Origin of the sequence: Acinetobacter rudis, from assembly GCF_031157835.1 — a bacterium.
Lineage (GTDB): Bacteria > Pseudomonadota > Gammaproteobacteria > Pseudomonadales > Moraxellaceae > Acinetobacter > Acinetobacter rudis_A.
Genome location: NZ_JAVIDR010000011.1, coordinates 1 through 57671 on the forward strand (window position 1 = coordinate 1; position 57671 = coordinate 57671).

At 35.8% G+C, this 57671-nt stretch carries 53 protein-coding genes (1 of these 53 running past the window's edge); 26 read left to right on the forward strand and 27 right to left on the reverse strand.

Going from position 1 to position 57671, the window contains the following annotated elements:
* The 6 genes from RFH42_RS10595 to RFH42_RS10620 form a co-directional block, all read right to left on the reverse strand.
* On the reverse strand, positions 1 to 3056 hold a 3056-nt coding region (locus tag RFH42_RS10595), incomplete at its 3' end, for an ESPR-type extended signal peptide-containing protein (RefSeq protein ID WP_308975565.1).
* A gap of 1509 nt (positions 3057 to 4565) precedes the next feature.
* The gene (locus RFH42_RS10600; RefSeq protein ID WP_308975566.1) at positions 4566 to 5744 is read right to left on the reverse strand and encodes a thiolase family protein; all 1179 of its coding nucleotides are present in this window, start codon (positions 5742 to 5744) and stop codon (positions 4566 to 4568) included.
* 80 nt (positions 5745 to 5824) lie between these two features.
* Positions 5825 to 6457: a 3-oxoacid CoA-transferase subunit B gene (locus tag RFH42_RS10605; RefSeq protein ID WP_308975567.1), complete on the reverse strand. Its 633-nt coding sequence runs from the start codon at positions 6455 to 6457 to the stop codon at positions 5825 to 5827.
* A gap of 12 nt (positions 6458 to 6469) precedes the next feature.
* A complete protein-coding gene (locus RFH42_RS10610; protein WP_308975568.1) occupies positions 6470 to 7171 on the reverse strand; it encodes a CoA transferase subunit A in 702 nt (233 codons plus the stop codon).
* A 109-nt stretch (positions 7172 to 7280) separates the two neighbouring features.
* A complete protein-coding gene (locus tag RFH42_RS10615; protein WP_308975667.1) occupies positions 7281 to 8183 on the reverse strand; it encodes a LysR family transcriptional regulator in 903 nt (300 codons plus the stop codon).
* Between the two features lie 139 nt (positions 8184 to 8322).
* Positions 8323 to 9378 carry a 3-deoxy-7-phosphoheptulonate synthase gene (locus RFH42_RS10620; RefSeq protein ID WP_308975569.1) on the reverse strand — a complete coding sequence of 352 codons (1056 nt, stop codon included), beginning with the start codon at positions 9376 to 9378 and terminating at the stop codon, positions 8323 to 8325.
* A 714-nt stretch (positions 9379 to 10092) separates the two neighbouring features.
* Between RFH42_RS10620 and RFH42_RS10625 the strand changes: the two genes are divergently transcribed.
* Positions 10093 to 11700: an ATP-binding cassette domain-containing protein gene (locus tag RFH42_RS10625; RefSeq protein WP_308975570.1), complete on the forward strand. Its 1608-nt coding sequence runs from the start codon at positions 10093 to 10095 to the stop codon at positions 11698 to 11700.
* A gap of 207 nt (positions 11701 to 11907) precedes the next feature.
* On the opposite strand, the gene tkt is transcribed toward RFH42_RS10625, so the two are convergent.
* Together tkt and RFH42_RS10635 are read right to left on the reverse strand one after the other, a co-directional pair.
* Positions 11908 to 13896 carry a transketolase gene (gene tkt, locus RFH42_RS10630; RefSeq protein ID WP_308975571.1) on the reverse strand — a complete coding sequence of 663 codons (1989 nt, stop codon included), beginning with the start codon at positions 13894 to 13896 and terminating at the stop codon, positions 11908 to 11910.
* 202 nt (positions 13897 to 14098) lie between these two features.
* On the reverse strand, positions 14099 to 14980 hold the full coding sequence (locus tag RFH42_RS10635; protein WP_308975572.1) for a LysR family transcriptional regulator: 882 nt from the start codon (positions 14978 to 14980) through the stop codon (positions 14099 to 14101).
* Positions 14981 to 15144: 164 nt separating this feature from the next.
* On the opposite strand from RFH42_RS10635, the gene RFH42_RS10640 reads away from it, so the two are divergent.
* Both RFH42_RS10640 and RFH42_RS10645 read left to right on the forward strand, forming a co-directional pair.
* The gene (locus RFH42_RS10640; RefSeq protein ID WP_308975573.1) at positions 15145 to 15549 is read left to right on the forward strand and encodes a VOC family protein; all 405 of its coding nucleotides are present in this window, start codon (positions 15145 to 15147) and stop codon (positions 15547 to 15549) included.
* Positions 15550 to 15552: 3 nt separating this feature from the next.
* Positions 15553 to 16146, forward strand: a complete 594-nt coding sequence (locus tag RFH42_RS10645; RefSeq protein ID WP_308975574.1) for a glutathione S-transferase family protein — start codon at positions 15553 to 15555, stop codon at positions 16144 to 16146.
* A gap of 94 nt (positions 16147 to 16240) precedes the next feature.
* Here RFH42_RS10645 and RFH42_RS10650 read toward each other — a convergent pair whose 3' ends face one another.
* The 3 genes from RFH42_RS10650 to RFH42_RS10660 all read right to left on the reverse strand — a co-directional run bounded on the left by RFH42_RS10650 (position 16241) and on the right by RFH42_RS10660 (position 19619).
* Positions 16241 to 16684 (reverse strand): GNAT family N-acetyltransferase, encoded by a 444-nt coding sequence (locus tag RFH42_RS10650; RefSeq protein WP_308975575.1) that lies wholly within the window; start codon positions 16682 to 16684, stop codon positions 16241 to 16243.
* Positions 16685 to 16695: 11 nt separating this feature from the next.
* A complete protein-coding gene (locus tag RFH42_RS10655; protein ID WP_308975576.1) occupies positions 16696 to 18432 on the reverse strand; it encodes an ABC-F family ATP-binding cassette domain-containing protein in 1737 nt (578 codons plus the stop codon).
* Positions 18433 to 18680: 248 nt separating this feature from the next.
* On the reverse strand, positions 18681 to 19619 hold the full coding sequence (locus RFH42_RS10660) for a LysR substrate-binding domain-containing protein (RefSeq protein ID WP_308975577.1): 939 nt from the start codon (positions 19617 to 19619) through the stop codon (positions 18681 to 18683).
* Positions 19620 to 19734: 115 nt separating this feature from the next.
* Here RFH42_RS10660 and RFH42_RS10665 point away from each other — a divergent pair, with 115 nt between their 5' ends.
* Positions 19735 to 20943, forward strand: a complete 1209-nt coding sequence (locus tag RFH42_RS10665) for a YbfB/YjiJ family MFS transporter (protein WP_308975578.1) — start codon at positions 19735 to 19737, stop codon at positions 20941 to 20943.
* Positions 20944 to 21397: 454 nt separating this feature from the next.
* On the opposite strand, the gene RFH42_RS10670 is transcribed toward RFH42_RS10665, so the two are convergent.
* Positions 21398 to 21880 (reverse strand): GNAT family N-acetyltransferase, encoded by a 483-nt coding sequence (locus tag RFH42_RS10670; protein WP_308975579.1) that lies wholly within the window; start codon positions 21878 to 21880, stop codon positions 21398 to 21400.
* Between the two features lie 629 nt (positions 21881 to 22509).
* Between RFH42_RS10670 and RFH42_RS10675 the strand changes: the two genes are divergently transcribed.
* From RFH42_RS10675 to RFH42_RS10715, 9 genes are all read left to right on the forward strand, one after another.
* Complete coding sequence (locus RFH42_RS10675) at positions 22510 to 22728, forward strand: ParD-like family protein (protein ID WP_308975580.1); 219 nt, start codon at positions 22510 to 22512, stop codon at positions 22726 to 22728.
* Positions 22721 to 23479: a type I methionyl aminopeptidase gene (gene map / locus RFH42_RS10680; protein ID WP_308975581.1), complete on the forward strand. Its 759-nt coding sequence runs from the start codon at positions 22721 to 22723 to the stop codon at positions 23477 to 23479. The genes RFH42_RS10675 and map overlap by 8 nt, the downstream gene beginning before the upstream one ends.
* A 1074-nt stretch (positions 23480 to 24553) precedes the next feature.
* A complete protein-coding gene (locus RFH42_RS10685) occupies positions 24554 to 25084 on the forward strand; it encodes a Csu type fimbrial protein (protein WP_308975582.1) in 531 nt (176 codons plus the stop codon).
* 20 nt (positions 25085 to 25104) lie between these two features.
* On the forward strand, positions 25105 to 25662 hold the full coding sequence (locus RFH42_RS10690) for a spore coat protein U domain-containing protein (protein WP_308975583.1): 558 nt from the start codon (positions 25105 to 25107) through the stop codon (positions 25660 to 25662).
* A gap of 41 nt (positions 25663 to 25703) precedes the next feature.
* Positions 25704 to 26210 (forward strand): Csu type fimbrial protein, encoded by a 507-nt coding sequence (locus RFH42_RS10695; RefSeq protein WP_308975584.1) that lies wholly within the window; start codon positions 25704 to 25706, stop codon positions 26208 to 26210.
* A 5-nt stretch (positions 26211 to 26215) separates the two neighbouring features.
* Positions 26216 to 27019 carry a fimbrial biogenesis chaperone gene (locus RFH42_RS10700; protein WP_308975585.1) on the forward strand — a complete coding sequence of 268 codons (804 nt, stop codon included), beginning with the start codon at positions 26216 to 26218 and terminating at the stop codon, positions 27017 to 27019.
* Positions 27020 to 27030: 11 nt separating this feature from the next.
* The gene (locus RFH42_RS10705; protein ID WP_308975586.1) at positions 27031 to 29511 is read left to right on the forward strand and encodes a fimbria/pilus outer membrane usher protein; all 2481 of its coding nucleotides are present in this window, start codon (positions 27031 to 27033) and stop codon (positions 29509 to 29511) included.
* The gene (locus RFH42_RS10710; protein ID WP_308975587.1) at positions 29501 to 30499 is read left to right on the forward strand and encodes a Csu type fimbrial protein; all 999 of its coding nucleotides are present in this window, start codon (positions 29501 to 29503) and stop codon (positions 30497 to 30499) included. Before RFH42_RS10705 ends, RFH42_RS10710 begins: the two co-directional genes overlap by 11 nt.
* A 456-nt stretch (positions 30500 to 30955) precedes the next feature.
* Positions 30956 to 31324 carry a helix-turn-helix domain-containing protein gene (locus tag RFH42_RS10715; RefSeq protein ID WP_308975588.1) on the forward strand — a complete coding sequence of 123 codons (369 nt, stop codon included), beginning with the start codon at positions 30956 to 30958 and terminating at the stop codon, positions 31322 to 31324.
* Between the two features lie 468 nt (positions 31325 to 31792).
* Here RFH42_RS10715 and RFH42_RS10720 read toward each other — a convergent pair whose 3' ends face one another.
* The 4 genes from RFH42_RS10720 to RFH42_RS10735 all read right to left on the reverse strand — a co-directional run bounded on the left by RFH42_RS10720 (position 31793) and on the right by RFH42_RS10735 (position 35300).
* Positions 31793 to 31978 carry a hypothetical protein gene (locus RFH42_RS10720; protein ID WP_308975589.1) on the reverse strand — a complete coding sequence of 62 codons (186 nt, stop codon included), beginning with the start codon at positions 31976 to 31978 and terminating at the stop codon, positions 31793 to 31795.
* 551 nt (positions 31979 to 32529) lie between these two features.
* A complete protein-coding gene (locus RFH42_RS10725) occupies positions 32530 to 33108 on the reverse strand; it encodes a YceI family protein (RefSeq protein WP_308975590.1) in 579 nt (192 codons plus the stop codon).
* A gap of 125 nt (positions 33109 to 33233) precedes the next feature.
* Entirely contained in the window at positions 33234 to 34586 is a 1353-nt protein-coding gene (locus RFH42_RS10730; RefSeq protein WP_308975591.1) for a sensor histidine kinase, read from the reverse strand.
* A gap of 39 nt (positions 34587 to 34625) precedes the next feature.
* Entirely contained in the window at positions 34626 to 35300 is a 675-nt protein-coding gene (locus RFH42_RS10735; RefSeq protein ID WP_308975592.1) for a response regulator, read from the reverse strand.
* Positions 35301 to 35402: 102 nt separating this feature from the next.
* On the opposite strand from RFH42_RS10735, the gene dsbD reads away from it, so the two are divergent.
* Genes dsbD through dsbG form a run of 3 tightly spaced genes read left to right on the forward strand, consistent with a single transcriptional unit; the run spans position 35403 to position 39009 of the window.
* Complete coding sequence (dsbD, locus tag RFH42_RS10740) at positions 35403 to 37424, forward strand: protein-disulfide reductase DsbD (RefSeq protein ID WP_374990832.1); 2022 nt, start codon at positions 35403 to 35405, stop codon at positions 37422 to 37424.
* On the forward strand, positions 37421 to 38254 hold the full coding sequence (locus RFH42_RS10745) for a TlpA disulfide reductase family protein (protein ID WP_308975594.1): 834 nt from the start codon (positions 37421 to 37423) through the stop codon (positions 38252 to 38254). Before dsbD ends, RFH42_RS10745 begins: the two co-directional genes overlap by 4 nt.
* Positions 38254 to 39009: a thiol:disulfide interchange protein DsbG gene (gene dsbG / locus RFH42_RS10750; RefSeq protein WP_308975595.1), complete on the forward strand. Its 756-nt coding sequence runs from the start codon at positions 38254 to 38256 to the stop codon at positions 39007 to 39009. Before RFH42_RS10745 ends, dsbG begins: the two co-directional genes overlap by 1 nt.
* 22 nt (positions 39010 to 39031) lie before the next feature.
* Here dsbG and RFH42_RS10755 read toward each other — a convergent pair whose 3' ends face one another.
* Genes RFH42_RS10755 through RFH42_RS10765 form a run of 3 tightly spaced genes read right to left on the reverse strand, consistent with a single transcriptional unit; the run spans position 39032 to position 40795 of the window.
* On the reverse strand, positions 39032 to 39922 hold the full coding sequence (locus RFH42_RS10755; RefSeq protein ID WP_308975596.1) for an MBL fold metallo-hydrolase: 891 nt from the start codon (positions 39920 to 39922) through the stop codon (positions 39032 to 39034).
* Between the two features lies 1 nt (position 39923).
* Positions 39924 to 40337 (reverse strand): DUF6691 family protein, encoded by a 414-nt coding sequence (locus tag RFH42_RS10760; protein ID WP_374990833.1) that lies wholly within the window; start codon positions 40335 to 40337, stop codon positions 39924 to 39926.
* 38 nt (positions 40338 to 40375) lie between these two features.
* Positions 40376 to 40795 (reverse strand): YeeE/YedE family protein, encoded by a 420-nt coding sequence (locus RFH42_RS10765; protein WP_308975597.1) that lies wholly within the window; start codon positions 40793 to 40795, stop codon positions 40376 to 40378.
* A 95-nt stretch (positions 40796 to 40890) separates the two neighbouring features.
* Here RFH42_RS10765 and RFH42_RS10770 point away from each other — a divergent pair, with 95 nt between their 5' ends.
* The 4 genes from RFH42_RS10770 (at position 40891) to RFH42_RS10785 (ending at position 44115) form a co-directional block, all read left to right on the forward strand.
* Positions 40891 to 41193: an ArsR/SmtB family transcription factor gene (locus tag RFH42_RS10770; RefSeq protein WP_308975598.1), complete on the forward strand. Its 303-nt coding sequence runs from the start codon at positions 40891 to 40893 to the stop codon at positions 41191 to 41193.
* Between the two features lie 75 nt (positions 41194 to 41268).
* On the forward strand, positions 41269 to 42447 hold the full coding sequence (locus tag RFH42_RS10775; protein WP_308975599.1) for a hypothetical protein: 1179 nt from the start codon (positions 41269 to 41271) through the stop codon (positions 42445 to 42447).
* 121 nt (positions 42448 to 42568) lie between these two features.
* Positions 42569 to 43444, forward strand: coding sequence for a hydroxyethylthiazole kinase (gene thiM / locus RFH42_RS10780; protein WP_308975600.1), 876 nt, complete (start codon positions 42569 to 42571; stop codon positions 43442 to 43444).
* Between the two features lie 65 nt (positions 43445 to 43509).
* Positions 43510 to 44115: an OB-fold-containig protein gene (locus tag RFH42_RS10785; protein WP_308975670.1), complete on the forward strand. Its 606-nt coding sequence runs from the start codon at positions 43510 to 43512 to the stop codon at positions 44113 to 44115.
* Between the two features lie 45 nt (positions 44116 to 44160).
* On the opposite strand, the gene RFH42_RS10790 is transcribed toward RFH42_RS10785, so the two are convergent.
* Positions 44161 to 44628: a DUF6231 family protein gene (locus tag RFH42_RS10790; RefSeq protein WP_308975601.1), complete on the reverse strand. Its 468-nt coding sequence runs from the start codon at positions 44626 to 44628 to the stop codon at positions 44161 to 44163.
* A 34-nt stretch (positions 44629 to 44662) separates the two neighbouring features.
* On the opposite strand from RFH42_RS10790, the gene RFH42_RS10795 reads away from it, so the two are divergent.
* Complete coding sequence (locus tag RFH42_RS10795; protein ID WP_308975671.1) at positions 44663 to 45535, forward strand: DUF2797 domain-containing protein; 873 nt, start codon at positions 44663 to 44665, stop codon at positions 45533 to 45535.
* 78 nt (positions 45536 to 45613) lie between these two features.
* On the opposite strand, the gene lpxB is transcribed toward RFH42_RS10795, so the two are convergent.
* Entirely contained in the window at positions 45614 to 46798 is a 1185-nt protein-coding gene (gene lpxB, locus RFH42_RS10800; protein WP_308975673.1) for a lipid-A-disaccharide synthase, read from the reverse strand.
* A gap of 234 nt (positions 46799 to 47032) precedes the next feature.
* Here lpxB and RFH42_RS10805 point away from each other — a divergent pair, with 234 nt between their 5' ends.
* On the forward strand, positions 47033 to 48124 hold the full coding sequence (locus RFH42_RS10805; RefSeq protein WP_308975602.1) for a 3-deoxy-7-phosphoheptulonate synthase: 1092 nt from the start codon (positions 47033 to 47035) through the stop codon (positions 48122 to 48124).
* A 130-nt stretch (positions 48125 to 48254) separates the two neighbouring features.
* Positions 48255 to 48782: a protein tyrosine phosphatase family protein gene (locus tag RFH42_RS10810; RefSeq protein WP_308975603.1), complete on the forward strand. Its 528-nt coding sequence runs from the start codon at positions 48255 to 48257 to the stop codon at positions 48780 to 48782.
* A gap of 6 nt (positions 48783 to 48788) precedes the next feature.
* On the opposite strand, the gene ispF is transcribed toward RFH42_RS10810, so the two are convergent.
* On the reverse strand, positions 48789 to 49280 hold the full coding sequence (gene ispF / locus RFH42_RS10815) for a 2-C-methyl-D-erythritol 2,4-cyclodiphosphate synthase (protein ID WP_308975604.1): 492 nt from the start codon (positions 49278 to 49280) through the stop codon (positions 48789 to 48791).
* Positions 49281 to 49378: 98 nt separating this feature from the next.
* Here ispF and RFH42_RS10820 point away from each other — a divergent pair, with 98 nt between their 5' ends.
* A complete protein-coding gene (locus RFH42_RS10820; protein WP_308975605.1) occupies positions 49379 to 50038 on the forward strand; it encodes an A1S_1983 family putative colistin resistance protein in 660 nt (219 codons plus the stop codon).
* Between the two features lie 79 nt (positions 50039 to 50117).
* On the opposite strand, the gene RFH42_RS10825 is transcribed toward RFH42_RS10820, so the two are convergent.
* Entirely contained in the window at positions 50118 to 52142 is a 2025-nt protein-coding gene (locus tag RFH42_RS10825; RefSeq protein ID WP_308975606.1) for an NADPH-dependent 2,4-dienoyl-CoA reductase, read from the reverse strand.
* A 128-nt stretch (positions 52143 to 52270) separates the two neighbouring features.
* Between RFH42_RS10825 and RFH42_RS10830 the strand changes: the two genes are divergently transcribed.
* On the forward strand, positions 52271 to 52828 hold the full coding sequence (locus RFH42_RS10830) for a PadR family transcriptional regulator (protein ID WP_308975607.1): 558 nt from the start codon (positions 52271 to 52273) through the stop codon (positions 52826 to 52828).
* A gap of 38 nt (positions 52829 to 52866) precedes the next feature.
* A complete protein-coding gene (locus RFH42_RS10835; RefSeq protein ID WP_308975608.1) occupies positions 52867 to 53775 on the forward strand; it encodes an alpha/beta fold hydrolase in 909 nt (302 codons plus the stop codon).
* 81 nt (positions 53776 to 53856) lie between these two features.
* On the opposite strand, the gene RFH42_RS10840 is transcribed toward RFH42_RS10835, so the two are convergent.
* The 4 genes from RFH42_RS10840 to RFH42_RS10855 all read right to left on the reverse strand — a co-directional run.
* Positions 53857 to 54408 carry a tetratricopeptide repeat protein gene (locus RFH42_RS10840; protein ID WP_308975609.1) on the reverse strand — a complete coding sequence of 184 codons (552 nt, stop codon included), beginning with the start codon at positions 54406 to 54408 and terminating at the stop codon, positions 53857 to 53859.
* A 601-nt stretch (positions 54409 to 55009) separates the two neighbouring features.
* Positions 55010 to 55270 (reverse strand): hypothetical protein, encoded by a 261-nt coding sequence (locus RFH42_RS10845; RefSeq protein ID WP_308975610.1) that lies wholly within the window; start codon positions 55268 to 55270, stop codon positions 55010 to 55012.
* A gap of 656 nt (positions 55271 to 55926) precedes the next feature.
* A complete protein-coding gene (locus tag RFH42_RS10850; protein ID WP_308975611.1) occupies positions 55927 to 57393 on the reverse strand; it encodes an NAD(P)H-hydrate dehydratase in 1467 nt (488 codons plus the stop codon).
* 93 nt (positions 57394 to 57486) lie between these two features.
* Positions 57487 to 57671: the 3' end of an aminoglycoside 3'-phosphotransferase gene (locus RFH42_RS10855; RefSeq protein ID WP_308975612.1), read on the reverse strand. It continues 592 nt past the right edge of the window; the window shows 185 of its 777 coding nt (coding positions 593-777); the start codon falls outside the window, past its right edge; the stop codon is at positions 57487 to 57489.

The following is a 57671-nucleotide window of genomic DNA, read 5'->3' on the forward strand; positions in this document are numbered from 1 at the left end:
GTTGCAAAATCGCCAGCTTTAAGATCAACATTACTTAAACCAGTAATATCATTGCTGTTTTTGTCGATTGTTACACCGCCAACAGTAACTTTGTCAAAATCAACTTCTGTAGCTGTTTTTACTGTATAGATATCATGGCCATCAAGTCCTTGCGACTTGGTCACGTTGATATTTTTACCTTCAACAACTTCAGTTTTTGACGCAGCAGAAGCTTTGTTCAATTGATTCAAGTTAACAGCATCTGTACCTTTTTCACCATCAGCAACATTACTAATAACTTTACTGCCAGCATTAATACCGCCAGCTGTAATGCTTGGACCATTCTTAATGGTTAAACCAGCATTATTAATTACTGTATCACCAACAGTTACAGACTCAAGACCTGTAAGATTCTTAGACAAATCTACTTTTACATTATTACCAGATTTGCTAACTTTAATATTACTATCAGTGTTTGCAAAATCTACAACATCACCAGGTTTGACTTGAGTTTGATCTGCACCATTTGCAGTTAAATTCCAACCTTTATTGGCAGTATCATTAACAGATTTAATTGCGTCATGAATATTATTTTTTTGAGTATCACCAATGTTTGTCATCGTCAGTGAACCATCATTGTTCACTGTAGCGTTGCCACCCAAAATAGTCTTGGTTGAATTGACAGCATTACCTAATACTTTATTGGTCGCATGTAGTTGGCTACCATTAATTGCATCGGTACTGTCTGCAGAAATTTTACCTGACGCAACATTTTTAAGTTGACGTTCTGCACCTTTAGAACCGAATGAAACTTGGTCACCCGCATTTTTTGCTGCACCAGCAAACCCACCAAATTTAAGACCTGCGAGTTCTGCTTCAATTTCAGATGTCGCGTCACTCTCAGTTGTAGCATGAGAGCCGATTGCCACAGCATTCTGTTTAGTAACTTTTGAACCATTACCAATTGCAGTACCATTACTTTGAGTAATTGTCGCACCATAACCTAATGCGGTAGATTCTTTGGCATTAGCTTCAATCGTAGTATTTGAACCTAGGGCTAAACTCTTTTCAGCACCATCCAGTACAGTAGCCTTACGTCCAATTGCTACAGTATCAGATGTCGTGTTACCAATTTTTGCTGCAACACCAATCGCAACACCACCATCTGAATTTCCAGAATTTGATAATGCACCAATTGCAACTGAACCGTTGTTAATATCAGTGCCTGCTTGATCTGCAACAGCACCTGTACCTAGGGCCACACTATGTGCATATGCAACAGAATCATTACCAATTGCAACGCCACCTAAGTCTTCACCACTATTGGCCATAGCATTACGTCCAATTGCAATGCCATCATTTACAGATTTAGCAACCTCACCAATTGCAACACCACCAGTGATTACAGCATCAGGATCAGATAAGCCACGAGTAACTTCAGCACCTTTACCTACTGCAACTGCATTTTCTAACTGTGCCTTAGCATCAATACCTGCAGCAAGTGCACCTGATTTGGTTGCACCATCATTATTATAGTTGCCTTGTGCAGTGCCATTATCGTTTACACTATAATATTTAGTTTTAGCAGCAGTTAAAGCATCACCAACATTGTTATACGTTTTATTATCAATAGTATAAGTAGGCGCAGTAACTTTACCTGTCGCTTGATCAAATTTAGCACCACCACCCAAATGATTAGCAACATCACCACCAGTTTGATCAGTGATAAGTTTGTGCTTTTTCAACTGGGAAACGTTCACACCATCAGTATCTAGAGAACCTGCAGCTACATTTTGTAAACGACGTTCATTATCTTTTGTACCAAAAGAAACTGAGCCTGCTGCTTTTGCTCCAGCAACATTTTCTTCATAAAGAAAAGCTGTTGAAGTGTATTCATTTGTTTTTGAGTTTTCACCAATAGCAATACTGTTTGTATGGTTAACTTCAGCACCAGTACCTAAAGCTACACTATTCGCAAAATTAGCTTTTGCATTCACACCTACAGCAATAGAATTCTTTTCTTTTGCCAAAGATAGACCACCAACGGCTAAAGCATTTTCACCCAATGCTTTTGATTCACCACCCATGGCAAATGCATTTTTACCAGCTGCTTGTGAGCTAGAACCCATTGCATAAGCGTTTTCACCCTTAGCTTCAGATTTTGCACCCATAGCAAAAGAGTTATTTGCAGAAGCCTGTGCCTCACGCCCCAATGCAAAAGAGTCACTACCAGTTGCAGCAGATTGATAACCCATCGCAGTAGAGTCTGTGCCTGTAGCTTTTGCATGTGCACCTACCGCCAATGCATTGTCTTTTTCAGCTTTAGCTGCAGCACCAATTGCAATGGAATCTTTACCAGTAGAAAGCGTTTGATCTTTAGTTTGATAATCAGTGCCTTGCTGATTAGGGTCTGTGCTGGTCGCACTATCAATATCAGCAGAACCAATAGAAATCGATCGATTTCCCGTAGCTGTTGCAGAGTGACCAACCGCCAAAGAGCCCTTGCCTGTCGCAGCAGAAACGTTACCAATCGCTTGTGCATAGTCAGCTGTCGCAGCTGATTGACGGCCTATCGCCAAAGCAGTATTACCTGTTGACAGTGCAGCAACACCGATAGCAACAGATGCTGTATTAGCTGCATTTGCATATGCGCCTAGAGCTGTTGCTAAACCTTGGCTCCCAGTCGCATTAGCTTTTGCACCTGTACCTACTGCAGTGTTCCCTGCAGTACCATCAGCCCAGCGCGTACTTACCGATGAAGTGGATTTATTATATGGATTTTTTCGATCATAAATATAATGATCACCACCAGCCTTTGAATCACAACCAATTGCAATACTTTGGCTACCATCTGCTGTAGCAACAGCATTATTTTCGCACTTATTTCCAGCCAAGGTAGTTCCATTACCCGCTGCAAAAGCATCAGCAGAAAAAGTAATAGTTGCACCTAAAAGCACACCCGCTGCGGACATTACTTTTACAGATTTTGATGATTTTCCTTTTGCTGTAGCTAATTCAGATACAGCAACCCATACTCCCGTCGAAGCATTCCAGATGACTCTATAAACTTTATTCATACCGAACCTTTTTAGTGACGTATATCTCTTTTAGTAACCTTTAAGAGATGTCTTATACAAAGTATTCGTATTATATGTATGTTTTAAATTTAATCTATGTTTAATACATAGTTTTAATATCAATTTACACACAACTGATCATTTTTTAATCTATTAGTTATATTTATAAAACTAAATCCAATTTTTATATAGATAATATTTATAAGCTGCATATTTACCAACCATTAACAAAAAAAATAATTACACAGAATATTTAATAGTCACAAAATAGAAATAAAAAAAATAATAAATATTACAATATTTTATATTTTTTTAGTTTAATATCAATTAGTTATAAAAATACCACTAAATATAGTATGGGTTGTTATTTGCTCATTTATTTGATTTATTAACTTACACTAAATAATAAATTAAGATTAACTTAAGTATTGTCAATATTATTATAACTCCATGTTCATCCTTTAATTCTTATGTCATAATTTATAATAGTTATAAAATAACCATTTTGTTAATTTTATATTAATAATTATTTTAATAATTTCAAAAAAAACCCTAAAAATAAAATACTTAATTAAGATTTATCCCATACAAAATTGCTTATAAAATATGCAATTCACCCCCTAAAATGCCAAAAAATAGTCAAATATGAATAGCAATATCAACAAATAACACCAAACAAATCACACATTTTTGCATGTGCAATTCATTAGCTAAATTAAAGTGATATATTTCACATTTACATGAAAATTCACAAAATAAAACCCATGTATAGAAATCGATTTTTCCACAAAAAGCTATGAAATCAGATAGTAATTTTTAGTAGTAGCCCAGTTGATGTCTTTTTTTACTTTTGGTTTTTAACAATATTTAGCCCGTTACAATGTGAACCACTCTCGTTAAATCTAAGGCATAAAACCCACAATACACTCACTGTCACTTAAGCTTAGAATCCTATTTTTAGGACACAAATAATAATCACACTCATAAAGCAATAAATTATAGCTTTACTGCTAGATGATGAAATTAATCACTGGCTCGAAAAAGCCATGCTTGATGACAAGCATGGCTTACTCACAGACAATCAAATCAATGACTACTTAAGGCGTTAGGCTAAATCATCATGGCCAAGCCAATGATGAGAAGAACACTGCTATATTGAACAACCTAAATAACATCACTTATCTAATGGATTTTGGATCGAAACTGATCATTACAATATGAAAGGTGAGTTGATAAGCATGTATCTATTTATAGCTAATGATGCCAAGAAGATGCTAAGAAAAACACTTCAGCTCAAGTAGGTAAAACCTGAGAACTATGTCTGAGCTTAGGACATACTGAATATTTTCTTCTAATAATTTCCATATGTTATTTCATTACGTTTCTAATTTCTTTTATCTAATTTATTTCTGCTGCATAAAAAATCAGCCCAAATAATCCTGAGATTCTTTGGGCTGAAATAACAATCTTACTAATTTTCAATCAATACATCACAGTAAAATCAATTGACTATTCACATAGCTCTATGGCAATTGCAGTTGCCTCACCACCACCGATGCATAAGGATGCTACGCCTCTTTTCTTGTTAGTACGTTTAAGTGCATGAATTAACGTAAGTATGATTCTAGAACCCGATGATCCCAATGGATGACCAAGTGCACAGGCACCACCATGTATATTCACTGTCTCTGGATCGAGATGAAATGCATCTATCGCTAACATTGTAACCATAGCAAATGCTTCGTTAATTTCCCAAAGATCAACGTCAGATACAGACCAAGCTGCTTTATCTAATACTTTTTTAATTGCTCCCACAGGTGCTAATGTAAACTCCGATGGATGCTGTGAATGTGTACTATAAGCAATAATTTTCGCCAATGGCTTCAATTTTTTTGATTTCACAACATCTTCAGACGCTATAACAAATGCCGAAGCACCATCTGAGATTGAACTAGAATTTGCAGCGGTTACAGTACCATCTTGAGCAAAAGCGGGTTTCAATAGAGGAATTTTATCAATGTTAGCATTAAATGGCTGTTCATCTTGATCAACCAATACTGTGCCTTTCCGACTTTTTACTTCAACTGCGATGATTTCATCTTTAAAAAAGCCTTGTTCTACTGCATGCTGAGCACGTTTAAGTGAACGAATCGCAAACTGATCCATATCTTCACGTGTATAGCCTTTATCATTGGCTGTACCTTGGGCAAAGGTTCCCATTGAACGTCTCGTTTCAGCATCCTCTAGACCATCCATAAACATATGGTCCTTGATTTCACCATGCCCCATACGATAGCCAGAACGAGCTTTCTCTAAAAGATAAGGCGAGTTACTCATTGACTCCATTCCACCAGCGATTGCAATATCTATGCTTTCCGCACGAATCGCATCACTAGCCTGCATAACCGCTTTCATTCCAGAACCACAGATTTTGTTAATCGTAGTCGCACCAACTTCATCGGGAATATTCGCTAAACGCATTGCTTGGCGAGCAGGTCCTTGTTTTAATCCAGCTGGGAGTACACACCCCAAAATGACTTCCTGTATGTCTTTGGGCTGTAATCCTGATCGCTGTACTGCAGCTTGAATCGTTACTGCACTCAGCGCTGGTGCACTCAAACCGGAGAGAGATCCTTGAAATCCACCCATTGCAGTACGGGCACCATCAACAATATAAACTGCTTTCATTCCTTTCACCTTATCCAATTTTGACTATTCATGTATTGCTATGCACTGTAATTTTAGGCCTATTACAGTGCATTATACATTTAGGCTGCTAGTAACTTCACACCAGTGACAGCTTGAACAGATTCAAGATCTACACCCTCTGCCAATTCAACGACCGCCACACCTTGCGCTGTAATATCAAATACGCCAAGATCACTAATAATACGCTGTACAACTGCACGTCCAGTCAGTGGTAAAGCACACTGTGGTAGAATTTTTGCTTGACCATCTTTAGTACAGTGTTCCATCAGCACAACAACTTTTTGTACCCCAGAGACCAAATCCATAGCTCCACCCATACCCTTAACTTTTTTACCTGGAATCATCCAATTCGCAAGATCACCTTGCTCTGAAACTTCCATAGCACCTAAAATGGCAAGGTTAACGTGTCCACCACGAATCATCGCAAAAGATTCTGAACTAGAAAAAAATGATCCACCTTTTTTCACAGTCACTGTTTGCTTCCCAGCATTGATTAAATCAGCATCAACCGTTTCCTCTGTAGGAAATTCACCTATACCCAATAATCCATTCTCAGAATGCAACCAAACATTCATACCTTCTGGAATATAGTTTGCAACTAAAGTAGGCAAGCCAATCCCCAAATTAACATAGTAACCATCTTGTAATTCTTGAGCTGCACGCTGTGCCATTTGTTGTTTCGTCCAAGCCATGATCTTTCTTCCTTAAGCTTCCGTACGTAAAGTTTTTTGTTCAATTCGTTTTTCAGGATGTGCATTGAGCACAATACGATTTACAAAAATACCTGGCAAATGAATGTCATCTGGCTCTAGTTCACCAATTTCGACAATTTCTTCAACTTCCACAATGGTCATCTTTCCAGCCATTGCACATTCAGGATTAAAATTTCGCGCTGTTTTTCTAAAAATCAAGTTACCTGCTTTATCTGCTTTATATGCTTTAATCAAAGCGACATCAGCAACAATAGATTCTTCTAAAATATAATGCTTTCCTGAAAATTCGCGACTTTCTTTATTATCCGCAATTTGAGTTCCATAACCTGTAGCAGTATAAAACGCTGGAATACCAGCACCTCCTGCGCGTAATTTCTCTGCAAGTGTACCCTGAGGAGTTAATTCAACTTCTAATTCACCAGATAAAAATTGACGCTCAAATTCTTTATTTTCACCTACATATGAGGCAATCATTTTTTTAATTTGTTTCGTTTCAAGTAATAAACCTAAGCCTACTCCATCAATACCGGCATTATTACTCACACAAGTTAATTGGGAGACACCACTTTGCTTGAGTGCCTCAATTAATGCTTCTGGAATACCACACAAACCAAAACCACCAACTGCAATTGTTTGTTGATCGAACACAATATCTTGTAAAGCAAGCTGTGCTGAAGAAAAAACCTTATTCATAACCCTGTTTCCATACTGATTTATTTTTGTTTTAACATGCTCAGCATAGAATGGGAAATTGAATGTATTTAATGATTAATGAGTTTTATTAATATATGTAAAAAACCACTCAAAAGCCTGGCGCCAATTGTGCTATTGCACTCTGCGCAAAGCATTCAATGAATTGAGCAGAAATTTTGGATACCTCAAAGTTCTTTTTATAGATAATACCGACTGGTTTTTGTAATGGTTCACCACTGATTTCAACAATCACTGTACGTTCACGATCAATATGATGTTGGAAATGACGAGGGATAACCGTTACACCAGCACCTTCTGCAACAAAATTACATACAGATGAAATCTGATGGCACTCTAATTGCACATCTAAAGATAATTGTTTTGATTGGCAAAACTCATCAATTAAATAACGTACAATTGAGGGACGCTGCAAAGTAACAAATCGGTTGAAACAAAGTTCAGACCAAGAAATACTTTTACAATTTGCCATTAGATGAGATTTATGCAACAAAGCCACAAAATCTTCATTAAACAAAGGCATAAACTCAAGTTGATCTTTAAACTCAGGCTCAAAACTAATTCCCAACTCAAAGATGCCATCTTTGACTAATTCAATCACGGACTCATTGGTTATATCGTGAATCGAAAAACTAATATTGGGATGTAAGGATAAAAATTTATGAATAATTTCTGGTAAAACAGCGTGTGTAATATAAGGCATCGAAGCTAGCGTCAAACTACCTCTATTAAACTTAAATCGTTGTTTTAAATCATGTTCCATTTCTTCCCAGTTAGCCATCAGACGTCTAGCATAAGGAATAAGTGACTTTCCTTCCTCAGTTAACTCAACCCGACGCGTGTTACGTTTAAATAATTTCCCACCTAACTCTTCTTCTAATGCTTTAATCGTCAAGCTGAGTGCAGACTGACTAATAAACAGCTCTGTTGCTGCATTGGCGTAGTTGAGTGTCCTCGCCAAAATCAAAAAACTTTTAATCTGTTTTAGCGTCATCACATTCAACCCCTTAATCTTTAGGCCAATATTATAACCGGAGCTGTTGAAATTGCTTTACTTTTAACAAAAATGACCTCAAATTTCACTGTCAATTTGAGGTCATAAATGAATGAAACAACATAAAAATTATATCTATTTAGGCACTTATTTTCTTAAACTGGGCAGACTGTAAAGATGCAGCAATCTCCGACATTAATGTCTCAGTTTTAGACCACCCCAAGCACCCATCAGTTACAGACTGGCCATAACACATCTCTGCTGAAATTTTCTGTTGCCCATCTACCAAGTGACTTTCCAGCATTACACCACGAACCATGGTCAAATGACGCTCTGCCACGATTTGTTTTAATACTTCAGGTTGGCGTTGAGGATCTTTACCACTATTTCCATGGCTACAATCAATGACTAAAGCAGGGAATTGTTGTGGATGCGCAGCTTGCATTTGCAAAATATTTTGTACATCAAAATTGGTGCCACGGTTACTTCCACGTAAAATTAAATGTGGATAAGGATTCCCCTGACTACGAAGTAGATCTGGAAAACCTTGCTGATTCATTCCTAAAAATTGATGAGAATACTGAGCAGATTGAATGGCATCTAGTGCAATCTGAATTGAGCCATCCGTACCATTTTTAAAGCCAATGCTATACGGCATCAAACTCGAAATTTCACGATGGATTTGTGATTCACTGGTTCTCGCTCCGATTGCTCCCCAAGCCAAGAGATCATCAAAATATGCTGTTGCCATAGGGTTTAAGATCTCACTTGCAATAGGTAATCCCATAGCAATGATATCAAGAAACAGTTGACGTGAGCGTTGTAATCCTAATGCTAAATCTGAAGAACCATCTAAATGAGGATCATAAAGAAATCCTTTCCATCCTACAGTTGTTCGTGGCTTTTCTATATATGTTCGCATCACAAAAAAAATCTGCGAAGACAATTGTTGTTGTAACTTGTGTAAGCGTTCAGCATATTCTAATGTTGCATGAACATCATGTACTGAACATGGGCCAATAATGACCAATAGACGAGAGTCTCGCCCAGAAAGAATATCTTCTATTGTTTGACGATGCTGAGCAATCTGTTGCATCAAAGATGAACTAAGTGGCAGTTGCTTTTTTAATTGGTGTGGCAAACTCAAATTTGCTTCTGTAGATGTGTGCGTCAGTGCTGTGTTTATTGCGTTCATTGGTCTTTCCTTGGACTGCTCTGCTACAGTCCGATCATTTATTTGAGCTGTTGAAGCGTGCTATTAATAGAGTTAAGTTTCTTTAAGTTAAACCAATAAAAGTTACTAAAATAAGAAGCAAAAAAAGCGTAATTAAAAGTCATGACAAATATCTCCAAAAATAAATATTAACAGAATGAGATTAAACCCAAATACCACACATAAAAAAACCTGACCGGGGTTGCCGATCAGGTATAAAACTAGATGGGCAACTTATTTTTATTGCCCATATCTATCTAGGCAATGTTTAATATTGCCAAAAATAAAATACTGTTGTGGTGTTCTTCATCTGGGTTAACATGAGGTTTAAAACCAATCATCTGTTTGCTAATGCATTTAACAATACGCTGTGTTTTTAACTTTGACAAGCCCTTTTTTTTAAAAATTTAATTATTTACAAACAATTGACCTTGTTCAAACTTCAAGCTAAGCTGTGCCAATAAATTATCCATCTTTGAGTATATGCCAATGAAGTAAGTCATTTTTATCATCAGTTCAATTTCTTTTTTTGTTTTGATGTACAAAATAGACTTTCTATATGGCAGCTTCCTTATTTTCTCTGATTTTCAGACTTATTTTAGCTCCTTCTAAAAGATATTTTTGACTTAAAGTCAAATATCCCAAGTAAAAGATTACTACGATTGCACTATTTTGTACTCTACTTTGGAGTACGGTATGACTCATTCTATTTGTCTAATTCAACAATTTAGCTTAGAGCTGCAGGATCACCTATTATTCGATCAGCTTAACTTTCAACTTCCTACTCATCAGTTTAGTGCTTTAATTGGTGCAAATGGTCAAGGCAAGTCCCTTTTACTCAATGCATTACATAACTTGGAGCTGCTAAAAACACCAAATGATCATCATGTCCATGGTCAAGTTATATGGTCTACTCCTCATGCTCACCTTGCACAGCTTAATCGAATGAACGAACATCACCATACTATTGCAGATGCTCTAGAAATCAGTGAATTGGTCATTTGTTTTAATCGTATTGAGCAAGGTCTAGCTAACGAACAAGACTATGAACAAGTAGAGGCGCTTTGGCACCTTCCACAACAATGGCAACAGATGCTTGAACAAGCTAATCTACCTGCAGACCTAAATTTCAAAATAAATCTATTGAGTGAAGGTCAAAAAACCAAGCTAGCACTGTGCCGCTTGTTTCAACTTAAAGATCATTACTTACTGTTAGATGAACCGAGCAATCACCTAGATCAGCATAGCCGCCAATGGCTGATTAAAAATATTCAACAACATCCGATGGGCTGTCTTGTGGTGAGTCATGATCGAGAATTACTCAATCATGCAGAACAACTTTATGTATTAAATAGTTTTGGTATACAACAATACAGTTGTAGTTATCAACAATATCAACAGCAACATATTTTAGAAGTAGCAGCATTACAGCGCAGAGTTCAACAAGATAAGCGGGATGTAAAACAACTGAAAAAACAGCAGCACGAAACACGTATGAAAGCGGAGAAACGTCAAAATAATGCACAGAAAACCCGACAAAACACATCACAAGCTAAGATCTTACTTGACTATCAAAAGGATCAAGCCCAACAATCTCGTTCACATCTACACCGACAATTAGACCGTAAAATGCAGGGCATGGAACAGCATTTATCCCAAACCCAGCAACAACTAGAACATATTAAACCACAGCGTTTTGTCTTAAGTTACCACCCACCCAAAATCCAACAAGGTGAAATACTCCGATGTAATCAAGTGCAATTACAACATCTGAAAACGCAACCTATTCATTTTTCTTTGAATGCTACAGAAAAATTACATTTACGTGCTGCCAATGGTTTAGGTAAATCAAGTTTACTTAAAACCATTGATCAGCGCCTAACGCCCAAAGAAGGCGAAATATTTGTTGCTGGAAAAACCCTTTATTTAGATCAAAATTTTAGTTTTTTAAACCCACAACTTACTGCTGTGGAAAATTTGATGCAACTCAATACTGAACTTTTAGAGGTCGATTGGCGTCGTTTATTAGGACAACTCGGTTTAAGACGTGAAAAAACACTCATCCCAATTTCTATGATCAGTGGCGGTGAACAACTTAAAGTTGCTCTCACCGCTATCAGTCAACTGAGTGAGCATGTTGATCTATTATTACTGGATGAACCTGAAAATCATTTAGACATTGAATCTCGTCAACTCCTTGCACAAGCAATTGCAGCATTCCCTGCTGCGGTAATTTTAGTATCACATGATCAGACTTTTGTGGCCGATTGTAATATAGAACGTGGCTATGATATTTGTAGTTAGTTTATTTTGAGCAAAAAAAACGAGTGACATAGGTCACTCGTTCTATCTATACAACAAACAGTACGGCGCTGATCTTGTGCATGAGTTCAATCAAAAGCTACGCTTAATAGCAATATATTCAAGCAACTAATCAGCTATGTAATAGGTTGAGATAGCGAAGCCTCAACCTATCACAATACAACAAAACACCTTTCAACTAATAACAAATTAAGCTGTGAGTTGTTTAACTGCATTTACAACAGCATCTACAGTAATGCCAAAATGTTGGTACAAGTCTTTTGCTGGTGCAGATTCACCAAAACTTGTCATACCAATTACTTTGCCATCTAAGCCAACAAATTTCCACCAATAATCAGCATGAGCAGCTTCAACAGCAACACGCGCGCGAATATGGCTTGGTAATACAGCTTCACGGTAAGCAGCATCTTGTTGCATAAATACTTCAGCACATGGCATAGACACAACACGCACACCCTCAAGCTGTGCGTAAGCATCCATAGCAAGACCAACTTCAGAACCTGTCGCAATGATAATTGCTTTAAGTTCGCCTTTGGCTTCTGCCAATACATAAGCACCTTTTGCTGCATTTTCAATTTGAACAGCATCACGTGTTTGGAATGGCAAGTTTTGACGAGAGAAAATTAAAGCACTAGGGCCATCTTTACGTTCTAGAGCAGATTTCCATGCAATAGCAGTCTCTACTGTATCCGCAGGACGCCATGTATTTAAGTTTGGAGTACCACGTAATGAAGCGATTTGCTCGATTGGCTGATGCGTTGGACCATCTTCACCAAGACCAATAGAATCATGAGTATAAACATGAATCACACGTTGTTTCATTAATGCTGACATACGTACTGCATTACGAGCATATTCCATAAACATAAGGAATGTTGCAACGTAAGGAATGAAGCCACCATGTAGTGCAACACCATTCGCCATCGCAGTCATACCAAACTCACGTACACCGTAATGTACATAGTTTCCTGCTGGGTTTTGCTCAACACTTTCACAACCTTTCCATAAGGTTAAGTTTGAACCGGCCAAGTCAGCAGAACCACCTAAGATTTCACTCAATAATGGACCAAAGGCTTGTAAAGTATTTTGGCTTGCTTTACGCGTAGCAATTGTTTCTGCTTTTGCGTTTGTTTCAGCAATGAATGCATTTGCTTTTTCTGCAAAATCGGCTGGTAAATCACCATTCAAACGACGAAGCAATTCAGCTGCTTCAGTTGGATACTGTGTTTGGTATTGTGCAAATACTTGATCCCAAGCAGTTTCTGATTGAGCACCTTTTTCTTTTGCATCCCAAGCAGCGTATACATCTGCCGGAATTTCAAATGCAGCATCAGTCCAACCCAAAGCTTCACGAGTTAAAGCAATTTCATCATTACCTAACGGCGCACCATGACAATCTTCTTTACCTTGTTTGTTTGGAGAACCTAATCCAATAACAGTCTTACAGATAATCATTGAAGGTTTTTGGGTTTCAGCTTGAGCAGCCAAGGTTGCTTGACGAATTGCATCTGCATCATGACCATCGACACGCAATACTTGCCAACCATAAGCTTCAAAACGTTTCTCTGTATCATCAGAGAACCAACCTTCAACTTCACCATCAATTGAAATGCCATTATCATCGTAATATGCAATCAATTTACCTAGACCTAAAGTGCCAGCTAAAGAGCAAACTTCGTGTGAAATACCTTCCATTAAACAGCCATCGCCCAAGAAGCAATAAGTGTAATGGTCTACAACTTTAAGGTCTGCTTTGTTAAATTGTGCAGCAAGTGTTTTTTCTGCTAAAGCAAATCCAACTGCATTAGCAATACCTTGACCTAACGGGCCAGTTGTTGTTTCTACACCTGGTGCATAACCATACTCAGGATGACCTGGAGTCTTAGAGTGCAACTGACGGAATTGTTTCAAATCTTCAATACTGAGGTCATAACCTGTTAAATGCAATAACGCGTATTGCAACATTGAACCATGGCCATTTGACAATACAAAACGGTCACGGTTTGCCCACTGTGGGTTCGTTGGATTATGATTGAGGAATTCACGCCAAACCACATCGGCAATATCTGCCATCCCCATTGGTGCACCAGGATGTCCTGAATTTGCTTTTTGCACAGCATCCATAGCCAATACACGAATTGCGTTTGCAACACGACGTTGTTGAAGCGGGGTTGTCATAGATAATCGTCCGATACTTAGAAAAGAAGAAATGAGCTGTGTTTTACACAGTCGCTATTGTCTTAAAAAAAACTGATGGGGTAAAGGCTTAAGCGCATAATTCTACAAAGATATGTCAAAACGATTAAAAATAAAACAATTTACTTGTTTTTAATACGCGTTGTTGTTCGCTTTTCAATTCATTTAGATACTTCCCAGTGCATTAAACTTTTTCTGAGATTTGTTGTTTGAACCACGTTAAAAAATGCTTGACTCGTGACGACAATAGTTTGCTATGCGGATAAAGTAAATTAATAGGAATAAGATCTTGCTGGTCATCTGGAAACAATTCAATTAATTGACCTATTTCCAACTCCTCAGCGACTTGATAATGATAGAACTGTGCAACACCAACGCCATCTAAACATGCTTGTTTAGCTACCCCAATCTGGTTGGTCATCAACGTTGCTTGAACCTCAATAAAACTTACCTTCTCCTGCTGGTTAAATTTCCACCTTTTACCCATGTCATTAAATACAATACATCTACAGGTTGCCAAATCTGCTGGCTGCTCAACTAAATTTTTTCTAAGAAATTTAGGAGATGCACAGCGAACTAATTTTGTTGTGGCGATGGGTGTTGCCACACATGTTGAATCAGGTAATGCTCCAATTCTAATGGCGAGATCATAACTCTCCTCCATTAAATCAACATTTCGGTCATTTAAAACCAAGTGAATAGACATATCTTCATATTCATTCAAGTAAGCGGCCACCAAAGGTGCAACAATTTTTTGACCAAAAGTCATTGGAGCTGTAATTTTTAATAATCCTGCGGGCTGCTGTACTTTTGCCTCGAATATATTGGTCATCACATCCATTTCATTCAATATATGTTTGGCCCAACCATAATACTCATTGCCCTCAATAGTGACAGAAATAGTCCGAGTATTACGATTAATTAAACGAATGCCCAATTGCTTTTCCAATGCGGCAAGCGCTCGTACAACTGATGTTGTTGAACAATCTAATTTTTCTGCTGCAGCTGTTAGACTTCCTTGTTCAATAATATTGACAAAGACAGTCATAGCTTTTAATTGATCCATTCTTCTCGCACATTAATACAGTTAACGCATAAGTCTTATGCTAAATTTGATCTTCATCTCTATATATCACCCTCCTATACTCTGTTCGAACAGGTCAGAAATAAGGTAACAATTTGAAGCATAGCAAAATATTCAAAAAAAGTGATCCGCTTCCGGCGCGAATCATGGCCTATGACCATATTGGAATTCGTGTCTCTAATAAACAACGCGCACTAGATTTTTATACTGCACTTGGTTTTGAGGAAACGGCAAGCTTCCCAGAGTATGAGGCCAATGAAATGCAAAGTGCTGATGGTGTAAGAATTAATTTAATCTTTAATGCTGCAAATGCACTTAAATCGAAAAATATGTTGTTGGATATGCCAATAAAATACCCAGGTATAACCCACCCTGCATTTATTGTTGATGATTTACAACAGTTACAACATTGGCTGAATGAACATCAGATTACTATTACAGAAGGACCACATCCTATAGGACCACGGCGCATTGCCCTTTTCATTCGAGACCCAGATGGCAATGTACTCGAATTTAACCAACTCAACACAAACAATATGATATTGGAGTAAAAAGTGAAACTATATGATTTAGAATTATCAGGGAATTGTTATAAGGTTAGATTGTTTGCAGCATTAGCGAATATCGATTTAACACTAACGAGTGTGGATTTTCTTGCAGGTGAACATAAATCAGCTGACTTATTAAAACTTAATCCATTTGGTGAATTACCAATTCTTGATGATAACGGTTTTATACTACGTGACTCACAAGCAATTTTAATTTACCTAGCAGGGAAATATGCTGGTGAAGCTTGGTGGCCAAGTAGCCCACAATTACAAGCAGAAGTTAGTCAATGGCTTTTCGTCGCAGCCAATGAAATTCAACATGGTCCATGTGCTGCGCGTTTAGTTGATCTCTTCCATTATTCATTAGACAAACAAATTGCTTTAACTAAATCAAAGCACATACTAGATTTAATCAATACACATTTAGCACAGCACTCATGGCTTGCAATCAATCGTCCAACTATTGCTGACATTGCTATTTACCCTTATGTTGCCCTAGCACATGAAGGAGCAATTGACCTTAGCCCATATGCACATATACAAGCTTGGATGCAACGCATTGAAAACCTACCCAATTATATCCCTATGCCTGGCTTATAATTATTAGTTCCCCATACACCAATTGGAATCAGCGCAAACATTTGGTGTATGGAGTCTTCTACTTAAAGTGTCAACGTCACATCAAAAAACATACTTATGTTTTTACAAGTTGCATATGCAAAATAGGAAATGGGCGACCACCATCATCTGTAGCTGAGCGTTTTACTACTTCAAATCCACAGTGGCGATAAAAACCTACTGCTTGCGGATTCTGCTCATTTACATCAACCAAACAACATTCCAAAGTATCAATCGCATAATGCAACAGCATTTTCCCAATACCTCTCGCACGTGCTCGGTCACGTAAAAACAGCATTTCTATTTTATTTTGTTGCACGCCAATAAAACCCAATATTTCACCTTGATCACGCACACATTTTAATACTACAGAGTCAAATCCATGCTGTAAAATCAAAGGCTTAAATGTTTCAATATCTTGTTCTGTTAAAAAATCGTGAGTAGCTCGTACCGAATCCTCCCACACCTGAAGCAGCTCAAGATAGTCGTTTCTTCCAGCATCTTCAATTTGCATTATCATGATGTCATCTCTCAATTTATACCTAATTTCTCAAGCAAGATATCAATTTCCCTTTGCCAACTCTGCTGGAGAAATTGCTTTTGATGTTTTTGCTTTCTCGCTTGATCTATCGCTAATTTTTGTTCTAGCTCCACCAAACGCTCAAGCATTTCATCTGCATCCGAGTGATTATCAGTCGTGATTTTTACACTTTGTTTAGCTAATGATGAATTCAGTTTAAGTGCTGGAGAATGTCGCTGTAATGCACTATATAGCTGATCAACATCATGATATTCAGTCAGGCAATGATCTTGAATTAAGCAAAAACGGTTACAGCTTTTTTCAATTAATTCTCGGTCATGACTCACTAAAATAAATGCACCTGAAAATGATTGCAACGCAACAATCAACTCTTCCTTGCCTTCCAAATCAAGATGGTTTGTAGGCTCATCTAACAACAACAAATGAAACTGCGCCAAAGACAAGGCCACAAAAAGTAAACGAGAACGTTCGCCACCACTCAATTGATCAACCCGTTGACTATGCCGATGATAAGCAAAACCAGCATGAATTAATGCTAATTTTGCCTGTTCAGCATGAATTAAACTAAAATCAATCAAAGCATCCACTATACTTTTTTGACCATCTAGTTGCTGATGGTTTTGGTCGTAATAACCTATTTGGCATAATGGATGAATAGTTAAATGATCTGTTTGTAACTTGTTCACCCAGTTTTGCCACAAATAAATCAATAATGTCGACTTTCCACAAGCATTTGGACCTATTATTGCAATTCGATCACCACTCTTAATCAGCAAATCTTGAATTTTAAATAAAGGTTGCAGATGTCCAGCGACATTAATATTGAGATCAGCAAAATGTATTAAACGTTTTGCAGCAAGTGCTACGCCATTTAATGCTAATGACCACGGATGGCCATCACTCTTATCAACCAATTCATTTTTTAATTTATCAACCCTTTTCAACATACTTTGTGCTTTGCGGGAAAAACTCTCATTGTCATAGACTTTTCCCCAGATTGCTAAGCGTTTAGCACTTTGTTCAATTCGGCCAATTTCCTTTTGTTGTTGATCATAGCGATGCTGATCTGCTTCATCTTGCTCAAATTGCATCATACGTGCCTGAGTACAAGCTAAGGAAAAAAATGACAACTGGCAATCACGTAAAATAATCGTGCTATTGCTTACACGATCAAGTAAATGTTGATCATGTGAAACCAATACAAAACTACCCTGCCAACGCATTAAAAAGGTTTCAAGCCATAATAGTGTTTGTAAATCAAGATGATTACTTGGCTCATCTAAAAGTAATAGATCTGGTTGAATCATCAAAGCACGCGCCATGAGTAAACGCATGTGTTGACCACCACTTAATGTCTTTGCCAGTAAATGCCAGTCTTCAGGTTGAAAACCCATTTCTGTTAGTAAAACTTCGGCACGCCATGTTTGTTCATATTGCTGATCAACAGCCAGAACCGCCATAACAGCTTGAATTAAAGTGAGATCATAAAGAGCTTCGGGAAGATATTGCTCAATACATGCAACAAGGCATTGATTTGATTTAGTTATAATTCCATCTTTTGCTGTTAATTCACTGTTCAGTAAACGTATTAAGGTACTTTTTCCTGAACCATTGTGACCAATCAGGCCAATGCGATCACCTTTTTTTATGGTGAAACAGATGTTGTCCAATAATGGACCAGATATTGAGTCATAAGATAATGACTGTACAGAGATGAGTGTACTCATAAGGTTCTCAAGATTTTTCAGGGTAAAAATACCCCCGTCAAAAGATCTGACGATAATCTTAAAAGCCTGAGTGAAGGACTCTTAGTAAATAACTTCGCTCACGCCGAGATTATCGCAGTGCGACTTCGGAAAAACTTGAGCGAGCTTCTATACCAAAAAAGAGTACATAATTTAATCTGCACATATTCAGGGTCTCCTCTACTTTGCTGTGAATGGTAAAAGGATTCTAATCAAAGCATAAAATAAGGTCAATCTACCGATTCAACTAAACCCAATTTCTCTATACATTGTGGCTTAAGTACTGTTAATGGTGTAATAAAACGATTTTTTTCTTGAAAATATTGAATAAAAATTCTTAGATTGCTGCTCCAAGTTTCTGGATTTTGAGCAATTAGATAAGTGGTACTCTGAGCAATATCGGCATCAATTTCTAGAAATTGTAAAGTTTCACTCAGATGCGTTTGCCGAATATAACGTTCCGGCAAAATTGCAAGTCCCATTCCCAAACTGACACAGCCAACAATACCGTCAAGACTGCCCATTTCTAAAATTTGACCTGCTGGTAATGCATAGCTTTGCAAAAACATTTCTATACAATGACGATAGAAACAGCCTTGGCGGAATGAAATAAAACGGTACTGAAGTAAATTTTCAGCTGTGAGCTGGACATTCAAATGTTTTGCTGCAACCAAAACTAATTTTTCCTGCCAAACAGGTAAATTATATAAATGCGGGACATGTTGAGTACCACCAATAAATGCACAATCCAATTCATGTTGTGATACAGCATCAATTAATGGCCTTGAAGGCTGAGTAAAAATATTAAATTTTAAATCTGGAAATTGCTCTAAAACAGTATGTAATTCATGAGGTAAACGAAATGCTGCCGTAGTTTCCATACTGCCTATTTTCAATGGTGTACTTTCGTTAATTTGATCGTGTAAAAAATGAGATTTTGCTTGCTGATGCAGTTGCAATATTTGTATAGCATAATTGAGTAGTTGTTGCCCTGCACTGGTGACTTTTACTGGTGCTTGACGACTTAATAGCTCGCACTGTAATTCTTGCTCAAGTTTTTTAATATGGTTTGTAATGTTGGACTGTACAGTATTTTGTTGCTCAGCAGCCAAAGAAAAACTTTTATGCTCTACTACCGCCATAAATATTTCTAAAGATTTTAACTGCATCTTGATCTCCTCTGGCAAATCCATTTAGCACCCTATCTCATAATGAGATAAACAGTATCACTTTAAATCATTTCACTTGATGTTTAAAACTGCATTAAATAAGCACAATACTTTTATGAATGCAAATGCAATGACCAATTTCCAGCGTTTGTCTATTATTGCCCTATGTACAACCAGTTTAGGTATCGGAATATTACGTTTTGCTTATACGGCACTTATGCCGATGACGATAGACCAACACTGGTGGAATACTGCATTTGCCAATGATTTAGCAAATGCCAATCTTGTTGGGTATTTTATTGGTGCAATTTTATCAATCAAGTTTATCTCTGAAACTTGGGTAAGTCGTAGTCTAGCGCTTGCTGCAATCTTTGGTTGCCTTAGTTTGCTCTCTTGTGGTATCGCCACTTTACCAGATCTTTGGTATTTATTTTGGCGATTGGTTTCTGGAGTTTCTGGCGGCTTGCTGATGGTGCTTGGGCCAAGCTATAGCTTAAAACGCGTTTCTGTCGAAAGAAAATATCAACTGAGTTTAATCGCATTTAGTGGAATTGGTTTAGGTGTTTTATTAACCACAACATTACTCCCTCAACTTGGAGAATATGGTGTTGCGGTAGCTTGGTATGCTTTAGCCGCAATAGGTTTGGTATTAACGATTATATTAATTACATTATTAAAACCATTACGCCAAACTAACATTCCCAATAGTACTCACACCATTACAGATGCTGCCCTTACACCCAAACAATATTACATTGTCATTTTAGTCATGCTCACTTATTTTATGAGTGCTATAGGTTATATACCACACAGTATTTATTGGGTTGACTTTGTAGTACATCATCTCAACCATAGTCAAAACTTTGCCAACATGCTTTGGATGGTATACGGTTTAGGTTCAGTATTTGGCGCAATCACCACTTATTTGTGCCTCAAACGTTGGACTAGCTACAGCACCTTATGGCGACTTTATTTCGTGTATGCAGCTGTGGTGGCACTGCCTGCTTTTTGGACTCAAACACCAATACTCATCGTCTCTTCTTTTTTTGGCGGTTTACTTAATCCCGCAACAGTATCTCTCACTGCAACATTATTATCAGAACTTGTACCTACCTCATTACAACGCCAAATTTGGGGAATTGCTGTTGTTGTCTTTGCTATAGCACAGTTTAGCGCTGGATTTATTTTCACTTACTTATTGCAGCATGCTTTGCCCTATCCACAGATTTACTTGATTGCAGCCGTGATTTTAGCTGTTGCTGTCATCCTTGGATTGCTTTTAGTTCAAAAACTTGCTCAACCCCATCACCACTCAGGAGGCTAAATATGAATCCCTTTACTAGCACGTTGATAAAAGTAGCAATCATTACTCTTGTGCTTGCTTTACAACAACTCGACTTAGGCTATGCAAAAAAAACAGGGAGTCATATATGTGATCACACCACTGCATCCTGTACGGAACAAATTGAATTTTTAAACTAGTCCAATTAACGCGCATACGCTCCATTTAACACGCACTACTGTTTCCAATTTTCAACCTAACACCGGTATATCGCATATATACTGGTGTTACTGCGTATAGTTTTACATAAAATTTACTGGCTTTGTCCTCAGAATAAAGCTTTATATTTTCCCAAATATCTATCAAAGATTGTCATAAATATACTGCCAGACTTATTTTGCTAAACATCGTCTTTTTGAACCCACTTATCTGTATACTGGAGCGTTAGCAATGCAAGATCAGTATATGTTAATGCTGTAATATGGCATTGGGACAATTAAAACTCCATTTTTTCATTATGTATGCATATCTTCAGCTGTGGAATAACACGACCAACAATAGAAGCTGAAGGGACATCAGCTATTTTTATTGCACCTTGCCCTATATAAAATGCCTCCGCATTCGGATCTGCATCTAATAATAATTCCTTAATGTTATTTTCTCTGGCTGTATTCATTGCCCAATGATAGAGAACTGTTCCAACACCTTGGCCAATAAAATTCGGATGGACAAAAAGTTTAACCAACTCACCATCTTTATTTTTGATATTTAATCTAAGCTGTGCAACACCACAAATTTTGTTTTTTACTCGTGCTGTAACAATTATAGAATCATCAAAATCTGTGGCTTTAAATGATAATTCATCAATACAATTTGCCATAAAATCATCACTATACCCCCAATATTGCTTTGACTCTAAACACAATTTACTAAGGTACTCTGCTTCTGTGACATTTGCTAATGAAAGTTCAATATCCACCTATATTCCCAATTACCTAATTTTTGCTAAATATTAAAAGCGTGAGTAATCATTTTTATAGCAATAAATATTTTTTAAATAAAAAAATATCTACACTCAACTTATGCAACCAAGTGTAGATATATAAAAACTCAAATCACCTTTAACAGCAATTTGGTTGACTTCCGCAGCAATAATACATAGAAATGCCAAGTTCATCAACAAGTAATTCACATTTAGAGAAATATTTTTAAAACTTCACTTTATTTATGCTCTTCAAAGATGAGTTAAAGTCTCTATGTCTATACTAATCAAAACCAAATGAATGACCTGATCTTGCTCTAATATCTACTTATATCTTCATCAACTGCAACATTAAGAAGTTGATGAATAAACACCAAAATTAGCCCGTGTTCTAGATTATTGAGTAAATCCAAATTCTCTCTACTTAGAAGATATGTACAAATGTAAATCTATACAAAATACCCATAAGATGACATAGCCGATAATACAACCGCTTTACTGATTAAATAACAACCTAAAAACTTTGGCCTAACTCTAATAACCAACACAGAGTACACAGTTGCTATATTCTTAATGACATTCTAAAATAACAACAAATCGAATATGAATCATATATGGTATATATTATGGGTGTTGTAAATATTGATGATGAAACTCATGCAAATGTGCGCAAAGCGAGTCTTATATCTTGTCGTTCAATAAACTCTCAAGCAGCTTTTTGGATCAAAATAGGCATGTTGTCTGAAATGAATCCAACCTTAAGTTTTAATGAAATTATGAGTAATGAATTTCTAACTGCAGGTGTCTCAGCCACTAATTTATCTAAAGAGATCATCAATGATTAAAAACAATATAGAGATTCAACACATGCGTGAATCAGGACGATTATTGTCTTTAGTTTTTGAATATCTTAATCAGCTAGATTTATTGGGTAGATCAACTTTAGAAATTAATAATATTGTCGAGAAATATATTGTTGAAGAGCTGCATGCTCGCCCTGCCAGTAAAGGACAATATGGATTTCAATATGTACTGAACCCTTCAATTAACGATGTCGTCTGTCACGCAATTCCCTCTGAAAAAGAAATATTAAAGGATGGAGATATTATTAATTTAGATATCACCTTGGAAAAAAATGGCTACATAGCAGATTCAAGCAAAACCTATTTAGTTGGTAATGTAAACCTTTCAGCACGTCGATTAGTTGAAACGACCTATGCAGCACTTTGGAAGGGAATTGAGCAAGTAAAACCTGGAGCAAAATTAGGTGATATTGGCTATGCCATTGAACGTCATGCAAAAAAGAACGGATATACTGTAGTAAAAGAGTACTGTGGACATGGCATTGGCCAAGAAATGCATGAAGAACCCTCTGTCTTACATTTTGGCACGCCCAATACAGGACTTACGCTTCAAGAAGGAATGACTTTCACCATAGAACCTATGTTAAATCAAGGTCGAAGAAGTACTTTTGTTTGTGATGATGGATGGACTGTAAAAACAAGAGATCATAAGTTATCTGCACAATTTGAACATACCGTACTTGTCACAAAGCACGGAGTTGAAGTCTTAACACTTCGTGCAGAAGAACACTAGAAACACCCTCAATGAGTTGCTTACACCCTTTAAATTAGACACCCAATGTCTAATTTAAAGGGTGCTTTATGGCCAAGCATTTATAAAGCCATAAACTTGCACACTAAAGTCTCTGCAATAATATTGATCTAATTTCAAAAAGATCTGAATAATCATCCATTCTTACCATGCAACAAGTTATGATCATGTAATTTAGAAGATATATAGTAGGTTTTATCTCAATCAATGACTTATACCATGCGCTCATTATTTTAATCCAACATAATCTATAGCAACAGATTAAGCTAAAGGGCTTAGAGTTTAAAACCCAGATAAATTACCCTAACACAATAACATGATAATACAATATGGATATAAATTTATTATAATGAGTGACCACAACTTTCAACTATGATATTTAGACAAATATCCTTACCACTAGATTTATTAATATATTAATTTAACTAAAAATATAACAACACCATCCAGCATGTATTGCATAAAAAATTTTAATATACATTTTATAATTATTGCTAATTTAGTTATAAAATTTGATCATCAACGAACACACTTCTCCAATGTAATTCACGTTAAGGATAGATATGGTAACTTAAGTTTAGGATTAAACTTTCATGTAAAGTATAGCTTATCTAAAAATGCAATTCGAAAATCAAGTCAAAGTAAAGATGATTAGTAGTTGAAAATGCCTAATTTTCTTTTTAAACGCATAAACCCTCAAAACCACATGCTCTATCTATACAATACTTGTATTCATCACGTAGTTATATCAGCATGATATCACCCCTGTAGCTTTACTCTTCTTATATTCTTGCTTATATACGATAAAATCTAGCGTAAATTTTAAAAAAACACTCCTCATAATTAATTATTTTTTATTGTATGCTAAATACCATTACCAAACAGCAAAACCACCAAATACCAACACCTTCAAGATTAAATCAAAAAAACAAACAGCATACCAAAACTTAAAATATTAAATATATGATCGTTACAATAATAAATAAATGGTATTTGATTATCAAAAAAACATATAATAAAAACTTACCTTAAAACCGTATTTAAAATGGTGTTTCCATGAAAAAAAATCGCTTTTTAACCACTGGATTATTTATTTTCTCTGCGATCGTTACTACCTCTTCATTTGCTGCTATTAGTGGTCAAGTTGATGTCAAACTAAATATTTCATCAGGTTGTACTGTAGAAAACTCAAAAGTTGAAGGAAACATGAACAAATTTGGTGTACTTGATTTCGGTAAATCAGCATCAACTTGGACAAATGTCTTAACTGCTGAAGTAGCTTCTGCGGGCAACGGTGGTGACTTAGTTGTGACATGTGATGCAGGTGTATCGCAATTTAATGTAAGTGTAAATGGTGGTGAACGCGGTAATCGAACACTATCTAATGCAACTGACCATGTTTCATATAATGTTTATCAAGATGCTGCTCGCAGTAAACTATATGATTTAAATACCAATGTACCATTCACTCCAACAGCTGCATCAACACCTGTAAAAGTACCTATGTTCGGTGCTATTGCAGCGAATGCCTCTGCTGTTTCAGATGGTAATTATACTGATACTTTACTTGTTACCGTTTCGTTCTAAGTATTAGGAGGAGATGAATAATGTGTAAAAACAAATTACTCAAGAAATTGATCTTAGTTTACTTTGTTTTGTTACATTCTCATCTTCTCTATGCTGGTTCTGGAAACGTTAGTTTAAAAAGTGAAATTAATTTAGAGCCAGCCTGCTTAATCAATCAAAAAAATACTTTACAAGGTTCCAATCTTAATAAGTTGGGGTCTTTAAATTTTGATGATCAATATTCTAATTTTAACTTAGTCTCAACAACACTGAGTAATGAATCAAATAATGCAATTCAAGTACTATGCCCAGAAGGAAGTAATGTAAAAGTTCTGTTTAATGCTGGAACTAATGCAAATCATGTACCCAATCAATTTGCCGCAAATTATCAAAGAGCTATGTCCAATGGTAATGGTGACTACATTGCATATCAAATCTATGAAAACAGTAAATCTGGCAAAGTACTTACTCCTCAGACCAGTATAGATTTCCTCGGTGGAAGTGAATATACCATTCGACTTTATGCCGAAGCTGTAAACACCCGTGTACTTCAAAAGGGAGAATACACGGATCAAATTACTATCACGATTAATTTTTAATAGCGATGATAAAGATGTTTAAAAATAATTTAAGAATAAACATGTCTATTATATTAACCTTGGCCAGCATGCACACATTAGCTGCCACATCAACCAATATTCAAGTGAATGCCATAATCAAAAAAGGATGTTTATTTCAAGAGTCACCTTTAGGATTAAATTTTGGAATACACGCCTCTACTTCTCGTGAAAATACAATAACTGCGAATATCGCCAATAGCCAAGATACATGGAAAATAGAATGCACACCTGATGTTCCTGTCACCATTACATTTGGTAATGGAAAAAATCTAAATACATCTACACAAAACCGTCAGCTTAAAAATGTGAACTCTGAGCATTATATTGACTATACCCTTTATCGAAATAGCAATTTAACTCAGCAAATAGGTACAAGTAGCTCAAACAATAGTTTGGTACTCAAAAGTACAGTACAAAGTCATTTACTTAATTTCCAGATCTTTGGACTTGTTGATTTGAGTAAAGGGGCGATAAACAAAATGCCCGGCCAATACAAAGATGATGTTTTAATAACGATTGCATGGTGATATCAATGACAACTTTTTTAAATAAGCTGTACCTCTCAAAAACTTTTTTTTCAAGGTTTGTGCTTGCATTAGGAACAACTTTACCTGCAGCAGCATCATATAGTCAGGCTAATTTTTTAATTTGGCCTATTTACCCTGTAATTGAAAATAATGAAAAAGCTGTTCCTGTTTGGTTAGAGAATGTTGGTGATAGCCCTGCAATGATTCAAGTTCGAGTTTTTAAATGGAGTCAAGACCAATATAAAGAACAGTTTTCTAATCAACAAGAAATTATTGCTAGCCCTCCAATTGTTAAAATACCAGCAGGAACTAAGCAAATGATTCGTTTGACTCAGGCTATTCCCACAGCTGATTTCAAAGAAAACTCATACCGAGTCATTATTGATGAACTCCCTGTGGCAATGGATAATGAAGCTGAGAATAATCGAGTAAGCTTTAAAATGCGTTATTCTATTCCCCTATTCACTTATGGAAAAGGTATAGGGAGTGGTACTGGACAAGAGACCCAAAAATTAAATAATAAAAATTCTGAGGCCAAGCCAATTTTAAAATGGCAAATTAACCAGAGTAACAATAAAGACGTACTTGAAATAAAAAATATTGGTGCAATGTCCGCACGTATTTCTGAGTTTAAAGTTGGGAGTAGCTCATATAAAGCAGAAGCTGAAAACAATGCTTATGGCTATGTTCTTCCAAATAGCTCCATTCAATTCTCACTCCCCTCTGATTTAAAAAATGACTTAAAAAATAATGTACTCAATGTGGTTGTTGGTTCAAAAAAAGAACCTTTTGTAGTTGAAAAACAATAGGTAGTATTTTTATGAATCAGCCTAAAAATTTACATACAGTGCTTTTAGCCAAATGTATATTGATGGCAATTTGTACACAACACTCTACTGTTTTTGCAGAAACATTTTCTGAGATTCCAGATGCAGTGCTGGCGGTTAAAGAAATACCACCAATTAAACTGTATCTAGATCTAGTGATTAACTCTTATTCAACACAGAAAGTTATTACTGTAATTGTGGTTGACGAACATTATTACTTACAAAAGTCTATCCTAGCTGAACTTGAAATAGATCCCAACCATTTTAAGACAGTTGATATATTAAGCGGAGATGCACTCAAGCATCTTGGCATTAATGCTCAACCAGAAGATTGGGTACAAATAGATCAACAAAAAAATTTAAAGACATCTTATAGTGCAAATAACCAACAATTACTACTAACAATGCCAGCTGATTGGTTACCAGAGCAACAACTTGGGAAAGATTATTGGTACAAGAGTGTACCAGCTCATAGCGGAATAGGATTGCTGAACAATTATGATTTATATGTCTATAAACCTCATAATCAATCACACTCGCTAAACCTTTTTACTGAGCAACGTTTTTTTAGCCCTTGGGGATCTTTAAAAAATACAGGAAATTTCCATTCTTTAAAAAATACAGTGACCAATAAAGAAGAAAATGATTATATTCGATTTGATACCAATTGGCAGTTTGATAGTGAAGACAATATTCTTACTCTAGAAATTGGTGATATTTATTCTGCAACAAAAAATAGTTGGACAAACTCGGTACGTTTGGGAGGAATCCAACTACGCCGCAATTTTGGTATCCGCCCCGACTTAATTACTTATCCATTACCTCAATTCATGGGTCAAGCTGCGTTGCCAAGCACTGTAGACTTGTTTATTAATGGTCTTAAAAACTCAACAAGTGAAATCCAACCAGGTCCTTATGTATTAAATAATGTGCCATTTATTAATGGCCGTGGTGAGGCTGTTGTCGTTACTACAGATGCAGTAGGAAGGCAGGTTTCAACGACATTACCCTTCTATGTTTCGGGGGATTTACTTAAACCTAAGCTTTTGGATTATTCTATCTCTATAGGTAAACTACGCAAAAATTATGGAATAAAAAACTTTGACTATGGCGATTTAATTGCAAGTTTTGATGCACGTTATGGGGTAAAACCATGGTTAACAATTGAAGGACATGTAGAAGGCAATAATCGTATTGGGAATGCTGGCTTTGGACAAGTTTTCAAACTTTATCATTTTGGTGTTTTAAATACCTCCTACTCTTTGAGTACTGCTAAGCAAAAAGATGAAATGGTTGATATTGATAAAACTGGGCATCAATTTACAGCAGGCTACCAATATCAACAACCACATTTTGGCTTCAATATACTGCATTCTCGTCAAAGTAAGAACTTTAATACCATTGCTAACTATTACACAAACAACCTACTTTCAGTGAATAGCACAGAAAGTAATATCGTCAATTTCCATTTTTCAACAAAGCGTCTAGGGACACTAGGCATAGGCTATTTTGGTATTAAACGAAATAATGCTGATGACTCTGATTTACTGAGTTTATCTTGGGCACCGGTACTCCCCAAAGATTTATATGGCACAACTTTATCCTTGTCGGCAAACCGTGATTTAAATCAAAACACTTGGAATGCTGGAGTCCAATTTACAATCCCATTTGGAAATACACGAAACAATCTAAATACAGGTTATCAGTTCCAGGAAAATGGCAGCGATTCAGCATACATCAACTATAATTATCAAATGCCAACAGAAGGTGGTGTGGGTTTCGATTTAATGCATAGATACAATGAAAATTCGAACAACTACAACCAAGCTCAAATTAACTATCGCAATCGTTATTTTAACGCTCAAGCAGGCATTTCAGGGAAAGACCATTATGATCAATGGTATGGCCTATCAGGGTCTTTGATCTGGATGAAAAACTCCCTGTATGCTGCTAACCGTCTAGGCGAATCATTTTCTTTAGTGAGCACGAATGGACAGGCGAACATTCCCATTCGCTATGAAAACAACTTAATTGGTCAAACCAATAACAAAGGCTATTTATTTGTACCAAATGTAACACCTTACTATGGTGCAATGTATTCCATTGATCCCCTAAATCTCTCTTCAAACTTTTCCACTCCAATCATTGAACGTCGGTTAGCAGCAAAGTCTGGTGCAGGAATTCTTATCGATTTTCCAGTAAAACGTATCCAAGGTGGAAACATTTATATTAAAGCAGAAAATGGACAACCATTACCTGCTGGAGCAGTCGTTTATCAAAATCAGAAAAATCCAACTTATGTGGGTCTTGATGGGATTGTTTTTATTGAAGATCTGGAAAAAGAGAATCTATTAAGAATTGATTTAGGACAAGGTCAACAATGCATTGCTCAATTCCCAGCAAAACTTGACCAAGAACAGATCATTACTATTTCAGATGTTGTATGCAAACAAGAGAAAAAATATGAAAAATAAAATATTTCCTTTATTTATAACAGGATGTTTAGGACTATCTACCCAACAGCTATTTGCAAACTGTACCACACCCAATGATTCAATCGCCTTAGGGCCTGTAAGCTCATTTAATGTCCCATCTTTAAATTCAACAGAAAATCAAATATCTGGTGGGTTAAGTTGTACTGGAGCTTTAACCTTACTAACGACTCAATATATTCAATATACAGCACTAGAATTACCCTCAGCGTTATTACACACCAACGGCAAAAATTCAGCAAAAATCACCATATTGGATTATGATAAAAATGTTGTAAATTCGTCAGTAACTCGAGATTTATCTCGATTCGTTGCTATTTCACTATTCTCAGGCCCAAACTCCAGTATCCCTTTTTATATTAAGGTCAATGAAAATACCAATTTAATCCCAGGAACATATAATGGTCACTTTAAAGTAAGATGGTATTGGAGTATTCCTTATCTAGGTCTTCTTGGTGTCGCTCTTTATCATCGAAGTCCTAATTTACAAGCTATCCCCCTTACTGGCGTTGTTACAGACTGGGGAACTGGACAAGACGCAACCTTAAATATCAAACTGACTGTAGAAAAGGACTGTAATATTAATGCCCAAAATATCAATTTTGGTACAGCTCCTTTAACATCCAAATTTGATCCCGTCACAGGAACAATAAATGTTACTTGCTCTGCAGGAACCCCTTACAAAGTAAACCTTTCAGATGGGCAAAATTACAATCAAACTCGACGAATGAAAAATGTGAATAGTACTAATTTTATATCTTATGAAGTATATAAAAATACCAGTACACAACGTTGGGGAAATTCAAATATTGATAATTGGTCAAGTGACACTGCATCTCAAAATGCAGGAATATATGATGGTTCTATCACTCAAGGGTATGCATATACTGCCAAAATTATTGATGATAGCAGTAATGCTTCAGTTGAAGGTAGCTATGCTGATAATCTAATACTTGAAGTTGTATTTTAAATGTTCAGTTCACACAGACTATTTACTACCAATCTACATGGTATATCTCACAAACAAATCATTATAAAGTATAGTAATAGTCATTCAATGACCCTATATCAATGAGTTTTAATAAATTTAAAATTCATTGATATTTAAGATGATTTCCCTTTGTTACAGATTGAAAAAGTACGTAGTATTCTATGAACACAAAAAATGAATAAATTATTTTAGTTATTATAGTAAATAAATCACTTATTATTCATTTAAAATTTACAATCGAAAAAATAAATCAAAATCAAAAAAATCACCTAAATTATTTCATTTTAAATGCATGATTATAAATTAAGAAACTCTACGTTTTGAAATAAAAAATATCTTTTTTTTATATAATATACACTAAATTTGATATTTTTTTTTGAAAAACTAAATAGTAGAATTGCGGCATCATAACATCGTCTTTTGACTCTTAAATCCATGCCAAAAATTCACTCAACAGAATTCCGTAAAATAGTAATGGATCACTACAAAGGCTCCTTACATAAATCAAATACTTGTAAGACATTTAAAGTATCTAGATCAACATTAGATCACTGGATACATCTTGAAGATAGTACAGGTAATCTTTCACAACCTAAAATTATTTCTGGAAGACCTTTTATGATAAAGGATATAGAAGCCTTCAAGATTTTTTTTAAAGCCACACCTGTTATTCACATCAAAGATTTAATACCAATATTTGAACAAAAATTTGGATATAAAATTACCTATTCAGCACTATTAAATACAATAAATAAATTAAATCTAGTAGATAAAAAATACCGGCATAGTTCAAAAAATTATTAATACCTCAATATACTCACCAGTCAATATCTATATAATTTTTATAGAAATAATATCTAATCCTCGTAAATACCCTATCTAATAAACTGCCCCCGAAAGTTAGACACCTAGTCTAATTTGAAGGGTGCTTTTTAATTATGATTCTTTTCTTGCACAGCAATCACAACCAATTGCAACTTTTAGTAAATCACTAAAAGAATACAAAGCTATTTACGCAATTACCCTATAAACCAAATTCTAAGTAAGTTACACAAATGATATTTTATAAATTTTTAACAAGCAGTGAGCTAATAACTCTAAGTATAAAAATTTACAATGCATCTTATTAAAGCAAAACTTAGATTTTAGCAAAAGAGTTTACTTAATAAATCAAATTGATTTAAATCGCTTTAAAATAGATTATATTTGTAAAATGATAAAAATCATCTCATTAATGATTAGATCCATTATGTTTTAATAAGCTCATATAAATTAAATATCCAAATGATCAGCAATACTTGAAATAATATCCTTACTCATATCAACAATTTGCTTTCCTGATTCAATAACCAGTTTTTCCAGCCCTTGTGAGAGTAACTCATCAGTAAAGCTACTTTTCTTCTCATCTAGCTCTTCAACTTGTTCTACATGTTCCTGAACATTCTGATCTTCAATCATTATTAACCCTCAAATTCACTCACAACTTAAGTAAAAATTTAACTACTACTTCTAAAAATCCAAGATATATTTAGAACAATACTATTTATCTAAACTCACTATATTTTAAATATGCTACTTCTTTATACACTGACAAAAATTAGTATAGCCTACTATAGGAGCTCACAACATTATGATTTAGACTTAGCTACATCCAATTAATTATAATAAATAAAATAATAAAAAATACTAATAATTATCACTTATAAACGCTATCTTTATAATATTTCTTTAATAATATCTAAAAATCACAAATAAAATTCAATGTATACTCAGATGAAATTAACTTCCATTGAGTAAAATTAAAATAACACCTACCCAATTATCTTCTTTATCAAACCATGACTAATTAATAGCCCCCTCTCTTCATTTTCTTGGTGCAGATTTTTTCTTATATTACCAAAAATGCTGTAAAAATAGTGAAAATAATCAACATTTGGCAAAATGTAGACGATAAAAAACCTGCAATAATCTTCAAAGAAAATTATGCAGGTTATTGTTTTAAAACAATATTACTTAGCTACAGAAGCCTCAGTCGTAATGTTTACAGTGATCTTATCTCCAACATTTGGCACATAGTTCCCTATACCAAATGCAGAACGATCAAATGAAGTCGTTGCATTAAAACCAACTGTATCTAATTTACTCATTGGGTGAACACCATGTTTATTTAACACACCTGTTAATACCACAGGCTTAGTTACACCTTTAACGGTTAAATCACCTGTAATTTTAAAGTGTTTCTTATCTGCAGACTCAACTTTCGTACTTTTGAAAGTAATATTTGGATATGTCGCTGCATCAAACCAGCCTTTTTCTTGGAACTCTTTGTCCAATAAAGCAACGTTTGTATTTACGCTACTTACAGGAATTGTCACATTTACTGCAGATTTTTCTGGGTGATCCAAATCTACACGGATAATACCTTGAATATTCGTAAAATTAGCAGAAGGTGTAGAGAAACCCATATGATTCCAAGAGAAAACTGTTGCAGTATGTGTTGGATCAATTTTGTAATCTACAGGTTTAGCAAGCGTAACTGTTGATGCAATAACCAAGCCCATGCCTAAAGAGAGTGCTTTAAAATTCATGATGTTATATCTTCTTTTATCAAAAGGTAGATTAATTCTAGCGTTTTAAAAAAATTGATCAGCAAAAATTATAAAACGAAGTGTTGTATATTTGAAACTATAGAGATTTTCATTATTTATTATTTTTACTGAAAAACCAGCTTAACCAGCAATCCACCCTCCTGTTTAGCCTCGAGGTATAAATGATAATGGTGCTGCTGCATTAACGCCTGAGTTAATGCTAGTCCCAATCCATGGCCCTGAGTCTGAGCCGATTTACGCCAAAAACGTTGCGTGGCTAAGCCTAAATCTTGTTGATTTAAGCCAATGCCAAAATCTTCAATAATCAATGTTTGCTGTTGTTGTCTAATTTGAATCTTTTTATAACTTTTAGCATGTTTCAAAGCATTTTCAACCACATTAAAAACGACAATTTTCAATGCTTGTTCAGACATATAAATTTCACCTAAGCTCTCCCAATCAATTTCAATACGTTCTTCTAGTCTCAAATAAAGTGGGGCCAGCTCTTGTAAAACCTGCTTTAGAATATCCTTTAATGATAACTTAACAGTGTATTCTGCTTGCTGATGCTCAGTCTTACTCAAAAATAATAATTGCTCTAATAAATGCTGGTAACGCTGAATACTCTGTTCTGCCTCATTTAAACTCATTGTTAATTTATCATCTTGATATTGTTGAATGAGTAACTGACTGAGTTGTACATTAATTTTTATCGCAGTCAATGGACTTCGTAATTCATGTGCTGCATAGGCACTAAAATTTTTTTCATTTTCCAAACTTTGCTGTAAGCGTCCAAGTAAACTTGAAATATTCTCTATAAAAGAATGAAGTTCTAAAGGAAACTTAGCTGAATCTAGTTGTTGTACTAGCACTGAATTATCAACGGATTGATCATATTGTAAGAACTGAGCAATTTTCTCAATAGGCTTAAATTCTTTTTTGATAATCCATAAAATTAGTCCAATACACAAAATTAATGTTAGACATAATGGCCATAAAATAGATTTTAATATCTCAGTTAATAATGCTTCACGTAATAGAATCCTTTCAGCAGCCACAACCTGAATTTGTCCTTCTCTTAGAGTGAAACTCCTCCAAGCCACACCGTTTTCATCCCATGTGCGAAAACCTTCTGTTTGTTGTGCCAACTGTTTAGGTGCTCCCTTAGTTTGAGCAACAACAGCATGATCAAGAACCACATTTAGTTTTATTACAGATACCACACAAGCAATTAAATTGGGATTATTTAATTCTGAAACAACGGGTTCAGCAGCACTTTTTAATTGTTGGATTGGAATTTGCCCCAATAAGCGTGCCACCATATGTGCCGATGCCGACAAGCGCTCATCTAAAGTCTCTGTCATTTTATGTTCTAAGTTATAATATAACCAAGCAAATGCTACAGCCCAAATCAAGACAAATGCGCAAGTAATGCTTAAAACTAAACGCCACTTTAAACTATATTGAGCTTTATTCATAAATAATTACACAGCATTGTTTGATGTCGACAACCCTATTTATATAGGCTGTTGCTCCGTAGTATGAAAAATATACCCCACCCCACGTACAGTTTGAATCCAGTCTGCTCCGATTTTCTGTCTTAAATGATAGACATGCACATTGAGTGCATTACTCTCAATATTCTCTTGGAAACCATACAATTTATCAGCTATCACTTCATTTTTTAATACTTGGTCAGGATGCAACATAAATACTTCCAGTAAAGCATATTCACGGCGCGATAAATTCAGTTCTAAATTATCACGATACACTTTTTGTGTAGCTTTATTGAGTGTTAAATTACCAGATATAATCTGATTTGATGCAAACCCTCGTGTACGACGGCCTAAAGCATGAATACGCGCAATCAATTCACTCAATTCAAAAGGTTTCGTTAAATAATCATCAGCGCCATTATTTAATGCTTGAACGCATTGTTCAGTTTGATTTCTTGCAGTAAGCACCAAAACAGGGACATCAATAGCATTGGAACGCCAAAGTGCTAATAACTCTAAACCATCTTGATCAGGTAAGCCCAAATCAAGCAAACATAAATCCACAGCAGAATGCTGAATATAATAATTCGCATCTATAGCTGTACTCACATGCTCGATTGAAAAATTTAAATGTTGCAACGCAAGTTGAATACTTTTTGCAATATATGGGTCATCTTCCACCAATAAGATAAACATAACTTCTCCTTCAATTGAAACATACTACAAAGAAAACGAACTGTTAATGTTCTCTTAATTCACTACAATAGATAATACTGACAAATTGAACTTAAATAGGGAATAAAGAACTTGCGTTATTTACTCTGTCTTGGCTTAAGCAGCTTACTGGCTGTGACTAGTGTACATACTTTTGCAAATGTTGATTTTTTAACTCCTGAGCAAGCGTTTTCTTTTTCTGCGGAATCAATTAATAACAATACTGTCCAACTACAGTGGAAAATTGCACCTCATTACTATCTTTATCACGACCAATTTAAAGTTAGCCTACAACAGAAACCACTTAAGTTAAATTTACCTGCAAGTGTCGACAAAGATGATCCCAACTTTGGTTTAACACGAGTTCATTATAATCACGTCCAAACCCAAATCTCCGTTCAGCCCAATAGCCAATATTTAGTGACTTGGCAAGGCTGTTCAAGTGATGGACTTTGCTACCCATTACAACGACGGAATATTTCGACAGATGCTGAAGGGCTTTTGGGGCTAAATAACAATAAAAGTCAAAAAACACTGCTTAATAATAGTCAAAGCCAAAATGTCACATTAGAAAATAAGTCTGAAGGGATAAAACAAACTGTCGAATCAACAGCTACAATCACACCCAATAAAGATATTGCACCACTGACAAAACCAGTTACTGAAACAATAAACTCCTTAAAAGAGCCTGAGCAAGTTGAATCTGGTATTGTTGCAATAGAGAAAAAAACTGAATCTAAACCTGAGTTCATCCACGCATCCGATATTGCATCTACGCCAAATCAGACAACACAGGTACAAAATCAGCTTTCTCCTGACTCAGATCAACATATAGAAAGCTCAATTCTTCAACTTAATAATGATCAAGGTTTTTTACACCTTCTTTCACCAGATCACTTAACCCTCAATCTCTTAATTTTCTTCTTATTGGGTATTCTCTTAGCCTTTTTACCTTGTTCTTTACCGTTAATTCCTATCTTATCAGGCATTATCATACAAGAAGCCCGAGGTTACCGCGCAATCATCATTGCCTTAAGCTTTGTATTAAGTATGGCCATGGTCTATGCCTTAATGGGGGTTTTAGTTGCTGAAATTGGTTATAGCTTTCAGCGTTGGTTTCAAAACCCGATCATTATCGGTGTATTCTCCTTAATTTTTATTGCACTGGCTTTAAATCTTTTTGGACTTTATCAACTGACTTTACCTCGACCTTTACTCGAAAAACTAGACCAACTACAAAGTAAACAGCAAGGTGGCACCTTAGTTGGTGCTGTAATTATGGGTATTTTATCTGCGCTCATTGTTGGCCCATGCATGAGTGCCCCATTGGCTGGTGCCCTATTATTTGTCTCCCAAAGTCATGATCCTATTTTGGGCAGTATTTATATGTTTATCTTAGGCTTAGGTATAGGTGTCCCTTTATTTATTGCGAGTGTCTTTGGTGCTAAATATCTACCCAAACCAGGTCTTTGGATGGATCGTATAAAGATTGGTTTTGGCTTTATTATGTTAATGGTGGCGTTATATTTTATTCGCCCAATGTTAGGCAGTATGTACTATTCCGTAGCATTTGCTCTGCTTTGCCTTAGTTTAGCGATTTATCTATTCAAAATACGAGTTTCAGCCCAGACTAATTTTGCTAAAACTTTCATACTATGTATCTCATTACTAAGTATTGCTGCTGCAATATATAATGTGAAATCCTCACTACAAAATTATCAAATAGCACATTCATCTCAAAAATTATTATCGTGGCAACACGTCACTACATCTGAACAATTCGAACAAGCACTTCAAATAGCAAAACAACAAGGGAAACCTATTTTGATTGATGTTTATGCTGATTGGTGTACCGCATGTCAACCTATTGAGAATGAGGTATTGCCACGAACAGATGTACAACAAGCAATGGCTAATTTTACTTTAATCAAATTGGATCTCACCAATAATGATCCATCTCAGGCTTCGATTTTAAAACAACGTGAAATTTTAGGTCCGCCAACCCTATTATTTCTCGATAACCAAGCTCAAGAATTACGCCAGTTACGACTCACAGGTACATTTAGTGCTAAAAAATTCATCCATCAACTAGAACAAGTAAAATGATTAGTGCTCAAGCCATACACCTTGGCCCAATCATGTTACCTTGGCCATTGGTTATTTTTTCCTTAAGTCTTGTCTTAGCCATTGCGATGGCTAAACAATTTAGTCAGCGTTTTACTGTTTCAGTAGAAAACTGGCATCAATTTAAAGACAGTATTTGGCAAGCCATTTGGATTGGTCTAATTATAGGTCGAATAGTTTTTGTGAGTATGGATTTAGATTATTATCGTTTACATCCTATCGATATTATAAAAATTCAAGACAAGGGCTTTCATTTTATTGCAGCATTACTTGCATCCACTTTATGGATTCTATGGAAGAACTGGAAAAATACCCGTTATGTTTCCATAATATTTTTAGTTTGTTGTTTTAGTTTCTCAAGCATTGGCAACTGGGGCTATAAAAAATATCAGCAGCAATACCAACAGTTTCCTCAAATCGAACTGATGGATCTTCAGTTAAAGAAACATAGGTTATCAAGTTATATTGGTCAACCCACTGTGATAAATCTTTGGGCAAGCTGGTGCCCCCCTTGTCATCGTGAAATGCCCGTACTTGCAATGGCACAGCAACGTCACCCGAATGTTAACTTCGTGATGATTAACCAAGGGGAAGACCCAGCAACAATTATGCAATATTTACAGGATAATCAACTTCAATTTAAACACATTTTACTTGATCAAGAAGGACTAAGCGCAGAAAAAACAGGAATGTATGGCTTACCAAGCACGCTATTCTTTAATGCACAAGGCCAACTTGTTGATCACCATATGGGTGAAATCAGTCAAAGTGTTTTAGACCAAAAACTTAAAAAAGCTCAAGGAAAATATTGATGCAAAAACTTAAATGTCTAGCTCTTGCCACACTAGGATTGTCTATTAGTCTTGCTAGCTGTGCCAAAACAGAACAAACAAGTACTTTAAAGCAACAGTTAGAAAAACAGGGCTATAATTTTGTGAAACAAATCGATGCTCCTGAAGGATTAATTGGTTGGAGTGGTTTTAAAGATGAGTACCCATCTACAGTTTTTATCTCTAAAGATCAAAAATATTATATAGTGGGTGATTTATTTAATGCTCAAAATACAAACCTTACAGAAGAAGCGATTAATACTCATGTAAAAGGAGCTGTATTAGAACAAATTTGGAAAAGTTTGGAGCAAACGACTTGGATTCAAGATGGTAAAAAAGATGCCCCAAAAATTGTATACGTCTTTACAGATGTCAACTGTCCTTATTGCCATTCATTTTGGCAAAAAGCACGCCCTTGGGTAGATTCTGGTAAAGTGCAGCTTCGCCATATTATGGTTGGGGTAATCAGAGAAAATTCAAAAGCCCAGGCTGCAACAATCTTATCTAGCAATAATCCCGAAGAAATATTTAAACAATTTAATCTAAACAATGGAAAAAATAAAATTAAGGATATGACCAATATTCCCAAAATTTTATCAGATAAGCTCGACAATAATGCTGAGACCATGGAGAAATATGGTTTCTATGCTACTCCAGCAATTGTTTGGAAAAATGCCAAAGGTGAAATTGAGAGTCAACAAGGCATGCCAAAAGATTTACAGGCTATTTTAGATTAAACTTCTATAGCACCACTCAAGATCATCCTTGGTCTTGAGTGGTATTAAAGTAATTTAATGGTAGTCGTAAATAACGAATACCATTTGATTCTAGCGTAGGCAATTTACCCGCATCCATATTGACTTGAATTGCCGCTAAAATTAATTTTGGCATCTTTAAGCTTTTATCACGTTGCTCACGCATAGCAACAAAATTCTGCTTATTGATACCTAAATGAATATGAACATTTTTATTTTTTTGCTCCGCAATACTGGTTTGGCATTGGTAATGTTGACGTGACGTAGGTAAATAGTCATGGCATAAAAAAACTCGAGTATCATCAGGTAATTGATAAAGTTTTTGTACTGAATCAAATAACTGCTCCGCACTACCATTTGGAAAATCACAACGTGCCGTACCATAATCAGGCATAAATAAAGTATCACCAACAAATACCGCATCTCCAACAACATAGCTTAAGCATGCTGGTGTATGCCCAAGTGTTGCAATATTATAAGCATCGAGTTGACCTATTTTAAATTGTTCTCCTTCAGCAAATAAATAATCAAAAGATGGATGTGCTGTAAAATACTCACCATCAAAATGATAAATTGGACCAAATGTGCGTTGTACAAGAGATATCTTTTCACTCATGGCAACACATCCACCAAGATGTTGTTTTATATATTGCGCTGCACTTAAATGATCTGCATGTACATGTGTCTCCAAAATCCACTGTACATTTAGATGATGTTGCTGCACGTAAGTTATTATTCGATCCGCCTGTTTAGTGCCCGTGGTCGCACTGACACTATCAAAGTCTAATACACTATCTATAATTGCACATTGCTTTGTTGCCGGATCACTCACTACATAACTATAGGTATTTGTTGTCACATCAAAGAAAGATTCAATTATTGGTTTTTGTTTCATTTTACGCTGCTCCACTTATTTTTCGTTGTAACCAAATACCCCCACTCATTGCGAGTAGAAAATAAAAAGCTTCAATATGACCCAATCCAAGTAAAGCAAAACTAGGTCCAGGACAAATGCCAGCGATGGCCCACCCTATACCAAAAATTACAGCGCCAATAATCAATTTATAATCTATTTGTTTTTGCGTAGGTAAATTTATAACTTGTCCTGAAAGCGTATATGGTTTGCGAATTGCGCGCTGCATAGGTATAAATACCACCATAATCGCACCTAGCATAACAAAAATTAAACTTGCATCCCACTGTCCTGTAACATCTAAAAAACCAATAATTTTAACTGGATTTGCTAGACCTGATATGATTAAACCCAATGCAAACAATGCGCCAAAAAATACAGCCATTACAGCATTCAATAAACTGTTTTCAGTGTTCTGTGTGGTACTTTCTTTCATCATAAAATCCCCCATACATGACGAGTGAGCCAAACTGTGAGCATGGCAGCTGCCATAAAACAAGCTGTAGCAACAAAGGAACGTTTTGATAAACGGCTTATACCGCAAATCCCGTGACCACTAGTACAACCTGATCCCATGCTTGTTCCGAAGCCGACCAATATTCCTGCAAGAATAAATAACCATGGCTCCTGTACCACAAAATCAATATTGGGTCGTTGCCAAAAACCATAAAGCGCAGCTGATAAAATCATGCCCAATAAAAACCATTTCGCTGGACTTCGTACAAAAGTTTTTTTATTTAATACCTGAGTGAGCATACCGCTTATTCCAGCAATACGTCCGTGTACATATAAGTACCCTACAGTGGCAATGCCTAATAACATGCCACCCAACCACGCCACAATATATTCATGCATGAATAATTACCTCTAACTTCAAAATGCCAGTTACAATATACTTTTTTATAATATATAATTATATTAATTATTCAAGCCTATTTTAGAGATGATTTATGCCAAGTTCTTTTTCAATTGATTTTAGTCAGGTTGACTACGTTGCACAGCAGCTCAAGGTTTTATCAAATCCAGATCGTTTAAAAATTTTATGTGTACTAAAAGATGGTGAAATACATGTGCAGCAAATCGAAACACTTACTAATATTCAGCAACCAACTTTATCACAACAACTTACATTACTGCGTAGAGCCAAATTAGTGACAACTAGACGGGATGGAAAACAGATTTTTTATTCAATAGCAGAGCCCAAAGTTTTGCTACTGATGCAGCAACTCTATCAACTGTATTGCCAAAATTAAGAGATTTTCAATGATCGAACATTCCTGAACGAACAATGTATAATGGCATCAGCTTTATATAAATGGTCTATGTGCATGTCTATTCAAATCTTAAATAAACAATTAGATGAAAGTCAGCACTGTCCTCTTTGCCAAGCTTCAATGTACTTTATTGATGCAGAGCAATTTGAAAAAGAGTTTAACTTTTATCAATGTAGCCATTGTTCACATCAAGTATTTAATGACGGGCACCATAATTGCCATTGTGAACATTGCCAAAATACGCGTAAGAAACTAATTAAGGCAACGCGTTTACAAGAACAGCGTTTTAAAGATAATAAAACAGATCTGGTCATTAAGGATTTAAACCAACTTAGCTTCTTACAGCAATTATTTCTGCTCTCACTCATTGATAACATCGTGCAAGAAGATAAAAGTTATAATGAATACATAGACTGGAATAATATTAAATACCACCATATTACCCCAAACTTTCAATTTCAAAATTCTCTGTTACAACAGCTCATTAAAGAAGGTGTATTAATAGAACATGATCCAAATGCAAAAACAGAACAAATATTAGGCTCAGGACAATACCATATTCAACTTCGAATCGATGGTTATACAGAACCAAGTCTGTACAGTATTTGTCAACAACTGCGTTTGCGCTTTTTTGAAAATCTTTCTCGCGGCGTACCATTTAAAACTGCCGATCAAGTAAAAGATACGTTATATCTAGTGTTATATCATGAGATCGTACAATTTATGCAGTTGTATTGTCGAACTTGGGGTATCCAAATTTCTGGTAATCGTGGTTTACAAAGTTATTGCTATCATTTAATGGAACATCTAGCTGTAGGGCAAATTTACTATCTTATTCAAAATGCTCTTGAATATCTCTATCAGCAAAAAGCTTTACATGTCCGCAATGAGAATTTCATCAACACGAATATTTTAAAGAAAACATTGATGCAATATCGTCAACGTAGCGTAGATGAAAAATGGGAAACACCCACTTTACCACGACCACATAATCTAGTTTTAAGTAACATGAGTAATATCCTCTTTTACCGTTTTCTAGATTATGACGAGCACATCTTTATTCAACCCGTATGGCGTAGTTGGAAAAAGATTGCTCCTCGGCTAAATTTTTATTCAGATAAACGTTGCATGCACTGTGGTTCACATGATCTTAAAGTTGACTATGATGCCGCTACCTATGTTTCCTTGAGTTGTCAAAAATGCAAACATCAAGATCACTACTTTATCCGCTGAGTGAATAATAAATTCAGATTGGATCAAATATTAGATGTTGATTGCATAGATCAGAGACTTTACCAATACCTATAAATACGGCTAACCTTATCCTATTCACTTCAGCCTATTGGATGACCCAATGCAACACACTCAACAACATTGTTTTGACAACATAAACCAATGTACTGTTACAGATCAATTCTTCATTGAACAAGTCATTCAAGCTTGGCAAGCTCTACAGCAACAAAATCCCTTAGTACAATGTATTACCAATAGCGTTGCTGCCAACTATGTTGCTAATCTTCTTTTGGCAGCAGGTGCCTCACCAGCAATGATAGATAATCCGCACGAATCTGCGGCATTTGCTCAAATTGCAGGAGGATTAAATATTAATCTGGGTACTCCAACAAGTGAGCAAATTGCTGCAATGCAGCTTGCAGCCCAAGCAGCACAACGGAGTCATACACCATGGGTGCTTGATCCTGTAGGCTATGGTGCCCTGCTACATTGGCGTAGTGAAACTGTTGATCAGCTACTACAGTATAGTCCTCATATCATTCGAGGTAATGCTTCAGAAATTAGTACATTAGCTGGCACAGTAATACAAAATAAAGGCGTAGACTCCACTTTATCTAGTCAGATAGCCGCAGCACATGCTCGACCATTACTCCAGTCTACCGCCTGCATTGCGATTTCAGGAGCTTCAGATTTTATTGTTTCTCGCCAATTTGATGCCTTAATTGAGATACAAGGTGGTCATGTAAACCAAACAAAAATTACAGCTAATGGCTGTGCATTAGGCGCTTTATGTGCTGCCTATAGCGCCGTTAGTACTAATGCAACCATTGCAGCTGTTACAGGACATATTCATTTTGCAATTGCCGCGCAACTCGCCTATAAGAAAGCTCCACAAATAGGTAGTTTCCATGCTGAATTTTTAAACCAAATAGAATCACTTGATGCGAACCATATTGAGCAATATGCTTGTATAAAATTTCTACGCCATTCATCATAAGGTCAGCTATACTGGCATCATCTTATTCTGCAAATCAATATTAATGGAATACTGCTCATATGCTCATGCAATTTTTTAATGAAACAAACCTGATGCCGTTTCATATGAGCGTATTAATGCTGATTTTGCTCAGCCTTGCTGAAACTATAGGCTATTATATTCACCTCAGACCGAGTTCTTTATTAAAGAAAATATCTCCACAATGGTTAAAACGCTCACCATTTATACAGGTGAAATTTTCTAAAATCTCAATCTTTGTCTTCTTGTTAATTAACTTTAGTTTTGCAGGCTACTTTTTACAGCTAGCTATCTTCGCAAGTCGCCAAGAGTTTGCACCATGGTTTTACGTTATTGTGCCTGCACTAATTATGGCCATCTTTTTTACAGTCTTTATGATTCACTGTCTTGATCAGGTCATTAAGCCGCAGTACACACCAACTGCTATTAACTTAATTGGTCGTTTAGCAACCATTTCTAGCGGCAATGCCCGTCCTGGATTTTCAGCTCAAGCTCGTGTAATTGATGAATATGGCCAGCTACACTATATTCAGGTCGAACCTGAATTTGGGGAGTTAGAATTACAATCTCAGATTATCTTAATTCGTTTCAATAAATCACATTATGTTGCTAAAACAATCTCAGCAAATAATCATCTATTTCATGCTGAATAATCATCTAGAGTTCATATTGCAAAATACACGGTCAAAGCAGATATATTACCAACGGTACTTATCCCAATTTTCAGGATTAGCCCAATATTTAGCATTTAGCCAATCTGGAACATGTTTATAATTCAGAATATTAAATAGCCATATACATTGTTGTTCAGCTAACTGGTAATCAAATAACTGCTGAAAACCCAAAGCACGCATTAATTTTTCATCTGCCTTATTCGCACAAATCACAATACGTTTAGCCCATAAATCACGCAATTTCACAATTAGCTGTGTCTTTTGCTGGGAACTAAACTGTAACAAGTCAGAGTCATTTAATTGCACAAGGGCAATATCATATCGTTGTTGAAAAGGCAGATTTAAAAATGCAGATGCGTTAAAATGGCTAAATTGAATGTTCAAATCTGATGAATCATTCGCCAAATTTAATCCAATGGAAATTGCAGTCTGAATCGGCTGTTGTTGTGCTAAATCGTCTAGCATCAAAGTGATGACATTTTGCTCAGCCATGACTGTACCTTTTATATCGAGTGAGAAATTAGCAATGGAACGACAAGGCATTTGTCATAAAATGCATGCAGCTCTGTTAGAGAATAATGTAACTGATCCATCCCTACATCAAGCAAATGTTGAATATAAGTTTAATTTAGACCGTACCGTAGTCGATCTACCCTTTCAACTTGGTCAACAAATTGAAATAGAATGGACTGGTAAAATTTACTGCGTCTCGTGTGGAAATTCTACACCTAAATCATATTCACAAGGGCATTGTTTTAAATGTTTTAAAACCAAAGCATCTTGTGACCTATGTATTATGAAACCTGAAACTTGTCATTACCATTTGGGTACTTGCCGTGAAGATAGTTTTGCGCACGAAGTCTGCTTTCAACCACATATTGTCTATTTGGCAAATTCAAGCGCATTAAAAGTGGGGATTACCCGTTTAGGACAAATGCCTACACGCTGGCTCGACCAAGGTGCAACTCAAGCCCTACCGATTATGAAAGTCGGATCACGGCGCTTATCTGGTCAATTAGAGACCATGTTTGCAAATGAAGTTGCCGATAAAACAGACTGGCGCAAATTATTAAAAGGACAAGCTGAACCTCTAAACTTGCTCGAAATTCGAGACCAGTTAGTTGAACAATTTAGCCCCAAAATTCAAACGATTCGTGAAGAGTTTAGTCAAAAACTAGAGTTCAATGAAAATGTTGAACTGCTTGAAAATGAATCCCCACGTGAGTTTATTTATCCAATAAACAGCTATCCTGAAAAAATTAAATCACATAACCTTGATAAAACACCAATCATCCGTGGAGTCTTACAAGGAATTAAAGGGCAATATTTAATGCTTGATACAGGTGTGATTAACATTCGCAAATACACAGGTTATGAACTTATTATTCGAGCTGAATGATCTCTCATAATTCTAATAATAGCCGTACATACCTTATGATATACGGCTATTGATTATTTTGGATGTCATATACTCATATTACTTTATGTGGATATTTAACAGCTCTAAAATAGCAAGAGCTGGATCTTCACTATTTCCAGCCAATAGTTTTTTATGTAAAGTTTTAAACTGCATGGTCTGAATCTGTCCAACCTCAACATCCATCAAGCGTTCAATTTCAGTCGCAAGATTCTGTGCGGTTGCTTCACGCTGAATAAGTTCTTTGATTACACGTTTTCCTGCAATAATATTAGGTAAAGAATAATATGGAATTTTTACCAAGCACTTGATAATAATATAACTTAACCAATTTAACTTATAAAACGATACCATAGGTCGATGCATTAACATCGCTTCTAAAGTTGCGGTTCCTGATGCTAAAGCAACAATATTTGCGGCATCCATTACTTGTCGACCAATACTAGACTCTGCACTTTGATTCTCTAACAACATGATTTGACGTTTAAAATGATCAGGATAGTGCTCTAATAACTGTGCTATTTGTTGTTGTCTTGCAGCATTGATTGCAGGAATAATAAAAATATCTTCTGGGAATTTATAATGCAATATTTGAGCAGCATCCAATAACATGGGACCCAAACGTTCAACCTCTCCCTGCCTACTCCCTGGCAATAAGGCAATATGGCGCTGATTTACGGATAATCCAAGTGCTTGCTTTGCGTGAGCAATTGGATTATCAAGTGGCAGTTCTGTTGCTAAAGGATGGCCAACAAATGCTGCTGGAACATTAAATTTTTGATAAAAAGCTTTTTCAAATGGGAATAAACATAGAACCAGATCAATAGACTCTTTTATTCCATAGACTCGTCCCTGTCGCCAGGCCCATACTGAAGGACTTACATATTGTACAGTCTTAGTTGGTAAATGATGTTGTTTTATACTTTTAGATAAACGCAGATTAAAATCAGGCGCATCAATCCCGATGAAAATATCAATTGGTCTTTTAGCCCAACGCTCCACCAGTTCATCACGAATGGCGAAAAACTTTTTTAAGTCTTTGAGTACTTCAACGATACCCATTTTAGAAAAAATATCCATTGGATAAAAGCTTTCTAATCCAGCAGCAATCATTTGTGGACCACCTACACCCTCAAATTCTGCTTCAATACCCAATTCTTGGAAACGGCGCATCAATTTAACCCCAAGCGTATCGCCCGAAACTTCACCAACCACTATTCCAATGCGTAATTTTTGATTATTCAACATGATATCCCCTGCAAAGCAAGCACATCTTAACATAGCAGAACTAAGCTTATTTTTTTAAATTCAGTGCCAACAAACAATCTAAACTGAATTCTCCATACAAATACACCGAAAAATATCACAACCCGACAAATATCCTAGACTTATTCTGCTTTAGCCGTGTTAAACATTAAACAATTCGTGTTATATTCAAGCGAATTTCTACTCAACTGTATGATTACCCAGTGACGGCAAATGAATACACCTAAGTCTACCCCTCTTGTACAATCTGATATTGATGACGTGAATGTTCAAAGCATTCAACCTCTTGTAACTCCAGCAAAATTAAAAGCGGAACTTCCTTTAAATGGTCAGGCCTATCAAACAGTGCTACATGGTCGTGAAACAATCCGCAATATTTTAGATGGCAAAGATAAACGTTTGTTTGTTGTGATTGGTCCATGTTCAATCCATGACCCTATAGCTGCACATGAATATGCAGACCGCTTAAAAGTGCTTAGCGAAAAAGTAAAAGATACTTTATATATTGTCATGCGTGTTTATTTTGAAAAGCCTCGTACAACAATTGGTTGGAAAGGTCTAATTAATGACCCTGACATGAATGATTCATTCAATATTGAAAAAGGTTTACGTATTGGCCGTAAGCTCTTGTTGGAACTGAATGAAAAAGGATTAGCTTGCGCAACTGAAGCCCTAGATCCGAACTCACCACAATACTATCAAGACTTGATTTCTTGGTCAGCGATTGGGGCACGTACAACCGAAAGCCAAACTCACCGTGAAATGTCCTCAGGTCTTTCGTCTCCAGTTGGTTTTAAAAATGGTACAGATGGTGGCTTAACTGTTGCAACCAATGCGATGCAATCCGTTAAACACGGGCATAGTTTCTTGGGCTTAAATGATCAAGGTCAAGTTTCAGTAATTCGCACCAAAGGTAATCCATATGCACACGTTGTTTTACGTGGTGGTAATGGTAAACCAAACTATGACGCAGGTTCAGTTGCCGAAACTGAAAATGCCTTGGCTAAGGCGAAGGTGAGCAACAAGATTATGATTGATGCTAGCCATGCCAATTCAAATAAAGACCCATTCCTACAGCCGTTGGTACTGAAAAATATTACTGAACAAATTTTAGATGGTAATAAATCTATTGTTGGTATCATGGTTGAGAGTCATCTCAAAGGAGGTCGTCAAGACATCCCTAAAGATCTCAATCAACTTGAATACGGTAAATCAGTCACAGATGGTTGTATCGATTGGGAAACGACTGAAAATACGCTGCTTGAAATGGATGCAGCATTAAAGAACGTTCTTCCAACACGTTAATGCTGAATAAAGCGCCATCTACCCGATGGCGTTTTACTTTGTTGTGGATTATTGCTAGCTACAGCTTTCCTTGATCTATATTTAGACTTATATTTTATATTTACTTTTTTAGTTATTAGTTAACGGTCACATGAACAATCTTGAACAACAGCTCAGTCAAATTACCCATTTTCGCTATATACACCAACATCTCTTAACATCTGCCCAACCCAGTGTAGAGCAGCTTGCACAAATAAAATCATATGGTGTAGATACTGTTATCAATCTAGGTTTGAGTCATGAAGAACAATTTTTAGCAGACCAAGATCAACACTGTATTGCCTTAGGACTCAATTACTTACATATTCCAATAGATTGGGAATGTCCTGCCGATGAACAATGCCTTTTGGTTTTAGATCTAATTAACGCATTAGTACAAAACAAAATCATTTGGATACATTGTCCAAATGGCTATCGTGTAAGTAGCCTGATGTATTTATATCAACAATTTGCAATGGAAATTGATTTACCAACTGCACAAGAATTTTTACATCAACTTTGGGAACCCAATGCAACATGGACAGGTTTAATTCATGCCGTGACTCTACAGTTACAAGGCCGTAAAGCCACTCAAGAATTAGAAATGTCTTTACAACAAGTTGAAGACACAAATCCATAGCATTAACTATTTTGTTTGATGTGAAACCAAAACTATAGCTGTGGCTAAAATCCCTTCCTGACGTCCTGTAAAACCTAGCTTCTCTGTCGTTGTGGCCTTAATGCTTATTTGGGTCACATCCACATGGAGTACATTTGCGATACTCTGACGCATTTCTAGATTGTATTTCGACAATTTAGGACGTTCACATGCAACAGTAATATCAGCATTATTTAGTTGATAGCCACGATCTAAGATCAATTGATAGCTATGTTGAAGTAATTTACGGCTATCTACATCTTTAAATTCAGGATCGGTATCAGGGAAATGCTGACCAATATCGCCTAAAGCTAGAGAGCCTAATAGTGCATCACACAATGCATGTAACACAACATCACCATCAGAATGTGCTTTTAAACCTTGATTATGTGGTATCTTAATGCCAGCAAGCGTAACAAAATCTCCATCTTCAAATGCATGTACATCAATACCCTGACCAATTCGAATCTGTACTGACATAAAATCTCCCCCTGTGCAGTTTTTAATATGAAATCTTGTATTCATACTTTCTCTTTCGCTATAGTAAGTATGCAAGCATTTGGAAAGTATAAGCGATCATGCTGATCAAAACAGATTATTTATCGATGAAGTCTATTTTAACCCTCTTAAGTTTAAGCAGCCTAGCGATTTTCAGCAGCTCGATAAGCCATGCTCAAGCGATCCCTTGCGAAAATCCCCATCAGCAAGCTTGGAAAAAAATGCTGTGTGGCAATGAGCTAAAAAAACAACGTTTATTACTCAATGATAAATACCTAACAGCATATCTTGCCACAGATGCCCCAATACAGCTTTTAGAAAAGACACAACAACTCTGGCTCAACCGAGTACAACAATGTACAACTCGACGTTGTTTTGAACAGCAAATTGATCTACGCAGTGAGGAGCTTAATTTTTATACATCCATGAATCAAAGTATGACACAGCACTTTATCAAATATAATCGAGGTAAAATTGCGATACCAGAAGTGCATATCATGGTGCATCAACTCAGTACTGATCGTATAAAAATTGAAGGTAATGCTTATTTAAATCCTAACAATAAAAACCAACAACAAAGGATGTTACTTGCCTACAGTTCACCTGATCCTAAAAAGCCTGTTCTAGATAATGATCGTCGTTGTAGCTATCAAATGACTTTTCACAAAGCACTCTTAGTCGTACAAAGCAAACAAAAAGAATGCCAGCATTTCACTGGGCATTATCGACGTTACGATTAAGCCAATATAAATAGAAAAATGGTTGATTTCACTCAACCATTTCACATTCTAAGCAAATGATTCTCTATGAGAACTTCAATTAAATTTTTGCTGCAAGCTCAGCACCTTGTCTAATGGCTCGCTTAGCATCTAATTCACCTGCTTGGAATGCCCCACCAATTAAATGAACTTTTTGACCAGCCTCAACAAGTTGCTCATACATTGCTGTATAAGACTCTTGGCCTGCACATACCACTACATTGTCAACATCTAACACTTTAATTTGGTCATCTATACGAATATGCAAACCTAAATCATCAATTTTTTCATAACTGACTCCAGCAAGCATATGTACATTACGTTGTTTTAATCCAGTACGGTGAATCCATCCAGTAGTTTTACCCAAACCTGCACCAACAGTGCTAGATTTACGTTGTAACAAATAAATTTCTCGTGGAGAACTTTCAACTTTAGCAGCTTTTAAACCACCAACGTGAGCGTATTGAGTATCGATCCCCCATTCATCGTAAAACTTTTGTGGATCTTGACTGCCACTTTGACCACGATGACTCAAAAACTCAGCAGTATCAAAACCGATTCCCCCAGCTCCAATAATTGCCACACGTTGCCCAACTGTTTTACGATCACGCAGTACATCTAAATAACTTAATACCTTGGTATGATCAAAACCTTCTATTTCTAAACGCCGTGGTGTTACCCCTGTAGCAATAACAATTTCATCAAAGTTATGTTGCTGTAGTTTCTCAAAATCCATCTTATGAGATAGATGTAATTTAATATTCGGTTGTAATTCTATTTGACGTTTAAAATAACGTAGCGTTTCGTAAAACTCTTCTTTGCCAGGAATTGTTTTTGCAATATTAAACTGACCACCAATTTGTGTGGAGGCATCATAGAGCATCACCTGATGTCCTCGTTCAGCTGCGTTAACAGCAAAACTAAGCCCTGCTGGCCCTGCTCCAATGACCGCAATCGTTTTTTTATTCTCTGCTGCTAACATATTAAGTTCGGTTTCATGACAAGCACGAGGATTAACCAAACAAGAAGCTACCTGTTGAGTAAAAATTTGGTCGAGACAAGCTTGATTGCAGGCAATACAAGTGTTGATCTCATCACTACGTCCCTGTGAAGCTTTTAAGGCAAATTCAGGATCTGCTAGCATTGGACGTGCCATCGAAATTAGATCAGCATCACCTTCTGCTAGCACATATTCTGCCATTTCTGGGGTATTAATACGGTTTGAGGTAATGAGTGGAATGTTCACTAGCCCTTTTAACTTACGAGTCACCCAAGTAAATGCAGCACGTGGTACTTTTGTTGCAATAGTCGGAATACGTGCTTCATGCCAACCAATCCCAGTATTAATAATTGTTGCACCAGCTTTTTCAATTTCCTGTGCAAGCTTTACAATTTCATCAAAATTTGAACCACCCTCAACTAAATCAAGCATAGATAATCGATAGATAATGATGAAATTTTCACCTACTGCCTCACGAGTGCGTTTTACGATCTCTATTGCTAAACGTATTCGATTTTCGTAACTGCCACCCCACTCATCATCACGGTGGTTAGTCCGCGCTGCAATAAACTCATTAATCAAATAGCCTTCAGACCCCATAATCTCGACACCGTCATATCCAGCGTATTTTGCTAACTTCGCACAGTTCACAAAATCGGCTATAGTCTGCCAAACCTCTGCAGAACTTAATGCATGGGGCTTCACTGGATTAATAGGTGCTTGCACAGCTGAAGGTGCAACAATATCAGCCTGATATGAATAACGACCTGTATGTAAAATCTGTAAAGCAATTTTACCACCTGCCTGATGTACGGCCTGAGTGATGAGCTTATGAGGTTCAGCTTCTTCAAATGTTTCTAGCTTGGATCCGCCAGCAAAAGTGACACCTGCCTGATTCGGGGCAATTCCTCCTGTCACAATTAATCCAACTCCCCCTTTAGCACGTTCAGCATAAAATTGAGCCATCCGTTCAAAGCCATGTTCATGTTCTTCAAGCCCAACATGCATTGACCCCATCAAAATACGGTTTTTTAATGTGGTAAATCCTAAATCAAGTGGTTCAAATAAAAAGGGATAATGTGACATAAGTACTCCTGCTGGCAGTTGGCGAGCGTAAGGCTAGTTTTGATCAGCAGTTTTTTATAATCTAGTTTTGTTTTTAATGCAACATGTTGCATAATATCTAACATGCTCATTTTAGACTGATATAGCCGATGTCACTCTCTCATGCTTTACTCACCAGTTTAATTGAAAAACCAAGTACAGGTTCCGAACTGGCACGTCGTTTTGACCGCTCTATGGGCTTTTTTTGGCCTGCTACACACCAACAAATCTATAGAGAACTCAACAATATGCTTTTGAAGGGTTGGGTTTCCACTCTAGAAGATGAGCATTACACTGGTCGTAAAAAAACCTATCAAGTAGAAGCCTCTGGTCGGGCCGAATTAGCAGATTGGATCTACAAACAAAGTCCACCTGCACCTCTACGTGAGGAACTCATGGTACGTTTGCGCGCGGAGGCACAATTAAATACATCACAGCTTTTACCTGAACTGCAGCGTCATCTTGAGTTACATCGTCACAATCTACATATCTATCAATTGATTTATAATCGTGACTTTGCAATATCCGACTCTCAACCCAATCTACAGGAAAAAACCACCTACATACATAAAATGATTTTGCAATTAGGTATTAATCAAGAACTTGGCTGGATTACATGGTTAGAACAGTTAATTCCACAGTTACAACAATTTCAGGATCAACACTAATTTTCATTTTTGTATATTTCCTTAAGGAGTAAGTACTGATGCCATATTATTCAATGACTGACGACACTCAACTTCATGTTCGTGAAGTTGGTCAAGGTGATCCCGTACTAGTTCTCTCCGGCTTAGGTATGCAAAGTTGGCAATGGCTTCCTTTCTTACAATCAAGTAAAAAAACTCACCGTTTTATTATTCCTGATTGGCGCGGTTTTGGTGGGTCAAAGCACTGTAAAATTCCAATGCATTTGGATGCGATTACAAGTCACTGGAATGATATTAAGTGTCTAATAGAACAACTGGAACTTGACCAATTTAAACTTATTGCCTATTCAATGGGTGCTAGCACAGCAATGCATGGTATGCAATATGGGCATCTTTCAAGTAAATTAAAAAGTTATCTCCATATTGACCAAACTCCTAAAATCTCTACTGATTTTAATTGGTCTTATGGCTTGTTTGGTCAGGATTATTTTCAATTTATTGAGCTACTACAATCAATCTCTGATTTCTTAGCACAACATCAAGATAAACAAACTTTAGCACAACTTGAAGTACAACCTCGAAAACAACTTTTAAATATGTGGCTTAATTTCATACAGCTTCAGGACAGTAATAAAATTAGCCCTCTACTCTTCAAATTAGCGCTAAAACAACCATCCTTACAAAAACATTTATTGCCTATCCAACGATTAGACTATATGGCTTGGTACATCAATAATTATTTACATCATCAACAGGATTATCGTAAGGCCATCATTGGATTAGACTGCCCGACTACGTTTTTTATTGGCGCAAAATCAACCCTATATCCAGCACAAGGTCAGCTAGAAATTGCTGAAAGAATGAAAAATGCTAAATCCGTAGTATTTGAACGCTCTGGACACACTCCACTTTTAACTGAGCCTTTTAAATTTGGTCGAGAATTGCAGCATTTTTTACATGCAAATTAAACAATTTCATATTTAAGAAGATCTTTGAATAATGCCATTTTTTAAATGTCTAATTCATTCATATAAATTTACATGACTGGACTAAACGGATTTTTCTAAACTTTCTAATAATAACTTAGACTGTTCATGACCATTTTCTGCAGCTTTTTTTAACCACATAAGTGCTTGAGATCTATCCTTGGTTAAACCATTACTACCATTAAAATAGTATTTTGCTAATGTTGCTTGCGCATCTTTATGATTATTATTTGCAGCTTTCAAATACCAAGTATTTGCAGCCTTTTCATCTCTATCAACACCTTGGCCTTTTTCATACATCATTGCACAATAAAACTGCGAATCAGCATCATTTTGTTCAGCCGCTTTAATCATCAATTCAAAAACCTTTGCATAGTCTTGTCTGACGCCCTGTCCATGAGCATACATCAATGCTAAGTTATACTGCGCCGACTTATGACCTTGTGCTACAGCTTTATTATACCAACGCAGTGCTTCACTATTGCTTTGAACAACACCCTTACCTTCATCGTAAATCACGCCAAGATTAAACTGTGCTGAAGCGTTCCCTTGAAGCGCTTGTTTTTGTGTTTCATAAAAACTAAGTTGTTGCGCGTTTGCAATATTAGGAGTCACTCCTAATACTGCTATCAAAATCAATAAATTTCTATTTTTTTTCATCATTTAAAGCATATTTACCATCTTATTGGCTATTCTAACTGAATATCAGCCAATAAAAACCCAATGTATTTAATTAAATACACAAAAAAGTTGAGAAAAAACACACTTTATTTTAGTAAGTATTAAACAAAAAAAGAAAGACCGACATAGCCTCCTAACCTTTTCCAGCTCATTACGCCTGACTTAATAGACGTAAATCTATGTTAGACTGATTTATAAACACAAATACACGACTTTAAATAAGCCAAAATACTATATCAAAATTTTATATGTAATTTATTAGTACTTAATCATTTAAAGTTCACAATGAGTCTATTTAACCAATCATAAAAAATAAATTATTTGACCATTAAATATAAACATTATAAAACAGCTACACAATACTTATTACCCACAAAAAATAAATATGACGAAGCAAATAAGATTACTTACCCTAAAACTTATATAATTTTTTTAAACCTTATACTTATCATAGCGCTTAGTTAGATACACTAAAATATTCTTTTATAAAAAAAGAAATCTATACTTTATAAAAATATATTAATAGCGAACAAAACTAACTTTTAACAATTTCATCAGTCAACTTTCTTTTAGGTTCATCAATTGTAAATTTCTGCCCAGTCGCTATAAGTTCTCTCTTATTAAAACCTGAACGATGTAATTGGCCTTGAGTACAAAACCATTTACATTTTACCTTTGTATCTTTAATAGAGTATACAATCATTTCAGGGCTACCCAACACAAAAACCACAACACTACCCACTTCTAAAGTCATATCCCACTCAACAACGATGTTTGGTAAATTTCTTATTTTCATTATATTCAATATAACTAAAGTGTTAAAATTATAAATGCTATTTTTGATTATATTTTTTGTATATAAAACTTATATTAATGTAATTTATAAAACAATCTAATAGTTAACATATTTCATAATTCAACATACAAAAAAATAACTATTAAATCAGGGTATTTAACTTTGGAATCAATCCAACACATAAAAATAAATAATAATAAATCATACTATTTATTATAATTTATAGTAAAAAATCTAATATTTAATAAAAAAAAACCCACCTATTATGGTGGGATCACGCTAAATTTTCTTATTTTGACTTATTATTATCATAATTGTTTTTGATTATTGACTTCCAAAATTAGGTCTCTTAACTACTGCCTTTTTATGTGAAGTACTTTGTGATCGAATTATAACTATGTGATAAAAGTCACACAAGTTTTAATAGCAATTTATGTGTTTTTTTCGCTTGCGGTAACTTTCTCTATAGTTTTAAAACTCATTACCTATTGATTTTATTACTATTTTATATATATTATTTATCTTTACATAAAACATAATAAAATTACCAAGTTCTCTAATATCAAACAAATAAAACATACATATATTAAATTGACATGTTTAATTCATATTTAAATGCATATTTTTTAATAAATTGAGTATGCAAATTCCCAACTTCACTCTAAATTAACAACGTCATAAATCGTTTCAATCATTTTTTGAGCTCGCATTCCTCTCATTCCATACTGAGCTAGAGCATCACCTGCCAATGCATGTAGAGTAACAATTTGATGTAGCGCTATTTGCTCTCCCATTTGAGCTTTTAAGCCTGCGATCATACCTGCCAAGATATCGCCCATTCCTCCTGTAGCCATGCCTGGATTACCAGCTCTGCAAACCCATAATTGTTCCTGCAAAATTAAACTGCCTGAACCTTTCAATACCCACTGTCCACCATAATTTTGCTGTAGTTTCTTAATTGCAGCTACCCGATCAGATTCAACTGTAGCAACTGATTGTTGTAATAAGGTCGCTGCCTCACCTGGATGTGGTGTAGCATAACTTTTTATTTTTAATTGTGATGGGTACTTAGCAAGAAACCACAAAGCATCAGCATCATAGACAACATCAACAGAAGAGCGATTCAATTCAGCAAACCAGTGTGTAAAATGCTGTTCAGCCCATTGATCTCGACCTAGCCCCATTCCTATACACACTGCATCAATTTGCTGCAACAATTCCTGAATGTCAGAAATGGTCATTCGATCAATATCACGTAGCATTAAATTTGGTGATCGACTAAGAATTGCGACATGATGTTTTGCATGACAAACAACTGTTACCTTCGCCGCACCAGCACACGAAGCAGCTTCGGCAGCCATGATTACAGCCCCGCCCATCTGCTCATGACCACCAACAATAACCACATGGCCATAATCTCCTTTATGTCCATAAGCCTTACGTTTATTTAGTTTAATATGTGTTGGACTAATATAAGCTAATGGAATCAAACCACTATCTATTGGAATTAAATCTAATAGTTTTATTTGTCCAGTATATTCTTGCGCTTGTCCTGTTAGGAGTCCAATCTTTAGTCCTAATACAGTAAAACAATAGTCTGCCTTAATTGCACAAGGTAATGCTCGCCCCGTATTAGCATTTAAACCACTAGGAATATCAATTGTAATTTTTATACCAACTCGGCTATTAATATTATGAATAATATTTTGCCAATATTCATTTAGTGGGCGGTCTAACCCTATACCAAATAAAGCATCAACATAACAGTCGTATTCTAATTTAAAATCAAAACCTGAAATAATGTTAATTTGATCATTTTCAGCACACTGACGAGCTTTTGCTAAGTCTAATGATTGGCCCAGTTCCGCTGCATAAATATCAACTAAAAATCCAGCACGTTTCAAATATACAGCAACTAAATAACCATCACCTGCATTATTACCCTGACCACAACATAGTGCAATTTTAAATTTTTCTTTATTTTGATCCTTGAAGAGTTCTAATAACTCTTTATGTAAAGTCCACGCAACTTGTTGCATCAAGGCAAAAGAACTATTTTGTTGAGAAAACCAGCGTTGCTCCCAAGTTTTAATATCTTGGCGAGAATAAGCAAATTGCATCATAATAATTCCAATATATCTGCTAATAACATGTTTCTTTCAAAAAATATAAACCAATTTCTTCCTTATGCTCTTATAAAAATTGACATATTTCGACTAATTTAATTCATCAAGCTTTAAAAAGTATAAACGCTTTTGCGGATCATCATATACAAGTTGCTGAAGAAAACTGTTTGCACTAATAATTGAGTGATCTTCACGCAAACAACGCTCAACAAATGCTATATCAACAAACTCATCAGCTAAACCTGCTCTGCCTAAATCTAAAAAATAAAATTGAT

Bases quoted from the DNA above. Each gene is read 5' to 3' on its own strand.
- RFH42_RS10600 (WP_308975566.1), bottom strand. From the start codon at position 5,744: ATGAAAGCAGTTTATATTGTTGATGGTGCCCGTACTGCAATGGGTGGA.
- RFH42_RS10605 (WP_308975567.1), bottom strand. From the start codon at position 6,457: ATGGCTTGGACGAAACAACAAATGGCACAGCGTGCAGCTCAAGAATTA.
- RFH42_RS10610 (WP_308975568.1), bottom strand. From the start codon at position 7,171: ATGAATAAGGTTTTTTCTTCAGCACAGCTTGCTTTACAAGATATTGTG.
- RFH42_RS10615 (WP_308975667.1), bottom strand. From the start codon at position 8,183: ATGACGCTAAAACAGATTAAAAGTTTTTTGATTTTGGCGAGGACACTC.
- RFH42_RS10620 (WP_308975569.1), bottom strand. From the start codon at position 9,378: ATGAACGCAATAAACACAGCACTGACGCACACATCTACAGAAGCAAAT.
- RFH42_RS10625 (WP_308975570.1), top strand. From the start codon at position 10,093: ATGACTCATTCTATTTGTCTAATTCAACAATTTAGCTTAGAGCTGCAG.
- tkt (WP_308975571.1), bottom strand. From the start codon at position 13,896: ATGACAACCCCGCTTCAACAACGTCGTGTTGCAAACGCAATTCGTGTA.
- RFH42_RS10635 (WP_308975572.1), bottom strand. From the start codon at position 14,980: ATGGATCAATTAAAAGCTATGACTGTCTTTGTCAATATTATTGAACAA.
- RFH42_RS10640 (WP_308975573.1), top strand. From the start codon at position 15,145: ATGGCCTATGACCATATTGGAATTCGTGTCTCTAATAAACAACGCGCA.
- RFH42_RS10650 (WP_308975575.1), bottom strand. From the start codon at position 16,684: ATGATAATGCAAATTGAAGATGCTGGAAGAAACGACTATCTTGAGCTG.
- RFH42_RS10655 (WP_308975576.1), bottom strand. From the start codon at position 18,432: ATGAGTACACTCATCTCTGTACAGTCATTATCTTATGACTCAATATCT.
- RFH42_RS10660 (WP_308975577.1), bottom strand. From the start codon at position 19,619: ATGCAGTTAAAATCTTTAGAAATATTTATGGCGGTAGTAGAGCATAAA.
- RFH42_RS10665 (WP_308975578.1), top strand. From the start codon at position 19,735: ATGAATGCAAATGCAATGACCAATTTCCAGCGTTTGTCTATTATTGCC.
- RFH42_RS10675 (WP_308975580.1), top strand. From the start codon at position 22,510: ATGGGTGTTGTAAATATTGATGATGAAACTCATGCAAATGTGCGCAAA.
- map (WP_308975581.1), top strand. From the start codon at position 22,721: ATGATTAAAAACAATATAGAGATTCAACACATGCGTGAATCAGGACGA.
- RFH42_RS10685 (WP_308975582.1), top strand. From the start codon at position 24,554: ATGAAAAAAAATCGCTTTTTAACCACTGGATTATTTATTTTCTCTGCG.
- RFH42_RS10690 (WP_308975583.1), top strand. From the start codon at position 25,105: ATGTGTAAAAACAAATTACTCAAGAAATTGATCTTAGTTTACTTTGTT.
- RFH42_RS10695 (WP_308975584.1), top strand. From the start codon at position 25,704: ATGTCTATTATATTAACCTTGGCCAGCATGCACACATTAGCTGCCACA.
- RFH42_RS10700 (WP_308975585.1), top strand. From the start codon at position 26,216: ATGACAACTTTTTTAAATAAGCTGTACCTCTCAAAAACTTTTTTTTCA.
- RFH42_RS10705 (WP_308975586.1), top strand. From the start codon at position 27,031: ATGAATCAGCCTAAAAATTTACATACAGTGCTTTTAGCCAAATGTATA.
- RFH42_RS10710 (WP_308975587.1), top strand. From the start codon at position 29,501: ATGAAAAATAAAATATTTCCTTTATTTATAACAGGATGTTTAGGACTA.
- RFH42_RS10715 (WP_308975588.1), top strand. From the start codon at position 30,956: ATGCCAAAAATTCACTCAACAGAATTCCGTAAAATAGTAATGGATCAC.
- RFH42_RS10720 (WP_308975589.1), bottom strand. From the start codon at position 31,978: ATGATTGAAGATCAGAATGTTCAGGAACATGTAGAACAAGTTGAAGAG.
- RFH42_RS10725 (WP_308975590.1), bottom strand. From the start codon at position 33,108: ATGAATTTTAAAGCACTCTCTTTAGGCATGGGCTTGGTTATTGCATCA.
- RFH42_RS10730 (WP_308975591.1), bottom strand. From the start codon at position 34,586: ATGAATAAAGCTCAATATAGTTTAAAGTGGCGTTTAGTTTTAAGCATT.
- RFH42_RS10735 (WP_308975592.1), bottom strand. From the start codon at position 35,300: ATGTTTATCTTATTGGTGGAAGATGACCCATATATTGCAAAAAGTATT.
- RFH42_RS10745 (WP_308975594.1), top strand. From the start codon at position 37,421: ATGATTAGTGCTCAAGCCATACACCTTGGCCCAATCATGTTACCTTGG.
- dsbG (WP_308975595.1), top strand. From the start codon at position 38,254: ATGCAAAAACTTAAATGTCTAGCTCTTGCCACACTAGGATTGTCTATT.
- RFH42_RS10755 (WP_308975596.1), bottom strand. From the start codon at position 39,922: ATGAAACAAAAACCAATAATTGAATCTTTCTTTGATGTGACAACAAAT.
- RFH42_RS10765 (WP_308975597.1), bottom strand. From the start codon at position 40,795: ATGCATGAATATATTGTGGCGTGGTTGGGTGGCATGTTATTAGGCATT.
- RFH42_RS10770 (WP_308975598.1), top strand. From the start codon at position 40,891: ATGCCAAGTTCTTTTTCAATTGATTTTAGTCAGGTTGACTACGTTGCA.
- RFH42_RS10775 (WP_308975599.1), top strand. From the start codon at position 41,269: ATGTCTATTCAAATCTTAAATAAACAATTAGATGAAAGTCAGCACTGT.
- thiM (WP_308975600.1), top strand. From the start codon at position 42,569: ATGCAACACACTCAACAACATTGTTTTGACAACATAAACCAATGTACT.
- RFH42_RS10785 (WP_308975670.1), top strand. From the start codon at position 43,510: ATGCAATTTTTTAATGAAACAAACCTGATGCCGTTTCATATGAGCGTA.
- RFH42_RS10790 (WP_308975601.1), bottom strand. From the start codon at position 44,628: ATGGCTGAGCAAAATGTCATCACTTTGATGCTAGACGATTTAGCACAA.
- RFH42_RS10795 (WP_308975671.1), top strand. From the start codon at position 44,663: ATGGAACGACAAGGCATTTGTCATAAAATGCATGCAGCTCTGTTAGAG.
- RFH42_RS10805 (WP_308975602.1), top strand. From the start codon at position 47,033: ATGAATACACCTAAGTCTACCCCTCTTGTACAATCTGATATTGATGAC.
- RFH42_RS10810 (WP_308975603.1), top strand. From the start codon at position 48,255: ATGAACAATCTTGAACAACAGCTCAGTCAAATTACCCATTTTCGCTAT.
- ispF (WP_308975604.1), bottom strand. From the start codon at position 49,280: ATGTCAGTACAGATTCGAATTGGTCAGGGTATTGATGTACATGCATTT.
- RFH42_RS10820 (WP_308975605.1), top strand. From the start codon at position 49,379: ATGCTGATCAAAACAGATTATTTATCGATGAAGTCTATTTTAACCCTC.
- RFH42_RS10825 (WP_308975606.1), bottom strand. From the start codon at position 52,142: ATGTCACATTATCCCTTTTTATTTGAACCACTTGATTTAGGATTTACC.
- RFH42_RS10830 (WP_308975607.1), top strand. From the start codon at position 52,271: ATGTCACTCTCTCATGCTTTACTCACCAGTTTAATTGAAAAACCAAGT.
- RFH42_RS10835 (WP_308975608.1), top strand. From the start codon at position 52,867: ATGCCATATTATTCAATGACTGACGACACTCAACTTCATGTTCGTGAA.
- RFH42_RS10845 (WP_308975610.1), bottom strand. From the start codon at position 55,270: ATGAAAATAAGAAATTTACCAAACATCGTTGTTGAGTGGGATATGACT.
- RFH42_RS10850 (WP_308975611.1), bottom strand. From the start codon at position 57,393: ATGATGCAATTTGCTTATTCTCGCCAAGATATTAAAACTTGGGAGCAA.